This window comes from Frondihabitans sp. GW821-FHT04F02, assembly GCF_059420045.1.
Genome location: NZ_JBWKSZ010000001.1, coordinates 166916 through 222833 on the forward strand (window position 1 = coordinate 166916; position 55918 = coordinate 222833).

At 70.0% G+C, this 55918-nt stretch carries 53 protein-coding genes and 1 tRNA gene (2 of these 54 cut by a window edge); 30 read left to right on the plus strand and 24 right to left on the minus strand.

Annotated elements, in window-relative coordinates; all coding sequences use genetic code 11:
- Both AC07TY_RS00820 and AC07TY_RS00825 read left to right on the plus strand, forming a co-directional pair.
- Window positions 1-443 carry the 3' end of a hypothetical protein gene (locus AC07TY_RS00820; protein ID WP_494784056.1) on the plus strand. 658 nt of this gene lie to the left of the window's left edge, so 443 of the gene's 1101 nt are visible here — the last part of the coding sequence; the start codon falls outside the window, past its left edge; it ends in the stop codon at window positions 441-443.
- A 25-nt stretch (window positions 444-468) separates the two neighbouring features.
- On the plus strand, window positions 469-1194 hold the full coding sequence (locus AC07TY_RS00825) for a hypothetical protein (protein WP_488626576.1): 726 nt from the start codon (window positions 469-471) through the stop codon (window positions 1192-1194).
- A 12-nt stretch (window positions 1195-1206) separates the two neighbouring features.
- Here AC07TY_RS00825 and AC07TY_RS00830 read toward each other — a convergent pair whose 3' ends face one another.
- Genes AC07TY_RS00830 through AC07TY_RS00840 form a run of 3 tightly spaced genes read right to left on the minus strand, consistent with a single transcriptional unit; the run spans window position 1207 to window position 5178 of the window.
- Window positions 1207-2955, minus strand: a complete 1749-nt coding sequence (locus AC07TY_RS00830; protein ID WP_494784057.1) for a glycoside hydrolase family 3 protein — start codon at window positions 2953-2955, stop codon at window positions 1207-1209.
- Window positions 2956-2962: 7 nt separating this feature from the next.
- The gene (locus AC07TY_RS00835; protein WP_488626725.1) at window positions 2963-3970 is read right to left on the minus strand and encodes a sugar phosphate isomerase/epimerase family protein; all 1008 of its coding nucleotides are present in this window, start codon (window positions 3968-3970) and stop codon (window positions 2963-2965) included.
- 2 nt (window positions 3971-3972) lie between these two features.
- Window positions 3973-5178 (minus strand): Gfo/Idh/MocA family protein, encoded by a 1206-nt coding sequence (locus tag AC07TY_RS00840; RefSeq protein ID WP_494784058.1) that lies wholly within the window; start codon window positions 5176-5178, stop codon window positions 3973-3975.
- A gap of 185 nt (window positions 5179-5363) precedes the next feature.
- Between AC07TY_RS00840 and AC07TY_RS00845 the strand changes: the two genes are divergently transcribed.
- Together AC07TY_RS00845 and AC07TY_RS00850 are read left to right on the plus strand one after the other, a co-directional pair.
- The gene (locus AC07TY_RS00845) at window positions 5364-6350 is read left to right on the plus strand and encodes a nucleoside hydrolase (RefSeq protein ID WP_494784059.1); all 987 of its coding nucleotides are present in this window, start codon (window positions 5364-5366) and stop codon (window positions 6348-6350) included.
- Window positions 6347-7147 carry an SDR family NAD(P)-dependent oxidoreductase gene (locus AC07TY_RS00850; RefSeq protein WP_494784060.1) on the plus strand — a complete coding sequence of 267 codons (801 nt, stop codon included), beginning with the start codon at window positions 6347-6349 and terminating at the stop codon, window positions 7145-7147. Before AC07TY_RS00845 ends, AC07TY_RS00850 begins: the two co-directional genes overlap by 4 nt.
- Before the next feature lie 320 nt (window positions 7148-7467).
- Here the strand turns inward: AC07TY_RS00850 and xylB are convergent, their stop codons facing one another.
- The 9 genes from xylB to AC07TY_RS00895 form a co-directional block, all read right to left on the minus strand.
- Window positions 7468-8952, minus strand: coding sequence for a xylulokinase (gene xylB / locus AC07TY_RS00855; protein WP_494784061.1), 1485 nt, complete (start codon window positions 8950-8952; stop codon window positions 7468-7470).
- Window positions 8953-8955: 3 nt separating this feature from the next.
- The gene (xylA, locus tag AC07TY_RS00860) at window positions 8956-10146 is read right to left on the minus strand and encodes a xylose isomerase (protein ID WP_123505004.1); all 1191 of its coding nucleotides are present in this window, start codon (window positions 10144-10146) and stop codon (window positions 8956-8958) included.
- A gap of 79 nt (window positions 10147-10225) precedes the next feature.
- Window positions 10226-11305, minus strand: a complete 1080-nt coding sequence (locus AC07TY_RS00865; RefSeq protein ID WP_494784062.1) for a YihY/virulence factor BrkB family protein — start codon at window positions 11303-11305, stop codon at window positions 10226-10228.
- A 105-nt stretch (window positions 11306-11410) separates the two neighbouring features.
- A complete protein-coding gene (locus AC07TY_RS00870; RefSeq protein WP_494784063.1) occupies window positions 11411-12562 on the minus strand; it encodes a Gfo/Idh/MocA family protein in 1152 nt (383 codons plus the stop codon).
- Entirely contained in the window at window positions 12559-13356 is a 798-nt protein-coding gene (locus AC07TY_RS00875; RefSeq protein WP_123505001.1) for a ThuA domain-containing protein, read from the minus strand. Before AC07TY_RS00875 ends, AC07TY_RS00870 begins: the two co-directional genes overlap by 4 nt.
- Before the next feature lie 70 nt (window positions 13357-13426).
- Window positions 13427-14608 carry a Gfo/Idh/MocA family protein gene (locus AC07TY_RS00880; protein ID WP_494784064.1) on the minus strand — a complete coding sequence of 394 codons (1182 nt, stop codon included), beginning with the start codon at window positions 14606-14608 and terminating at the stop codon, window positions 13427-13429.
- Window positions 14605-15483 carry a carbohydrate ABC transporter permease gene (locus AC07TY_RS00885; RefSeq protein ID WP_488626568.1) on the minus strand — a complete coding sequence of 293 codons (879 nt, stop codon included), beginning with the start codon at window positions 15481-15483 and terminating at the stop codon, window positions 14605-14607. Before AC07TY_RS00885 ends, AC07TY_RS00880 begins: the two co-directional genes overlap by 4 nt.
- Complete coding sequence (locus AC07TY_RS00890) at window positions 15480-16352, minus strand: carbohydrate ABC transporter permease (RefSeq protein WP_233579880.1); 873 nt, start codon at window positions 16350-16352, stop codon at window positions 15480-15482. Before AC07TY_RS00890 ends, AC07TY_RS00885 begins: the two co-directional genes overlap by 4 nt.
- 146 nt (window positions 16353-16498) lie before the next feature.
- A complete protein-coding gene (locus AC07TY_RS00895) occupies window positions 16499-17743 on the minus strand; it encodes a sugar ABC transporter substrate-binding protein (protein ID WP_233579817.1) in 1245 nt (414 codons plus the stop codon).
- A 216-nt stretch (window positions 17744-17959) separates the two neighbouring features.
- Between AC07TY_RS00895 and AC07TY_RS00900 the strand changes: the two genes are divergently transcribed.
- Entirely contained in the window at window positions 17960-18991 is a 1032-nt protein-coding gene (locus AC07TY_RS00900) for a LacI family DNA-binding transcriptional regulator (protein ID WP_494784065.1), read from the plus strand.
- Window positions 18992-19066: 75 nt separating this feature from the next.
- Here AC07TY_RS00900 and AC07TY_RS00905 read toward each other — a convergent pair whose 3' ends face one another.
- Window positions 19067-20224 (minus strand): ROK family protein, encoded by a 1158-nt coding sequence (locus AC07TY_RS00905; RefSeq protein ID WP_494784066.1) that lies wholly within the window; start codon window positions 20222-20224, stop codon window positions 19067-19069.
- A gap of 250 nt (window positions 20225-20474) precedes the next feature.
- Between AC07TY_RS00905 and AC07TY_RS00910 the strand changes: the two genes are divergently transcribed.
- The 4 genes from AC07TY_RS00910 (at window position 20475) to AC07TY_RS00925 (ending at window position 23989) form a co-directional block, all read left to right on the plus strand.
- A complete protein-coding gene (locus AC07TY_RS00910; protein WP_123504994.1) occupies window positions 20475-21089 on the plus strand; it encodes a TMEM175 family protein in 615 nt (204 codons plus the stop codon).
- The gene (mtnN, locus tag AC07TY_RS00915) at window positions 21086-21808 is read left to right on the plus strand and encodes a 5'-methylthioadenosine/S-adenosylhomocysteine nucleosidase (RefSeq protein WP_494784067.1); all 723 of its coding nucleotides are present in this window, start codon (window positions 21086-21088) and stop codon (window positions 21806-21808) included. Before AC07TY_RS00910 ends, mtnN begins: the two co-directional genes overlap by 4 nt.
- Before the next feature lie 362 nt (window positions 21809-22170).
- Window positions 22171-23457 carry an NtaA/DmoA family FMN-dependent monooxygenase gene (locus AC07TY_RS00920; protein WP_488626563.1) on the plus strand — a complete coding sequence of 429 codons (1287 nt, stop codon included), beginning with the start codon at window positions 22171-22173 and terminating at the stop codon, window positions 23455-23457.
- Window positions 23458-23473: 16 nt separating this feature from the next.
- On the plus strand, window positions 23474-23989 hold the full coding sequence (locus AC07TY_RS00925) for a gamma carbonic anhydrase family protein (protein WP_494784068.1): 516 nt from the start codon (window positions 23474-23476) through the stop codon (window positions 23987-23989).
- Window positions 23990-24093: 104 nt separating this feature from the next.
- Here AC07TY_RS00925 and AC07TY_RS00930 read toward each other — a convergent pair whose 3' ends face one another.
- Window positions 24094-25644 carry an amino acid permease gene (locus AC07TY_RS00930; RefSeq protein WP_488626561.1) on the minus strand — a complete coding sequence of 517 codons (1551 nt, stop codon included), beginning with the start codon at window positions 25642-25644 and terminating at the stop codon, window positions 24094-24096.
- Between the two features lie 126 nt (window positions 25645-25770).
- On the opposite strand from AC07TY_RS00930, the gene AC07TY_RS00935 reads away from it, so the two are divergent.
- Together AC07TY_RS00935 and AC07TY_RS00940 are read left to right on the plus strand one after the other, a co-directional pair.
- The gene (locus tag AC07TY_RS00935; protein WP_494784069.1) at window positions 25771-26007 is read left to right on the plus strand and encodes a hypothetical protein; all 237 of its coding nucleotides are present in this window, start codon (window positions 25771-25773) and stop codon (window positions 26005-26007) included.
- Between the two features lie 93 nt (window positions 26008-26100).
- Window positions 26101-27294: a mechanosensitive ion channel family protein gene (locus AC07TY_RS00940; protein WP_494784070.1), complete on the plus strand. Its 1194-nt coding sequence runs from the start codon at window positions 26101-26103 to the stop codon at window positions 27292-27294.
- On the opposite strand, the gene AC07TY_RS00945 is transcribed toward AC07TY_RS00940, so the two are convergent.
- Window positions 27291-27479 carry a hypothetical protein gene (locus tag AC07TY_RS00945; RefSeq protein ID WP_123504987.1) on the minus strand — a complete coding sequence of 63 codons (189 nt, stop codon included), beginning with the start codon at window positions 27477-27479 and terminating at the stop codon, window positions 27291-27293. The two genes, AC07TY_RS00940 and AC07TY_RS00945, sit on opposite strands and share 4 nt — an antisense overlap.
- Before the next feature lie 76 nt (window positions 27480-27555).
- Here AC07TY_RS00945 and AC07TY_RS00950 point away from each other — a divergent pair, with 76 nt between their 5' ends.
- Entirely contained in the window at window positions 27556-29136 is a 1581-nt protein-coding gene (locus AC07TY_RS00950) for an SLC13 family permease (RefSeq protein ID WP_494784071.1), read from the plus strand.
- Here AC07TY_RS00950 and AC07TY_RS00955 read toward each other — a convergent pair.
- The 3 genes from AC07TY_RS00955 to AC07TY_RS00965 form a co-directional block, all read right to left on the minus strand.
- Entirely contained in the window at window positions 29133-29834 is a 702-nt protein-coding gene (locus tag AC07TY_RS00955) for an alpha/beta fold hydrolase (RefSeq protein WP_494784072.1), read from the minus strand. The genes AC07TY_RS00950 and AC07TY_RS00955 overlap by 4 nt on opposite strands.
- Window positions 29835-29896: 62 nt before the next feature.
- Window positions 29897-30751: a sugar phosphate isomerase/epimerase family protein gene (locus AC07TY_RS00960; RefSeq protein ID WP_494784542.1), complete on the minus strand. Its 855-nt coding sequence runs from the start codon at window positions 30749-30751 to the stop codon at window positions 29897-29899.
- 86 nt (window positions 30752-30837) lie between these two features.
- Window positions 30838-31806: a magnesium transporter CorA family protein gene (locus AC07TY_RS00965; protein WP_494784073.1), complete on the minus strand. Its 969-nt coding sequence runs from the start codon at window positions 31804-31806 to the stop codon at window positions 30838-30840.
- Between the two features lie 129 nt (window positions 31807-31935).
- Here AC07TY_RS00965 and AC07TY_RS00970 point away from each other — a divergent pair, with 129 nt between their 5' ends.
- The 7 genes from AC07TY_RS00970 (at window position 31936) to otsB (ending at window position 37634) form a co-directional block, all read left to right on the plus strand.
- A complete protein-coding gene (locus AC07TY_RS00970; protein WP_494784074.1) occupies window positions 31936-32370 on the plus strand; it encodes a hypothetical protein in 435 nt (144 codons plus the stop codon).
- A 60-nt stretch (window positions 32371-32430) separates the two neighbouring features.
- Entirely contained in the window at window positions 32431-33339 is a 909-nt protein-coding gene (locus AC07TY_RS00975) for an ABC transporter ATP-binding protein (RefSeq protein ID WP_494784075.1), read from the plus strand.
- Window positions 33336-33968, plus strand: a complete 633-nt coding sequence (locus AC07TY_RS00980; protein WP_494784076.1) for a hypothetical protein — start codon at window positions 33336-33338, stop codon at window positions 33966-33968. Before AC07TY_RS00975 ends, AC07TY_RS00980 begins: the two co-directional genes overlap by 4 nt.
- 70 nt (window positions 33969-34038) lie before the next feature.
- A complete protein-coding gene (locus AC07TY_RS00985; RefSeq protein ID WP_233579813.1) occupies window positions 34039-34317 on the plus strand; it encodes a hypothetical protein in 279 nt (92 codons plus the stop codon).
- Between the two features lie 16 nt (window positions 34318-34333).
- On the plus strand, window positions 34334-35107 hold the full coding sequence (locus tag AC07TY_RS00990) for a fructosamine kinase family protein (protein WP_494784077.1): 774 nt from the start codon (window positions 34334-34336) through the stop codon (window positions 35105-35107).
- A gap of 125 nt (window positions 35108-35232) precedes the next feature.
- The gene (locus tag AC07TY_RS00995; protein WP_488626552.1) at window positions 35233-36813 is read left to right on the plus strand and encodes an alpha,alpha-trehalose-phosphate synthase (UDP-forming); all 1581 of its coding nucleotides are present in this window, start codon (window positions 35233-35235) and stop codon (window positions 36811-36813) included.
- Complete coding sequence (otsB, locus tag AC07TY_RS01000; protein WP_494784078.1) at window positions 36810-37634, plus strand: trehalose-phosphatase; 825 nt, start codon at window positions 36810-36812, stop codon at window positions 37632-37634. Before AC07TY_RS00995 ends, otsB begins: the two co-directional genes overlap by 4 nt.
- Window positions 37635-37850: 216 nt before the next feature.
- Here the strand turns inward: otsB and AC07TY_RS01005 are convergent, their stop codons facing one another.
- The gene (locus tag AC07TY_RS01005; RefSeq protein WP_494784079.1) at window positions 37851-38432 is read right to left on the minus strand and encodes a DinB family protein; all 582 of its coding nucleotides are present in this window, start codon (window positions 38430-38432) and stop codon (window positions 37851-37853) included.
- A 70-nt stretch (window positions 38433-38502) separates the two neighbouring features.
- Between AC07TY_RS01005 and AC07TY_RS01010 the strand changes: the two genes are divergently transcribed.
- From AC07TY_RS01010 to AC07TY_RS01060, 11 genes are all read left to right on the plus strand, one after another.
- Window positions 38503-39285 carry a hypothetical protein gene (locus AC07TY_RS01010; protein WP_494784080.1) on the plus strand — a complete coding sequence of 261 codons (783 nt, stop codon included), beginning with the start codon at window positions 38503-38505 and terminating at the stop codon, window positions 39283-39285.
- Between the two features lie 10 nt (window positions 39286-39295).
- Window positions 39296-41008 (plus strand): dihydroxy-acid dehydratase, encoded by a 1713-nt coding sequence (gene ilvD / locus AC07TY_RS01015; protein ID WP_123504975.1) that lies wholly within the window; start codon window positions 39296-39298, stop codon window positions 41006-41008.
- Window positions 41009-41052: 44 nt separating this feature from the next.
- On the plus strand, window positions 41053-42930 hold the full coding sequence (locus AC07TY_RS01020; protein ID WP_494784081.1) for an acetolactate synthase large subunit: 1878 nt from the start codon (window positions 41053-41055) through the stop codon (window positions 42928-42930).
- The gene (gene ilvN / locus AC07TY_RS01025; protein ID WP_123504973.1) at window positions 42927-43433 is read left to right on the plus strand and encodes an acetolactate synthase small subunit; all 507 of its coding nucleotides are present in this window, start codon (window positions 42927-42929) and stop codon (window positions 43431-43433) included. Before AC07TY_RS01020 ends, ilvN begins: the two co-directional genes overlap by 4 nt.
- Window positions 43434-43463: 30 nt before the next feature.
- On the plus strand, window positions 43464-44489 hold the full coding sequence (gene ilvC / locus AC07TY_RS01030) for a ketol-acid reductoisomerase (RefSeq protein WP_123504972.1): 1026 nt from the start codon (window positions 43464-43466) through the stop codon (window positions 44487-44489).
- A 114-nt stretch (window positions 44490-44603) separates the two neighbouring features.
- Window positions 44604-45797, plus strand: a complete 1194-nt coding sequence (locus AC07TY_RS01035) for a mannitol-1-phosphate 5-dehydrogenase (protein WP_494784082.1) — start codon at window positions 44604-44606, stop codon at window positions 45795-45797.
- The gene (locus tag AC07TY_RS01040; RefSeq protein ID WP_123504970.1) at window positions 45794-46249 is read left to right on the plus strand and encodes a hypothetical protein; all 456 of its coding nucleotides are present in this window, start codon (window positions 45794-45796) and stop codon (window positions 46247-46249) included. The genes AC07TY_RS01035 and AC07TY_RS01040 overlap by 4 nt, the downstream gene beginning before the upstream one ends.
- Entirely contained in the window at window positions 46246-46662 is a 417-nt protein-coding gene (locus AC07TY_RS01045) for a hypothetical protein (protein WP_494784083.1), read from the plus strand. The genes AC07TY_RS01040 and AC07TY_RS01045 overlap by 4 nt, the downstream gene beginning before the upstream one ends.
- 289 nt (window positions 46663-46951) lie before the next feature.
- Entirely contained in the window at window positions 46952-48541 is a 1590-nt protein-coding gene (gene serA / locus AC07TY_RS01050) for a phosphoglycerate dehydrogenase (protein WP_488626545.1), read from the plus strand.
- 86 nt (window positions 48542-48627) lie between these two features.
- A complete protein-coding gene (locus AC07TY_RS01055; protein WP_494784084.1) occupies window positions 48628-49701 on the plus strand; it encodes a 3-isopropylmalate dehydrogenase in 1074 nt (357 codons plus the stop codon).
- An 8-nt stretch (window positions 49702-49709) separates the two neighbouring features.
- Window positions 49710-50816 carry a branched-chain amino acid aminotransferase gene (locus AC07TY_RS01060; RefSeq protein ID WP_494784085.1) on the plus strand — a complete coding sequence of 369 codons (1107 nt, stop codon included), beginning with the start codon at window positions 49710-49712 and terminating at the stop codon, window positions 50814-50816.
- A gap of 138 nt (window positions 50817-50954) precedes the next feature.
- On the opposite strand, the gene AC07TY_RS01065 is transcribed toward AC07TY_RS01060, so the two are convergent.
- The 5 genes from AC07TY_RS01065 to AC07TY_RS01085 all read right to left on the minus strand — a co-directional run.
- Window positions 50955-51596, minus strand: a complete 642-nt coding sequence (locus AC07TY_RS01065) for an MBL fold metallo-hydrolase (RefSeq protein ID WP_123504965.1) — start codon at window positions 51594-51596, stop codon at window positions 50955-50957.
- A gap of 174 nt (window positions 51597-51770) precedes the next feature.
- Window positions 51771-51843, minus strand: a tRNA-Glu gene (locus AC07TY_RS01070).
- Between the two features lie 88 nt (window positions 51844-51931).
- Window positions 51932-54475 (minus strand): polynucleotide kinase-phosphatase, encoded by a 2544-nt coding sequence (locus tag AC07TY_RS01075; RefSeq protein ID WP_494784086.1) that lies wholly within the window; start codon window positions 54473-54475, stop codon window positions 51932-51934.
- A gap of 2 nt (window positions 54476-54477) precedes the next feature.
- Window positions 54478-55860: a 3' terminal RNA ribose 2'-O-methyltransferase Hen1 gene (locus AC07TY_RS01080; protein WP_494784087.1), complete on the minus strand. Its 1383-nt coding sequence runs from the start codon at window positions 55858-55860 to the stop codon at window positions 54478-54480.
- Between the two features lie 45 nt (window positions 55861-55905).
- Window positions 55906-55918: the end of an outer membrane protein assembly factor BamB family protein gene (locus tag AC07TY_RS01085; RefSeq protein ID WP_494784088.1), read on the minus strand. It continues 1583 nt past the right edge of the window; the window shows 13 of its 1596 coding nt (coding positions 1584-1596); its start codon lies beyond the right edge, outside the window; its stop codon occupies window positions 55906-55908.

Genomic DNA, 55918 nt, shown 5'->3' on the forward strand with positions numbered 1-55918 from the left:
CGGCGTTCACCGACGCCGACACGGGCCGACGCTCGCGACGCGGCCTCTGGATGGGGCTCGGCGCCGCGGCCGCGATCGTGATCGGCATCGCGATCCCGCTGGCGATACCGCACGGCTCCACCTCGACGGCTCTCTCGTCGCTGTCGAACTCGAACTCCGCTGCCGACTCGACGGTCTACGTGCCCACCGACGGCTGGACGGTGCTCGACACGAACACCTGCGCGACCGGCACCGACTGCCTGAACATCGACGTGCAGCCGGTCGCGAGCTGCCCGGCGGCGACGATCGACTGGGGCTTCGCCGACTCGAAGACCGGCAGCGACAAGGCGACCCGGACGACCCCGGTGGCGCTCATCGCCGGCCAGACCGCCCGCGTGTCGATGCCGATCGGCGACGACATGGCCGGTGCGAAGTACATCTTCCTCGAGGCCGTGCACTGCTAGCGGCGCAGGATCCGCGACGACGCCCATGACGTACACCCCCGACCGCCCGCCGCTCCGCTTCGTGCCCCCGCCCGGCTGGCCGACGCCGACACCCGAGTGGGTCGCCCGCAACCAGGGCTGGCAGCCACCCGCGGGGTGGACGCCGCCGCTGCGGCGTCCCGTGTACGCCGCCCCGCCGGAGTGGCAGTTCTGGGCGCCCGAGCCGACTCATTGGACGCCGTTCCGGGCCACCTTCACCTCGGGAATCACCAGCGCGCTCACGTGGGGCTCGATCATCCTGGCGATCGGCGTGCTCTTCGGGGTGACGGCGATCGCGTCGGGCGACCACAGCTTCCTCGGCATGACGGCGCTGTTCTTCGTCTTCGGCGGCATCCGCCTGGCGACCGGACTCAGCGCGCGGGCGACCGTCGAGCGGCGCGTGCGCGAAGCGATCCGCACGGCGGCGCCCGTGGTGCGCCACGACGTCGACTCGTGGGCGTACCGCGCCTACCTCGATGCCACGGCGGGCGCGCGCGCGCAGACCGGCCGGCCGCCCATGCACTTCGACGAGTTCGGCTTCGCGCGCGACGCCGCCGGATGGGGTGCCGGGGCCGAGTCGGCCATCCTGGCGCCGATGCGCTGGACGGCGCCGGTCGTCACGCCGAAGCCGCCTATGATCCGCAAGAGCCTGCGGATCGCGCTGCTCGTGATGATCGGGCTGATCCTGCTCGTCGCCCTCCCCGGCCTCGTCCAGTCGGCGCTCGGCGGCTGACCCGCTCCCTCGCTAGTAGCGCAGGCCGTGCCCGAATCGGAACAGCGGATCGGCGGTGTCGAACGCGACGTCCTCGCGCGACGCCTCGACGGCGGCCATCGAGCGGGGCAGGTCGAACGGCAGCGCCCCCTGCGGAGACTTGTCGCCGAACAGCACGGCCACGAGGTTCTCGTCCGAGCACCCGTAGTCGGCCACCAGCGCGCCGACCTCGCCCGCGAAGGGCGTGAGGATCGCCGGGCGGTCGAGGTAGACGTCGAGCACCGTGGGCACGGTCGCCGCGATCGCGGTGATGCGGTCGATCTCGGCCTGAGCGAATTCCAGCGACCCGGCGTGGAAGTGCGCCTCGAAGCCCTCGCCCCGGGCCTCGAACGGAGCCTTGACGCGCAGGATCGCGACGTCGGCCTCGGCCGGGTCGTCGACGGCCGTGCCGTGCCCCTCGAGCGCCGTGGCGGGGAGACCGTAGACCTTGGCGCCCGCGGCGAGCGGCAGGAGGCCGTCGTTCACCAGCAGCGTCAGCGACGCGCGCTGCGCCGCCGCACCGGCCGCGACGAACTCGTCGTTGCCGACGACGACGGCGGCGCGCTCCTCGTCGACGAACGGGTTCTCGAAGAGGCCGAGCCGGAACTTCTCGCGCAGCAGGCGCCGCACCGAGACGTCGAGGCGGGCTTCGGGCAGGCGTCCGCTCGTGGCGAGGCCGAGCACCACGTCGGTGCAGAGCTCGCCGCCGAACTGGTCGACGCCCGCTTCGAGCGCCTTGAGCGCCCGCTCCTCGCGGCTGAGGTCTTCGACGCCCCAGGCCCGGGCCGGGTACATCGTGCCCATGATGTCGGCGTCGGTGAGGAGGCCCCAGTCGGTGCAGACCACGCCGTCGAAGCCGTAGCGCTCGCGCAGGAGCCCGGTGATGACCTGCTTGTTGAACGAGAAGCCGACCTCCTCGTACTGGGTGCCGACCGGCATGCCGTAGTAGGGCATGATCTGCGATCCGCCGGCGGAGAAGGCCGCCTCGAACGGCTTGAGGTGCTGCTCGAACATGCCGCCCGGGTAGACCTGCTCGCGGCCGTAGGCGAAGTGCGGGTCTTCACCGTCTTTCTGAGGCCCGCCGCCGGGGAAGTGCTTGGTCATCGTCGACACCGACTCGGGCCCGACCGACTCGCCCTGGAAGCCCCGGATGTAGGCGACCACCAGCTCTGACGTGAGGTCGGCGTCCTCGCCGAAGGTGCCGTTCGCCCGCGACCATCGCGGCTCGGTCGCCAGGTCGATCTGCGGATGCAGGGCGACGCGCAGGCCGACCGCGAGGTACTCCCGGCGCGCCATGTCGGCGAACCGCTCGACCAGCTCGGGGGAGCGGATCGCCGCGAGGCCCAGCGTCTCGGGCCACTGCGAGAACGGGCCCGCCATCATGGCCGTACCCGGGTTGTCGGTGAACGCGTGCCGCGGGTCGGTCGAGAACGAGATCGGGATTCCCAGCGGAGTCGAGACCGCGAGCCGCTGGGCGACGTTCAGCCACTGGGCAAACTCGCGCCCCGACCCGGGCGCGCCCAGCAGGTTGAAGTGGTTCATCCGCTGGTCGACGACCATCGTCTGAAGCGACGGGAGGCCGAACGCCGGGTTCGCCACCGTCGGGTCGCCGAGCGCCGCCATGCTGTGGAACAGCAGGCCCACCTTGTCGGCTGTGTCGAGTCGCGAGAGCAGATCGTCGACGCGCTGGTCGATGTCGAGCGAGGCGTCCTGATACGGGTGGGCGATGGCGGCGTCGGTCATGGGGTGATCAGCTCCGGTCTTGGGCGAAGGCCGCGTCGAACGCCGACGACGGCTGCGGAAACGACAGGCCGCGCACGAACTGCAGTGCCTCGGGGGCGCCGACGAGGCGGTCCATCCCGGCATCCTCCCACTCGACCGAGAGCGGGCCCTCGTAGCCGATGGCGTTCAGCATGCGGACGGCGTCCTCCCACGGCACGTCGCCGCGCCCGGTCGAGATGAAGTCCCAGCCACGTCGGGGGTCGGCCCAGGGCAGGTGCGACGAGAGACGCCCGTTCCTGCCGTTGAGCCGCTTCTTCGTGTCTTTGCAGTGCACGTTGAAGATGTGCTCCTGGAAGTCCCAGAGGAAGCCGACGGCGTCGAGGTCTTGCCAGACCATGTGCGAAGGGTCCCAGTTGATGCCGAACGAGGCGCGGTGGCCGATCGCCTCGAGCGTCTTCTTCGTGGTCCAGTAGTCGTAGGCGATCTCGGACGGGTGCGGCTCGAGGGCGAAGCGGACGCCGACCTCCTCGAAGACGTCGAGGATGGGGTTCCAGCGATCGGCGAAGTCCTGGTAGCCGGCCTCGACGAGCTCGTCGCGCACCGGCGGGAACATGGCGACGTACTTCCAGATCGACGAGCCCGTGAACCCGGTGACCGTCTTCGCGCCCAGGCGGGCGGCCGTGCGGGCGGTGTTCTTCATCTCGGCGGCGGCGCGCTGGCGGACGCCCTCGGGGTCGCCGTCGCCCCAGACCGAGTCGGGGAGCATGTCGCGGTGGCGCTGGTCGATCGGGTCGTCGCACACGGCCTGGCCCTTGAGGTGGTTCGAGATCGCGAAGACCTGGAGGCCGTTCTTCTCGAGGATCGCCTTGCGATCGGCGATGTAGGCGTCGTCGGTGGCGCCGCGGTCGGGGTCGAGGTGGTCGCCCCAGCAGGCGATCTCGAGGCCGTCGTAGCCCCACTCGCCGGCGAGGCGGCAGACCTCCTCGAAGGGCAGGTCGGCCCACTGGCCGGTGAACAGGGTGATCGGTCGCTGGATGCTCATCGGGTCTCTCCGTTCGCGGTGGCGGTGGCTCGGGTGGTCGTCCACGCGCTCCCGGCCTCGCTCGACCGGTCGACGGCGTCGAGGACGCGCTGCACCTGCAGGCCGTCCTCGAATGACGGAGTGGGCTGGGTTCGTGCGTCGATGGAGGTCAGGAGGTCGACGAGCTGGTGCGAGAACGCGTGCTCGTAGCCGATGGTGTGCCCGGTCGGCCACCAGGCGGCGAAGTAGGGGTGCTCGGGCTCGGTGACGAGGATCCTCTTGAAGCCGAGCTCGGTGGCCGGCGCCGTCGCGTCGTAGAACTCCAGCTCGTTCTCGCGCTCGAGGTCGAACGAGAGGGCGCCGAGGCTGCCGGCGATCTCGATGCGGAAGGCGTTCTTGCGGCCCGTCGCGAAGCGCGTCGCCTCGAACGAGCCGATGGCGCCGCCCGAGAGCTTGGCGGTGAAGAGCGCGAGGTCGTCGACGGTGACCTGGCCGCGCTCGGTCGATGCGGCGCCGCCGAGGCTGGTCTGCGCGACGCTCTCGTCGAGCAGCGGTCGCTCGGTGACGAAGGTGTGCAGCAGGCCCGAGACGTCGTCGAGCGTCTGCCCCGTGATGAACTGCACGGCGTCGATGGCGTGCGCTCCGATGTCGCCGAGAGCGCCGGAGCCGGCCTTGGCCTTGTCGAGGCGCCAGGTCATCGGGCCGTCCTCGTCGACGAGCCAGTCCTGGAGGTACTGGGCCCGGACCTGCCGGATCGTGCCGAGCCGCCCCTCGGCGACCAGCTGCTTGGCGAAGGTGAGCGCAGGAACTCGGCGGTAGCTGAACCCGACCATCGCGTACACGCCGCGCTCGGCCGCCGCCTTCGCTGCCGCCGCCATCGTCTCGGCCTCCTCGACCGTGTTGGCCAGCGGCTTCTCGCACAGCACGTGCTTGCCGGCCTCGAGCGCGGCCACGGCGATCTCGACGTGGGTCGAGCCGGGGGAGGAGATGTCGATGAGACCGATACCGGGGTCGTTCACGACGTCGTGCCAGTCGTTGGCCGTCTTCTCCCAGCCCCACTTCTCGGCCGCGGCGGTGGTCGCCGACGCGTTGCGGCCGACCAGCGTCGACATGACCGGGGTGAGCGGCAGGTCGAAGAAGCGCGGCGCGACGCGGAAGGCCTGCGAGTGCGCGGCTCCCATGAAGCCGTGGCCGACCATGGCGACGTTGATGTGTTGGGGCATTCGGCGACTCCTTTGTCGTGCACTTTGTTTCGGTACGCTACAAACTACCGTGTCGGCGCGCTGGCTCGCCAGCGTCTTTCGTGCGACGTATTGCACAACCGGTTGACCGCTTCTAGAGTGAGCGCGGGCCACCGCATCCCGGGGATGGCGGCTATGCGCCCACGGTCCCGTTTCGAAGGAGAGACATGCTGGAACACGTCCGGCCCCGCGCCCGGGTCATCGTCGACAACGACTTCTCGGGCGACCCCGACGACCTCTGGCAGCTCGTTCACCACGTGCTCTCGCCCTCCGTCGAGATCCCCTTCGTCATCGGCTCGCACCTGGCGCCGAACGACGGCTTCGACTCGAGCGATCACCAGGCCGCCAACGCGGTGACGGTCGCGACCGACCTGCTCGAGCGCGTCGGCCGCGCCGACATCCCCGTGGTGCAGGGCGCCGAGCTGGCGCTGGTCTCGCCGACCGAGCCGCGCGACTCGCCCGCCGCCCGCGCGATCGTCGCCGAAGCCCTCCGCGACGACACCGACCTGCCCCTCTACTTCGCGGCCGGCGCCGGAATGACCGACCTCGCCAGCGCGCTGCTGCTCGAGCCGTCGATCGCGGCGAGGATCACGCTGGTCTGGATCGGCGGCAACGAGCACCCGGGCATCGGCACCCCGCCTCCCGGCGCCTCGGCCGTCGAGTACAACCTCAACATCGACGTGCAGGGTGCCCGGACCGTCTTCGCGGCACCCGACCTCGCCATCTGGCAGGTGCCCCGCGACGCGTACCGCCGGGTGCTGATGTCGTTCGCCGAGATCGACGCGCGCGTGCGCCCGCTGGGCCCGCTGGGGGAGTACCTCGCGTCGTCGCTCGACGCCGTGGCCTCGCGGGTGCTGGAGTTCGGCCTCAACATCGGCGAGACGTACGTGCTCGGCGACAGCCCGCTGGTCTTGCTCACCGCTCTTCCGTCGTCGTTCGAGGCCGACCCGTCGTCGAGCGACTACGTGCTCGTGCCGCGCCCGCAGCTCGGCGATGACGGGCAGTACCGGCCGCCGCTCGAGGGGGCCGGCACGATCCGCGTCTACACGCACCTCGACCTCCGCCTGCTGATCGACGACCTCGTGGCCAAGCTGCAGTTGCACGCCCTGGCGCACCCCTCGACCTCCACCGAAGACAGGAAAGCCGATCGATGACGCTCCGCCTGACCACCAAGACCGCCCTCGTCACGGGTGCCGCCTCCGGCATCGGCCGGGCGATCGCCGACGCGTTCGTGCGGGAAGGCGCGACCGTCGTCTACGCGGACCGCGACGGCGCGGCGGCTCTCGAGGCCGCTGCCGCGGCAACCTCCGACGCCGCCGCGTCGGCGTCGGCCGACGGCGCGTCCGGCGGTCGCGGCGTCGCCGTGACGATGGACATCTCGGACGAGGCCTCGGTCGAGGCGGCCTTCGCCGCTCTCGACGCCGACGGCATCGTTCCGAACGTCGTCGTCGCCAACGCGGGCGTGCAGCTCTTCGGCCACGACGCCAAGATCGCGGACGTCTCCCTCGAGACGTGGAACCGCACCGTCGGCATCAACCTCACCGGCACGTTCCTGACCGTCAAGCACGCGGTCCGCTCCATGCTCGCCAACGGCGGCGGCTCCATCATCGCGACCGGCAGCCCGACCGGCCTGAACGGCGAGGGCTCCGAGTTCGCGGCGTACTCGTCGACCAAGGGCGGCATCCACTCGATGGTGCGTGCCACCGCCATGGCGTACTCGCGAGACGGCATCCGCGTGAACACGGTCGTCCCCGGCTACACCGAGACCCCGCTCGTCTCGGCCATCTCGGGCGATGCCGAGTCGCGCGCCGCCATCACCTCGCGCGTCCCGCTCGGCCGACCCGGCACCCCCGCCGACGTCACCGGCATCATGGTCTACCTCGCCAGCGACGAGTCGTCGTACGCGACCGGCGCGATCTTCACGGTCGACGGCGGGATGACGTCGCTGTAGGCCTGCCGTAGCCGTAGCCGTAGCCGTAGCCGTAGCCGTAGCGGTCGCCGTAGCGGTCGCCGTCGCGGTCGCCGTCGCCCGCTCCGCCCGCCGGATCGGCGCGTCCCCGTCGGGTCGGTCGGCCGGGCCCGCCGAATCGGCACGTCCCCGACGATGCCACGGCGGGAGCGAGCCGATCTGGCGGGGGCGGCCGCCCGATACGCATCTCGCTTCGTCGGGTCCAGCAACCGGAACGACGAAACCCTCCGAATCGGCCTGCACACGTGTCCACGGACAGGCGCGGGGGCCGGTTCGGAGGTTCTGAGCCGTCACCGGCGGCGCTAGACCAGGTACGCCCCCGCCGCCGCGTCGTACTGCTCGCGGATCGCCGGCTGCGCGTCGCCCGGCACGACGACGGCGTCGCCGCCGGCCCACGCAGCAGCCGACCCGGTCACGAGCCGAGCGGCCTGCGCCGCCGCCCCGAGCGCGACGTACTCGCCGGGCGTCGGCACGGTCACGTCGCGCCCGAACACCTGCGCGGCGATGGCCTGCACGGCGGCATTCTGCGCCGCCCCGCCGATGAGCAGCAGGCGCTCCACCGTCACGCCCGACGCGACGACCGAGTCGACGCCGGCCGCGAGCGAGCAGAGCATGCCCTCGATGGCGGCGCGCGCGAGGTGCGCGGGGGTCATCGTGGCGGAGGTCAGCCCTGTCAGCGTCCCGGTGGCGTCGGGCAGGTTGGGGGTGCGCTCGCCCGCGAGGTAGGGCACGAAGACGAGCCCGCCCGTTCCTGCGTCCACGGTCAGGGCAGCCTCGCCGAACGCCTCGTAGTCGAGTCCGAGCAGCGCGCTCGTCGCATCGAGCACGCGGGCGGCGTTGAGCGTGGTGACGATCGGCAGCCGCTGGTCGGTGGCGTCGGCGAATCCGGCGACTGTTCCCGACTCGTCGGCCGTGACGCTGGGCGCCACGCCGAAGACCGTGCCGCTGGTGCCGAGCGAGATCACGACGTCGCCCGCCCCGGCCCCGAGGCCGAACGCGGCCGCGGCGTTGTCGCCCGCACCCGCCCCGATTCTCAGGCCCGCAGGAACGCGCGCCCCCGCCGGCAGCTCCACCGCGCCGTCGACGGCGCCCATCACCTCGTCGTGCGCGACCACGCGCGGGACGACGACGCCGTCGGCGTCGCCCTCCGCCCCGGCCACGCGCAGCGGACGCCCGAGCGCACGCGCGAACAGCTCGTCGTCGTAGGCGTCGCGGGCCGGGTCGTAGTAGGCGGTGCCGCTGGCGTCGGAGCGATCCGTCGCCAGAGCGTCGAGGTCGGGGCCCAGCGGCGAGTCGTCGGCCGGGCCGTAGCCGCGGAGCCGCCACGACAGCCAGTCGTGGGGGAGCGCCACCGCCGCGACGCGGGCGGCGTTCTCGGGCTCCGCGTCACGGAGCCAGCGCAGCTTCGTCGCGGTGAACGAGGCGACGGGGACGAGCCCGGTGCGCGCCGCGTAGGCGGCGGCACCGAGCTCGTCGGTCAGGTCGCGGGCGGCCTGGGCGCTGCGGGTGTCGTTCCAGAGGAGGGCGTCGCGGACGACGCGCCCCTTCGAGTCCAGCGCCACGAGACCGTGCTGCTGGCCGCCGACCGACAGGGCCGACACGTCGTCGAGCCCGCCCGCCGCGGTGATCGCCTCGCCGAGGGCGCGCCACCACTCCGACGGGTTCACCGAGGTGCCGTCGGGGTGGGAGGCGCGACCCTCGCGGACGATCGCCCCGGTGGCGGCGTCGACGATGACGACCTTGCAGCTCTGCGTCGAGGAGTCGACGCCGGCTACGAGTTCTGCCATGGTCTAGCGCGCGCCCATGAGGTGCTCGAGCGCCAGCTGCTGCAGGCGCACGAAGCCGAAGCCCTTGGCGCCGAAGTAGGAGTCGGCGTCGAAGTCCTCGTAGGCGGAGGTGTCGGCCAGGATCTGGTCGTAGGTCTCGCCGTCGTTCAGGGTCGGCGTACGCAGCTCGTCGACCTTCGATGCGGCGAGGGCCGCCTGCACCTCGGGGTCGGCGCGGAACGCCGCGGCGCGCTCCTTGAGCAGCAGGTACATGCGCATGTTGGCTGCGGCCGAGTCCCAGACGCCCGAGATGTCTTCGGTGCGGCTCGGCTTGTAGTCGAAGTGGCGCGGGCCGGTGTAGGCCGGGACGCCGCCCGGGCCGCCGTTCTCGAGCAGGTCGACGAGCGAGAACGCGTTCTGCAGGTCGCCGTGGCCGAAGACGAGGTCCTGGTCGTACTTGATGCCGCGCTGGCCATTGAGGTCGATGTGGAAGAGCTTGCCGCAGTACAGCGCCTGGGCGATGCCGGCGGTGAAGTTCAGGCCCGCCATCTGCTCGTGGCCGACCTCGGGGTTGACGCCGAAGAGCTCGGGCTTCTCGAGGGTGTCGATGAAGGCGATCGCGTGGCCGAGGGTCGGCAGCAGGATGTCGCCGCGAGGTTCGTTCGGCTTGGGCTCGATGGCGAACTTGATGCCGTAGCCCTTGTCCTCGGTGTACTGGGCGAGCATGTTGACGGCCTCGCGGTAGCGCTCGAGAGCAGCCTGCACGTCCTTGGCGGCGTCGTACTCGGCGCCCTCGCGGCCGCCCCACATGACGAAGGTCTCGGCGCCGAGCTCGGCGGCGAGGTCGACGTTGCGCATCACCTTGCGGAGGGCGAAGCGGCGCACCTGGCGGTCGTTCGACGTGAAGCCGCCGTCCTTGAAGACGGGGGCCGAGAACAGGTTCGTCGTGATCATCGGGACCTTCACGCCCGTGGCCGAGAGAGCGCCCTTGAGACGGTCGATCTGGGTCTGGCGCTCGGCGTCGGTCGAGCCGAACGCGAAGAGGTCGTCGTCGTGGAAGGTGAGGCCGTAGGCGCCGAGCTCGTCGAGCTTCTCGACGGCCTCCACGACGTCGAGCGGCGGGCGCGTGGGGCCGCCGAACGGGTCGGACCCGTTGTAGCCGATGGTCCAGAGACCGAAGGAGAACTTGTCGTCGCGCGTGGGCTTCGTTGCCATGAGGGGTCACCGTTCTGAGAGGTAGACGGCACGGGGATTGTTGTGCCAAACACCAAACTAGGTGCGCGCTGGCGTCAGGTCAAGGAGCGCCGCGCCGGAACCTGTCTCGGACGGCCGAGGCGGCCCGGATCCACAGGGGCTTCGCCCGCAGCGCCCGGAGCTCGATCTCGCGGCGACGCGCGGCGGCCTCGCGCTCCCGCTCGAGGCGCAGCTCCTCCTGCAGCCGCTCGACGCGCGCCTTCTCGGCGACGGGGTCGGCGAGGACTCCGTCTCTCGCCATCATCAGCGCTATCCACGACGCCACGATCAGCAGCACCTGGCAGACCAGGTTCAGAAAGATGAGCAGACCGACGATGACGGCGAACGACGCGAGGAGCGGATTGGTCGTGCCGCGCCCGAGCAGCGATCCTGCGACCGTCTTCAGCACGCCGAGCGCCAGCGCGCCGAGCAGTGCGCCCTGGAGGAGGCGCCGCCGGGGGATGTGCAGGCCGGCGAGCACGATGAAGAGCCCCATCAGCACGGCCGTGTCGAAGACGAAGACCACGGCGAGGCCGACCAGCCGCAGCAGCAGGGTCGCGGCCGGGTTCGACTGCGAGATGTCGAGCATCCCGAGCAGGAACCGCACCGACGAGGTGCTCACCAGCGACAGCACGCTCGAGGCCAGCACCGCCACGCCGAACAGCAGCCCGATCAGGAGGTCTTTCGCCTTGAGCAGCAGGAAGGGCTCCGTCGGCTGCGGCACGTCGAAGATCGTGCGCACCGATCCGCGCGCCGAGCCGAGGAACCCGATGGCCGTGAACACCAGCACGACGACGGCGATCGCGCCGGTGAGGCTGAACACGCTGGCGTGCAGCAGCGAGGTCGGGTCGATCGCGCCCTTGCCGCCTCCGCCGGGCGACGAGATGAGGCCCGGGACCGACGCGTCGATGATGTCGAACAGGGAGTCCTGCAGCGACGGGCTCCGCGACAGCACGATTCCGGCGACCGCGAAGCCCGACCACAGCGCCGCGAACAGGGCGAACAGCGCCTGGTAGGCCAGGCCGGCGGCGAGCACGAACCCGTTCTTGCCGCCGAACAGCAGCATCACGCGGATCGGGAAGAATGCGAACACGCGGTCGAAGAGGCGGTCGACGGCGTTCTTCTCGGGCGCGGTCGTCATGCTCCGACCGTATCGTGCCTGCCCCGCGCCGGTATCGGCGGGGGCCGCCGCTGCGGGCGGGTCTCTCGTCACGGGGCCGAAGCCGATGGAGACCCGCCTTGTCGGTCAGGCGACGCGGGAGCCGACGGCGGCGAGAGCGGAGCGGACCGAGCCCCACGACGTCAGGCGCTCGCGCACGTCGTCGCGCGTCTCTGCGGCGATCGCCTCGGTCAGCGCGCCCTCGAGCACCTCGTCGATCAGGATGCGGCGGCGCTGGTTCTTCGATGCGATCGCGGCCTCCACCATCGCCAGGCTCATGATGTTTCCGTGCACCTCGCCGTCGGGGGCCTCGCCCGTCCGGAGCGCGCGGGTGAAAGCCGTCAGCGAGCCGGCGATCCCGTCGCCGAGCGAGGCGGCGGGCGCAGGAACTCCCAGTCCGCCGTCGACCTCGCTCGTGGGGGAGTCGTCGCCGTTCCACAGCGCCGAGCCGTGCTCGCCGCTGACCCGCCACGATCCGTTCCACGACGTCTCGAACCCGGGGCTGCACCACGAGCCGTCGTACTCGTAGCGGACGCCGCCCTCGAACTCGAACAGCGCGGTCGCCGCCGCGTCGCCGGAGTACCACGACCACGACGGGTTGTACGACTCGCAGTAGACCGAGACCGGCTCGGTGCCGAGGAGGTAGCGCACCGAGTCGAACGGGTGGATGGCCATGTCGAGAAGGAGGACGTCGTCCATCTCCTCGCGGAAGCCGCCGAAGTGCGGTGCCTTGTAGAACTCGGTCGTGACGATGCCGACGTCGCCGAGCAGGGCGGCGTGCTGCCTCAGATCGACGAGCTGGTCGTTGCGGCGCCGCGACTGCGACACCATGAACAGCTCGCCCGAGACCTCCGCCGCGGCCGCCAGCGACAGCGACTGCGCGATCGTCGGCGCCACCGGCTTCTCGCCGAGCACGGGAAGGCCGAGGAAGAGCGCCTGGGTCGTCACCGGGTGGTGGGCCACGGGGACCGTGATGTCGAGGATGGCATCCGGGCGGGTCTGCTCGACGAGTGCCGCGAGGTCGGTGCCGACGGCGAGTTCCTGCGCCCCGGATGCACCTGAACCCAGCGCCTGCGCCGAGGCCTTCGCCGCGTCGAGGTTGAGGTCGACGATCCCGACGAGCTCGACGTCGGGATCGGCCGCGACGGTGCCGAGCCAGGCCTGGCCCATGCCGCCCGCGCCGACCTGGATCACCCGGAGCGGACGATCCGACGGCGCCTCGGCGCGGAACCCGGTCATGCGCCGACCGATTCGGCCGGGGCCTCCAGCGGGTGGTCGAACGGACCGGCGTAGTGCTGGCCGTCGAAGTACTCGCCGAGGTCGTAGCGGTTGAGCGTCGGAATGGCGCGCTCGCGCTCGGGACGCGCCCACTCGACGCCGTTCGCGATCACGCGTCGAACGTCTTTGTGGTGGTAGACGGGGAAGTCCTGGTCGCCGGGCGAGAAGAAGAAGATCTTGCCGAGCCCGCGACGGTAGGTCATGCCCGAGCGGAAGACCTCGCCGCCGGTGAACCCCGAGATGAAGACGAGCTCGTCGGGGGTGGGCACGTCGAAGTACTCGCCGTACATCTCCTGCTCGGGGATGACGATCGGGTTCGGCACGCCGCGGGTGATCGGGTGCTGCGGGTTGACGGTCCAGACGAGCTCCTGGTCGTGCTCGCTGCGCCAGCGGAGGGTGCAGGTCGTGCCCATGAGCTTGCCGAAGATCTTCGACCAGTGGCCGGAGTGCAGCACGAGCAGGCCCATGCCGCTCAGGACGTGGCGGTGGACGCGGTCGACGATGAGGTCGTCGACGTCGCCGTGTGCGGCGTGGCCCCACCAGGTGAGCACGTCGGTGTCGGCGAGGAGCTCGTCGGTGAGGCCGTGCTCGGGCATGTCCATGGTGACGACGGTGATCACGGCGTCGGGGAGGTTCTCCTGGATGCCGGCGGCGATCGCGCCGTGCATGCCGTCGGGATAGCGCTCGGCGACGTGGCGCTCGACCTTCTCGTGGACGTTCTCGCCCCAGACGGTGACGCGGAGAGGTGTTGACATGGTGAGCCCTTCTGTACTGGCTTGTCGGTGTGTGGCTTGTCGGTGTTCGGCTGGTCGGCGGAGCTGCGGGTCAGGCGTCGACGGGGTGAGAGAGGTGGAGGCCGGCCGACGCGGAGCCCCAGGCGAGGAGCGCGTCGTGGACGGCGGGGGGAGCGGGGAGGTCGAGGGCGGTCGCGTAGGCGTCGTCGAGCACGTCCGCGATGCGCACGCGGACCCCGGTGTCGGCCGACCTCACGGCGGCCTCGACCATGGCGAGGCTCAGGACATTCGCGTGGACCTCGCTCTCGGGCGTGCGCCCCGTGCGGACGGCGTCGACGAAGTCGGCCAGCGCCCCGGCGACCTCCTCGGGTGCGTCGTCGCGGATCGGCTCCGAGAGACCTGAGCTCGTGACGACGCTCGCTCCGGTGCCGGGCACGGATGCCGAGGGGTCGGCGCGCTCGATGTCGACGCCGCGCTCGCCGTCCCAGGTCGCCGTGCCGTGCGAGCCGCCGGCCCGCCAGACACCGTTCCAGGAGGTGTCCATGCCGCGGGTCGTCCACGAGCCCGTGTAGCGGTAGCGGGTACCGCCCTCGAACTCGAAGGTCGCGGTCGCGACCGAGTCGCCGTCGAACCAGCTCCACGCCGGGTTGTACGTCTCGCACCACACCGACACCGGGTTCGACCGGAGCAGGTAGCGCGCGACGTCGAAGGCGTGGATCGCCATGTCGACGAGGAGCGGGTGCGCCATCGTCTCCCGGAAGCCTGGAAAATGGGCCTCCTTGGCGTACTCGGTGGTGAGCAGGGCCGTCTCGCCGATCTCGTCGATCGCGCCCCGGAAGGCGGCGAGCGAGTTGTAGTAGCGGCGGTTCTGGCTCGTCATGACCAGCCGGCCCGACGCCTCGGCGGCGGCTGCCGTGAGCAGCGCCTCCGCCACCGTGGGAGCGATCGGCTTCTCGCAGAGCACCGGGAGCCCGGCATCGAGAGCCTCGGTGGTGACCGGCAGGTGGGCCCGGGGCACCGTGACGTTGATCACGGCCTCGGCGCTCGCCGCGGCGGCGACGTCGGCGACGCTCGTCCCGACGACGTCGACGCCGTACTCGCCGGCCGCCGATCGTGCGAGGTCCAGGTCGAGGTCGACGATCCCGACGACACGGGCTTCGGCCGAGTGCCGGAGCGCCTCGAGCCAGTTGCGGCCCATGAGGCCCGCGCCCACGAGGACGACCCGGAGCGGGGTGCCGCGATCGACGGGCACCCCTTCCGAGGCCGTGGTCACTTCACGGCCCCGCCGAGCGCGCCGGCCGCGATGTACTTCTGCGCGAAGAGGAGGAGCACCGCGGCAGGCAGCGACGCGAGCACCGAGGTGGCCATGACGGGACCCCAGTCGGTCACGTTCGACCCGATGTAGTTGTAGATGCCGAGGGTGATCGGCCTGACCGCGTCGGTCGACGTCAGCGTCAGCGCGATCAGGAAGTCGCCCCAGGCCCCGAGGAAGGTGAACAGGGCCGCCGTCACGATGGCGTTGCGGCTGATCGGGATGACGATCGACACGAATGCGCGGAAGTCGCCCGCGCCGTCGACCAGCGCCGCCTCGACCAGGCTCGGCGGCAGCGATTCCATGAACGCCCGCATCAGCAAAATCGCGAACGGCACCTGCACCGCGCTGTCGGCGAGGATCAGGCCGACGTACGAGTTGAGCAGCCCGACGTCGTTGAACAGCGTGTAGAGCGCGTTCGCCACGACGATCGTCGGCACCATCTGCGTGATCAGGAGGATCAGCAGAAGCGGCCGGGTGCCCCGCATCTTGAAGCGCGCCAGGCCGTAGGCCGCCGGGGTCGCGATCGCCAGCGTGACGACGACCGTGCTGAGCGCGATGATCATGCTCGACAGGAAGTTCTGGCCCTGCTGCGAGAACGCGGCCTGATAGCCGGCGAACGTCGGCGAGAACGGGAACCAGGTGGCCGTGGCCGCCCCCGCAGTCGCCTGCAGGCTCGTGTTGACCATCCAGTAGACCGGGAAGACCATGATCGCCAGGATGATGATCCCGACGATGGTCAGCGGGATCGAGCGGGCCTTGCTCTTCGGCTTGCGGGGGTTCGTCGTCGTCGCGGCACGAACTCGCGCCTGCGCCCGGGGGAGGCTGACGGTCATTCGTCGACCGCCTTCCGCGAGATGGCCAGGTAGATCATGGCGAACACGAACGACACGACGATGAGGACGTTGCTCACGGCGGCTCCGATTCCGAACTGGAAGTTGATGAACGACTGGTGGTACGCGTTCGTCGCAAGGGTCTGCGTCGAGTTCGCGGGACCGCCGCCGGTGAGGCCGAGGATCAGATCGACCACCTTCAGCGTGTAGACCACCCCGAGGATGATCACGACGCTCACGACCGAGCGGATGCTGGGCCAGGTGATGTGCCAGAAGGCCTTCCACCCGGTGGCGCCGTCGAGCGACGCCGCCTCGTAGAGCTCGGTCGGGACGGCCTGCAGGCCGCTGTAGAGGATGGTCGTGTTGAACGGGATGCCGAGCCAGATGTTCACGCCGATGACGGCGATCAGAGCGAGGTTCGGGCTGACGAGCCAGGGGACGGCAGGAACTCCGAAGATGCCGAGGAACTGGTTGAGCGCCCCGCTGTCCTGGTCGAGCAGCCACTTCCACACCGCGCTGGACGCGATCAGAGGCAGCAGCCACGGGAGCAGGAGGAGTCCGCGGAGGAAGGCCGACAGCGGGAAGTTGCGCTTGAAGAACAGTGCCAGGCCCAGGCCGATCACGAACTGCATCACGATCGACCCGATGGTGAACAGGCCGGTGTTGATGAGGCTGGTCGTGAAGACCGAGCTGGTGAAGATGCTGACGTAGTTCGCGAAGCCCACCCACGGGGCCTCGCCCGTGAAGAAGGTCTTCGTCGTGTAGTCCTGGAACGACATGATGACGTTCTTGACGACGGGGTACCCGAAGAACACGGCCACGAAGATCGCGGCCGGCGTGACGAACAGCCACCGCGTCGCTCCGCTGAGCATCTGCGCTCGCCGTCGTCCCGGGCGGACCGGCGGCGTCGTGACGACGTCGCGGCCCAATCTCACTTGCGTTGACACGCTCATATCTGCCTTCCCTGTGCTCTGTAAAGGAAGGGGAGCCGGCCCGGCCGGGCCGGCTCCCCGACGACCTACTGGTTCTGCGTCTGCGCCTGCTTGAGCGCGTCTGCGGGGGTCGCCTTTCCGGTCAGGGCCAGCTGGACGGCGGTGTAGATCTTCGTGGCGGCCTTGGGCCAGTCCTCGCCGAGCTCGCCGGTGCGGGCGCGAGCGGTCTTCACCGTGGTGACGAACGAGGCGACCTGCGGGTGGTCCTTCGCCCAGGCGTCGGCCGCGTCGATGTTCGTCGGGACGTTGCCGGTGATGCCGGCGATGGTCGCCTGCATCTTGGCCTCGTTGAGGCAGCCGACGAACTTGCCGGCGAGCTTCATCTTCGCGGAGTCCTTCGTCACGGGGACGGTGAACGCCTCGCCGCCGAGCGGGGCCACCGTGGCGGCGCCGTCCTTCGTCGGGATCGGCACGCTGTCGAAGGAGAGGCCCTTCGCGGCGTTGAGGGCGGGCAGCTGCCAGGGGCCGTTGATCATCATGGCGGCCTTGCCGGCGATGAACTGGTTGTTCACGTCGGCCTGGGCCCAGTTGATCGAGCTCTTCGACATCGAGCCGTCGCTCTGGAGGGCGAGGTCGAACTGCAGGGCCTCGGTGGCCGCGGTGGTGTCGATGTTCTTCTCGTCGCCGCCGTTCGACCAGAAGAAGGGCAGGAACTGCCAGGTGCCCTCGTACGTGTTGATGTTGCTCATCGCGAAGCCGTAGGTCTTGCCCGTGGTCAGCTTCTTCGCTGCCGCACGGAGCTCGTCCCAGGTCTTCGGCGGGGTGACGCCGGCGGCCTTGAGGAGCTTGGTGTTGTAGTAGAGCGCGATCGAGTTGGTGACCGGCTGGAGGCCGTACAGCTTGCCCTTGTAGGTGTTGGCCTTCTCGACGGCCGGCACGAGGCCGTCGGCGCTGAGGCCGTAGTCGTCGAGCGGCGAGAGGGCGCCCGAGGCGGCGATCTGCTGCACGTCGGGGTTGTCGAGCATGAGGACGTCGGGCAGGGTGCGCGACGACGCCTGCTGCAGCACCTTCGCGATCAGGCCGGCGCCGGCGACGTGGTTGATCTTGACCTTGGCGCCGACCGTCTTGGCGCACTGGTTGTAGATGGGGTTGAAGCTCGCCGCGTAGTAGTCCTCGATGGTGAGGGTCTTCGAGTCGGCCGACGACGAGCCGCCGCCTCCGGCCGAGCAGCCGGTCAGGACCAGCGGCACAGTGGCCGCCATGGCGACGGCGCCGATGATAGTTCGACGGAGCCTCGTGGCACGGCGCAGTTCGGGGAATCTAGGCTTCATTGCTTAGCTCTTCTCGTGGTGTGTGCATCTCGTGGGGTGGGGGTGCGGCGGTGATCGCCGCGCTCGGGGGTGCACGAGGCAGGGAGCGCTTCGTTGCGTTCTCGAGTGGCATGAACGTAGCAGTAATGCGCTTAGCTAGTAAAGCGCTTAACGCAACAAATTCCTCTGGTCGGTTTCCCGCTACAGTGAATCCACCCGATTCAGGCAGGAGGCCCGATGGCGACAATGCAAGATGTCGCGACTCGCGCGGGGGTCTCGATCGCCACGGTCTCGTTCGTCGTCAACGGCACCAAGAACGTCTCGCCATCGACCCGCGACCGCGTCACCTCGGCCATGGCCGAGCTGGGCTTCCGCAACAACGTCGTCGCCCGGGCGCTGGCCAGCCGCCGCACGCGGATCATGGCTCTGCTCTTCCCGTCGGTCGAGCACCGGATGGGCCCGACGGCGACCAGCTTCTTCACCAGCGCCGCGGGTCGCGCCTCCGACCTCGGGTACCACCTCGTGCTCTGGCCGAGCGAGGCGAACGGTGAAGACGTCGACGACCTCATCTCGGGCGGGCTCATCGACGGCGTCATCGTCATGGAGATCAAGATGGAGGATCACCGCATCGACCTCCTCCTCGAGCGCGGCGTCCCGTTCACGGCGATCGGCCGCACCCGGCACCCCGAGGCCCTCTCGTACGTCGACATCGACTTCGAGACGACGATCGAGGACAGCCTCGACTACCTCCAGAGCCTCGGGCACGAGCGGGTCGGCCTGGTGACCGAAGACATGGAAGGCAGCCCGATGGCCGGGTACGCCCCGCACATCCGCACCGAGTCGACATTCCTCGGCTCGGCCGAGCGCCGCGGGATGCACGCGATCGTCGTGCACTGCGGCGAGTCGACGGCCGGAGGCAACGCCGCGGCTCACGACCTCATCGCGGCCGATCCCGAGGTGACGGCGGTGCTCATCATGAAAGACGACTCGACCTTCGGCCTCATGCGCGGCCTCGCCGAGCAGGGGCTGAACGTGCCCGGCGATGTCTCGGTCATGTCGATCGCGTCGTCGACTGCGGCGGGCGCCCTGCACGAGCCGCCTCTCACGACGATGGACTCGCCCGGACGGCAGCTGGGCCGCATCGCTGCCGAGTCGCTCGTGAACCAGCTCGACGGCCCGGCGGCCGAGCCCCTGCACCTGCTGCTGCCGTGCACGCTGCACGTCGCCGGCTCGACGGCCGTCGCGCGCCCCCGCCCTCGCCGCCGCTAGCCGCCGCCTCGAGATGCCCCGATCTGGGCAGACAGCCCCTCGAGAAGCCCCGATCCGGGCACACGGCCGGCAGCTCTAGAGGCCCGCGATCAGCGCCTCGATCGGCAGCTGCGCGGCCCCGATCGTCAGGAGGTCCGAGCCGAGCTGCGACCGGCGGATGTCGACGCCGTCCCAGAGCGGATCGAGCGAGTGGGCGGCGACGCCGTCGCGGATCCTGCGCAGGTCGACCGCTGCAAGCGACCCCAGGAACCCGCCCAGCACGATCCGCGACGGGTTGAGCAGGTTGACCGCGGTAGCGAGGGCGACGACGAGGCTGTCGATCTGGCGGTGCACCTCGCTCGTCACGGCCCCCGCTTTCGAGGCGAGCAGGATCCGCTCGAACTCGTCGGGGCTCGCCGTCGGAAGGCCCAGGGCCCTGAGCAGGCCTGCCCGGTGCACCTCCGATTCGAGGGTGCCCTGTTGGCCGGCGCTGTCGAGCGAGCCGCCGCGCCGCACCGACACGTGGCCGATCTCGCCGGCGTGGCCGCTCGCCCCGCGGAGGGGCGCGCCGCCCGAGACGATGCCGCCGCCGATGCCGCTGGAGCCGCCGTTGACGTAGAGGAGGTCGTCCGAGCCGCGGCCGGCGCCGAAGATCCACTCGGCCTGGGCGCCGAGGATCGCGTCGTTCGCGGCCTGGACCGGGAGGCCGGTGGCGGCCTGCAGCTGCTCGCCGAACGCCACGTCGCGCCAGCCGAGGTGGGGTGCGATCCGGACGAAGCCGTCGGGCATCCGCACGATGCCGGGCACGGCCGCGCCGAGCCCGACGACGTCGTGGTCACCCGCCAGGTCGGCACTGATCCGCGCGACGGCCTCGGCGGTGACCGCGACGGCCTCGGCCACCGACGGCCGGTGCGACACCTCGATGCGGTCCTTCCGCAGCACGCGGCCGCCGAGCTGCACCACGCCGACGGTGATGGCGTCGATCTCGGGGTTGACGGTCATCGCGACGGGTCTGTCGCTCGGACGCACCAGGGGGCTGGGGCGCCCGATCTGCCCGGCGGAGCTCGCGTCGTCCTCGATGGCGAGGCCGCGCTCGGTCAGATCGGCGACGAGCGTGCCGATGGTGGAGCGGTTGAGGCCGGTGAGCCGCGTCAGGTCGCTGCGGGTCGCGGGCGCGACGTGGATGCGGCGCAGGATGCGCGACAGATTGCGCTGTCGCGAGGCGTCGGGTCGGCGAGGGATCGGATCGGCCACGCACCCAGTATGTCGTGCCGCGCAACGAAGGCGCGGCAGAGCGCAGTTCCTGCGCGCGAAGTCGGCTAGTTCTGGTCGTGCAGAGCGATGAACGACGCGACCGTCATGCCGCCCCCGAGCACGACGACGGCGCCTATGAAGATCCAGAAGAATTCGACCACGGTGTCCTCCTCGCGGGCCGCGACGTCGCGACCTCTGGCACCTGACTACACCGCCGGGCACCCGAGTGTCCACCCGTTAGCCTGATCGCATGGCGCACCCCAGGACAGACCGCGGCCTCGACCGGCTCGTGAACTTCTCCGACGCCACCGTCGCGATCGCCATCACCCTGCTGATCCTGCCGCTGGTCGACATCGCGGGGGAGTCCTCGGGGCGCGACCTCGGCGGGCTGCTCGCCGACAACATCGGCGCCGTCGTCAGCTTCGCGATCACGTTCGCCGTCATCGGCCGCTTCTGGTCGGTGCACCACACGGTCTTTGAGTACGCCGTCTCGTACAACCGCCGACTCGTCAACGCGAACCTCGTCTGGCTCGCGTCGATCGTGTTCCTGCCCTTCGCGGCGAACGTCATCAGCCGCTCCAGCGGAGAGCGCGCCAACTCGGCCCTCTACATCGGCACGATGGTGGTCACCAGCGGATCCGCCGCGGTCATCGACTGGCTGCTCACCCATGAACCCGGCCTCGGCGATCCCGCCACGATCGGCCGCCTCCGGGTGACGCCCGCCGTGATCTCGACGGCCCTGTTCGCGCTCGCGCTCGTGGTGGCCGTCGTGTTCCCCGTCGTGAACCTCTACGCGCTCCTGCTCCTCCTGCTCGGCCGTCCCATCGGGGCGCTCGTCTCGAATCGAAAGAAAGCCTCCGAATGAGCACCGCCACCGCTGCCACGACCGCCCTCGTCTTCGTCGCCATGGAAGAGGAGGCGGCCCCGTACCTCGCCCACGCCACGTCGGTCGGCGCGCCGGTCGCCATCGGCCGCTCGGTGCAGCGCGACCTCACCGTGCCCGGCGGCGGCGCCCTCACCCTGGTGCTGACCGGCATCGGCCTGGTCAACGCCGCAGCCGCGGCCACAGCGGCCATCGTCTCGGTGCACGCGCGCGGTGCGACGGTGCGGGGGGCGGTGTCGGCCGGCTCCGCCGGTGCCCTGTCGCAGGAACTCCGCGTCGGCGACGTCGTGGTCGGCGCCGAGTGCGCGAACCTCGACGCCGACGCCCGCGCCTTCGGCTACGCCCTCGGCCAGACCCCCGGCATGCCCGCCCGCTACGCGGGCGACCCCGCCCTGCTGGCCGCCGCGCTCGACCAGCACGAGGCCGACTGGGCCGTGCACTCCGGCCTCGTCGCCTCGAGCGACCGCTTCATGACGGCCGAGACGCTCGGCACGGTCGCCGTCGACTTCCCGGGGCTGGCCGCCGTCGACATGGAGACGCTCGCCCTGGCGCAGACGTGCTTCGCGTTCGACGTGCCGTTCCTCGCCGTCCGCGGCATCTCGGACTTCGCCGACGAGGACGCCGCCGCCCACAACGACGCCAACGCGACGTCGTCGTCGGCGCGGTCGCTGACCGTGACCCTCCGCGCGCTCGGCCTCTAGCGCCGCGCCGCCCCTGCCCGCCGTCGCCTGCCCGTCGTCGCCCGCCCCCCCGCCCGCCCCGCCCCCGCCCCGCACTCGTCGTCGAGACTCCAGCGTTGGCCCCTCAATCGCCGCCGTAAGGGTCTAACGCTGGAGTTTCGCGCGGCTCGGACGACGCCGGCGCGCGAAGCGCGCCCGGCGGCGGCGCATGCCGCCGTGGCGAACGCCGGGCACACCGTCAGGTACCGGCCCCCATCCTCAGATCGTATTGCGCTTGCGCGGCGCAATCATCGCGAAACCGGAGGGGTGGGCCGTCCGAAACACCCGTTGTCCATCCTGGAGTGACCCATCCACGATCGCACGGGAGATTCACGATGTTCCACATGGCCTGGTTCCTCACCACCGGCTTCGGCGCCTACGGCTGGAACGGCCAGTGGTCGGGCAACGTCCCGAAAGACGTCGGCAACCCGCAGCTCTTCGTCGACCTGGCGACCAGCCTCGAGCGCGCCGGCTTCGACTACATGATGCTCGAAGACTCGTCCGTCCTGCCCGACGTCTTCGAGGGCACTCCGCGCCAGGCCCTCGAGACCGGCGTCATCCGCTTCGACCCGATGCCTCTCGTGCCCCTCCTCGCCGGCGCCACCAAGAAGCTCGGCATCGTCGCGACCGCCTCGACGAGCTTCTACCCGCCCTTCCTCGCCGCCCGCCTGATGACGACGCTCGACCACCTGACGCAGGGGCGGGTCGGCATCAACCTGGTGACGTCGAGCCCGCATGCGGCCGCCCAGAATTACGGCTACGACGAGCACTTCGAGCACGACCTCCGGTACCAGATGGCCGACGAGTGGGTCGACGCCGTCACGGCGCTCTGGGACGGCTGGGAGGAGGGCGCGCTCACGTTCGACGAGCAGGCCGGTGTCTTCGCCGACCACACCAAGGTGCACCGCGCCGACTTCGACGGCGAGTTCTACAAGACGCGCGGGCCGCTCAACGTGCCGCCGGGGCCGCAGCGCCACCCGGTCATCTGCCAGGCCGGCGGCAGCCCCGCCGGCATGGAGTTCGGCGCCCGCCACGCCGACACCATCATCGCCCAGGTGCGCACGACGGAGGCCGCCAAGGCGTACCGCGACGACATCTCGGCGCGCATGATCGCGAACGGCCGCGACCCGAGAGACGTGAAGGTGCTGTTCCTGTACCAGCCGGTCCTCGCCGACACCGACGCAGAGGCTCAGGCCAAGGCCGACCGCATGGACGCGGCCGCCGCAGCCAACCTCGACGGAGCCCTCGCCGGCATGTCGTACGTCTCGGGCATCGACTTCTCGAAGTACGACCTCGATGCGCCCATCGAGGACCTCACGGGCAAGAGCAACGGCCACCAGTCGTCGGTCGACGAGTTCGCCCGCACCTCGAAGGGCAAAACGCTCCGCGAGACGCTCGCCCTCCGCACCACGGTCGGGACCCGCCATATCGGCTCGCCCGACAGCGTCGCCTCGCAGATGGAGGAGATGATGCAGGAGTGCGGCGGCGACGGCTTCCTGGTCGCCCTGCCGGTCACCCGCAAGAACATCACCGAGGTGTGCGATGGGCTCGCGCCGGCCCTCCGTCGCCGCGGCCTGATTCGCGACTCGTACGACGGTGCCACCTTCCGCGAGAACCTCCTGGCCTTCTGAGTGACATCGTGAGGGGATGACTGCCATCTCCTTCGGGGGCCGAGCGCCCCGAGTTCCTGCGTCCGCCTTCATCGCACCCGGTGCTGTGCTCGTCGGCGGGGTGAGTCTCGGCGAGAACGCGAGCGTGTTCTACGGCGCCGTCGTACGGGCCGACGTCGACGACATCACCGTCGGCGCCGGCTCGAACCTGCAAGACAACGTGTCGGTCCACTGCGACGCAGGAACTCCCACCGTCATCGGATCGGGCGTCAGCGTGGGGCACGGCGCCGTCGTCCACGGCTGCACCATCGAGGACGACTGCCTCATCGGCATGAACGCCACCGTCCTTAACCGCTCGGTCATCGGCGCGGGGTCGCTCGTCGCGGCCGGCTCCGTCGTGCTCGAGGGGACCGTCGTGCCGCGGCGGTCGCTCGTCGCCGGGGTGCCGGCCAAGGTGCGCCGCCCGCTGAGCGACGACGAGGTCGCCGGCCTGCGCGACAACGCCGCCCGCTATGTCGAGCTGGCGCGGCTGCACGCTGCCGCCCTCGCCTGACGGAAGACCGGGCCCGCTGAAACCACGATTGGGACTGTCCACCACACAATGCCGTGGTGGGCAGTCCCGATCGTGGGTTGCACCGGGTGCGGTGCGATGCAGCGCTACTTGTCGTCGCGGGGCACCTGCTGGTCGGCGTCTCGACCGGTGACGGGGAACGGACCCGTGACGCCCTCGCGGATGGCCGCGATCTGCAGGATCCGGTCGCGTTGCAGGAACCAGCCCAGGATCAGCAGCGGGATGATGATGATCAGCGACGCCACGGTGAAGGTGCCGATCGGCGAGTCGAAGGCCATCAGCACGAGAACCGCGACCAGGAACGCCAGGGTCGCCCATGACGTGACGGGGGCACCGGGCATGCGGAACGTCGGCGCCTTCGCCTTGCCCTCCTTGACGAACTTCCGGAACCTCATCTGGCACAGGATGATCGTCGCCCACGCCGTGACGATGCCGAGCGCCGAGATGTTGAGCACGATCTCGAACGCCTGGTCGGGCACGACCGCGTTGAGTGCGACGCCGAGGAGGGTGATGCCGGCGGTCAGCAGGATCCCGCCGAACGGGACGCCGCCCTTCGACATGACCGTGGTGAACTTCGGCGCCGAGCCGTTCATGCCCATCGAGTGGAGCACCCGGCCGGTCGAGTACAGGCCGGCGTTGAGGCTCGAGAGGGCCGCCGTCAGGACGACGAAGTTCATGATCGACCCCGCGATCTGACCGACCTGGGGGTTGCCGATGCTCGAGAAGAACGTGACGAACGGACTCTCGCCCGCCTTGTACGCCGTGTAGGGGAGCAGGAGGGCGAGGAGCACGAGCGAGCCGACGTAGAAGACGGCGATGCGGATGATGACGGTGTTGATCGCGCGGGGCACGACCTTCTCGGGGTTCTGCGTCTCGCCCGACGCCGTTCCGACGAGCTCGATGGCCGCGTAGGCGAAGACGACGCCCTGCACGATGAGGACGGCCGGGAGCAGACCCTGCGGCAGGATGCCGCCGTTGTCGCGGAGGACCGCCAGCCCCGTGTCGATCGACGACCCGTCGTGCGTCACCGGGAAGGCCGCCGCCAGCCAGATCACGCCGATCACGAGGAAGATCACGAGCGCCGTCACCTTGATGAGCGCGAACCAGAACTCCATCTCGCCGAAGACCTTGACGGCCACGAGGTTGAGGCTGAGCACGACGGCGAGAGCGATGAGGGCGAGGAGCCACTGCGGGGCCGAGGTGAACGCCTTCCAGTACTGCAGGTAGAGCGCAACGGCCGTGGTGTCGACGATCGCGGTCATCGCCCAGTTCAGGAAGTACATCCAGCCGGCCGCGTACGCGAACTTCTCGCCGAAGAACTCCCGAGCGTACGAGATGAACGAGCCCGACGACGGACGGTGGAGCACGAGCTCGCCGAGAGCGCGGAGGATGAAGAACGCGAACAGGCCGCAGATGGCGAAGACGATGGCGAGCGCAGGCCCGGCGGTGGCGAGACGCCCGCCCGCGCCGAGGAACAGGCCCGTTCCGATTGCCCCGCCGATCGCTATCATCTGCAGCTGGCGAGGCTTCAGCCCCTGATGGAATCCCTCTTGCTCGTGCGAGAAGTCCTGTGCGACGAACTCGTCAGCGGGCTTGCCTTCGGGGGCGCTCGGCCCCCCCTTTATGGGGGTACTCATTGCGGCACGGTACTGGCGCATTCACCGGCGGGCCAGTCGGCGTTAAGGAGGACTGCGGGGTACAAACAGCGAAACGACAGCGAAGTCCCAGGGCTCCGCGAGGGCCGCCCGGATAACTTGGGCGTCGTGACACTTGAACGATTAGATTTCGCTCGCCGCCCGGTCCGGGTGACGACTCGCGCACTCACCGACCACCTGGTGCAGGTCTCCAGCGACGACGCCATCCTGGGCTTCGTCCGCAGCGACTGGAACGGCTACTCCGCCCTCCGCGGATCGCACCTCGCGTCGGCGACGCTGCTCGGCACCTACGCGACCCGGGGTCTCGCACAGGAGGCGCTGCGCCAGCGCCCCCGCAGCATCTGAGCGGGGTCGGGGCGGGCTGGCAATGAACTGGCCATCCCGAGTTCCTGCGCCCTGAATCGCGCGACAGGCGTCGTTCGCTGACAGGCTTGGACGATGACCTGGTTGCAACCCGTTCTGGCCGTCGCTGCGGCCGTCCTCATCGCTTTCATCGTCTCGGCGGTGGTGTCGCTGATCTTCCGGCTGATCGCCAAGCGGGAGGCGTGGGCGTCACGCCTCGTGATCCGCGTGCGGCGGCCGTTCCGGACGACACTGCTGATCGCGCTCGTCTGGATCGAGTTCTCGTCGTCGATGCAGAACGTGCTGCCGAAGGGATACACGGGCGACTCGCTCGTCGGGCAGGTGTTCCGCTGTGCCCTGATCGTCGCGATGGCGTGGCTCATCGCGTCGCTCGCGATCTACTTCGAAGACCTGGGCCTCGCTCGGTACCGCCTCGACCAGCCCGACAACCGGGTGGCGCGGCGGCTTCGCACGCAGGTGCTGCTGATCCGGCGCCTCACCGTGGCGGCGATCGTGATCATCGCGGCCGGCGCGATCCTGCTGGGGTTCCCGGGTGTGGAGGCCGTCGGCGCGAGCGTGCTGGCCAGCGCCGGGCTCGTCTCGGTCATCGCCGGTCTCGCCGCGCAGTCGACGCTGTCGAACGTGTTCGCCGGGATCCAGCTCGCCTTCAGCGACGCGCTCCGCGTCGACGACGTCGTGATCGTCGAGACGCAGTGGGGTCGCATCGAGGAGATCACCCTCACCTACGTCGTGGTGCACATCTGGGACGACCGGCGCATGGTCTTGCCGTCGACCTACTTCACGACGACGCCGTTCGAGAGCTGGACACGGCGCAACTCGGAGCTGCTCGGCCAGGTCGACTTCGACCTCGACTGGCGCATCGCCCCGGGGGCCATGCGCGAGGAGCTCGACCGGATCCTGGCCGCAACCGACCTGTGGGACAAACGGGTCAAGGTGCTTCAGGTCACCGACGCGGTCGGCGGATTCGTGCACGTGCGCATCCTGGTGTCGGCCGTCGATGCGGCCGTTCTCTTCGACCTCCGCTGCCTGGTGCGCGAGGAGCTCGTCACGTGGATGCACGAGAAGAGCCCCCAGTCGATGCCGCGCACGCGGGTCGAGCAGGTGGCCGCGGAGGTCCCGTCGCGGCGCGCGACGAAGTCGACGGCGGCCGAGGGCGGGCTGTTCACCGGCGAGCACGCCGACACCGAGCGGGCGGCGCTGTTCACGTCGGCCATCCCCATCGTCGAGCGGAGTGCGATCGTCGAGCGGGACGCCCCGGGGAACGACTAGGCGTCGTCGTCGGCGTGGTTCGCCGCGTCGACCACGTTGCCGATGGCGATGGCGGTCGACGCGGCCCAGCTCACCCAGAGGAGCAGGAGGCGCCAATCGCGGGGGCCGCTCGCCGTGGCCTTGAGGGCGCTGAAGCCCGAGAAGGCCGCACTGATGATGGCACCGTTGAAGAGGAACTTGCGCAACTTTGACTCCTAGACGTCGTTGACGTCAAACCTACCCGGACACACCCCGGTAACGACCGCTCGCTACTGTGTCCGGATGCGACCACGAGCCAGGGCTCTTGTCGGACTCGCCGCGGCCGCAGCCGTCGTCGGCGGGTTCGTCTCAGCCGGGAGCCCCGACCAGACCGCCGGTGCCGCGACGGCCTCCACCGCCATGCCCACCGGCCCGGTCGTGTCGAACGGCACGACGTGGACCCCGTCGTACTCCCAGAACTTCACCACGGACGCCGCGCGCGGCCGGGTCGCCGGGTACAAGCTCGCCTTCCTGCTCTGGCCGACCTCCGACGACTGGAGCGACGGCGAGATCGACTGGCCCGACGGCAACCTGGCGGGCGCCATCTACCCGGCCTCCAAGATCGTGGGCTCGTCGACGAACGCCTTCGACGGTCCCTCGCACGACGTCACGTCCAGGTCGCCTGGGTCGTCCAATACAGATGACGACCTCTGGGCATGGCACACTGACGCAGTGAAAACTGCCCTCATCGGTGCGGGCCTCGCTGTGATCGGCGCCGTCGCCGCCCTCACCGGTGTGCTCTCGCCCGACGCCCTCCTCGCCCTCCTCGACCGGGTCGCCCCCGTCCTCGGCTTCGTCATCGGCCTCACGATCGTCGCCGACCTCGCAGCCGAAGCCGGCCTGTTCGCCGGCCTCGCCGACGTCGCCGCCCGAGTGGCCGGCGGCCGCGTCTGGGTGCTCTGGCTCCTGGTCGTGCTGCTCGCCGTGCTGTGCACCGTCTTCCTGTCGCTCGACACGACAGCCGTGCTGCTCACGCCGGTCGTGGTCCTCGTGGCCCGGAAGGTCGGCGCCTCACCGCTCCCGTTCGCCTTCACCACCGTCTGGATCGCGAACTGCGGCTCGCTCCTGCTGCCGGTGTCGAACCTGACCAACCTGCTCGCCGTGCACGCGCTCGGCAACCCCGCCCCGCTCGCGTACGCGGCGCTGGTCGCCCCGGCGGCGGCCGTCGGGATCCTGGTGCCGGTCGTCGCCGTGGGCGTGCGCTACCGCCGCGAGCTCGGCGCACGGTTCGAGAGGGTCGCAGGAACTCCGGCTCCCGACCGCGGGCTCTTCGTCATCGCCGCGGTGGTGGTCGTGCTGCTCGTCCCCGCGCTCGTCTCCGGTATCGCCGTCTGGATCCCCGCGGCGGCGGCCGCCCTCGTGCTCGTGGTGGCCTTCGCCGTGCGGAAGCCCTCCGCCCTGCGCCTCACCCTCGTGCCGTGGGGCACCCTCCTGTTCGCGTCGGGGCTCTTCGTCGTCGTCGCCGCGGCGCAGGCGCTCGGCCTCGCCACCCTGCTCGGCGACATCGTCGGCACCGGCACGTCGTTCCCCGACCTGCTCCGTCTCGCCGGGGGCGCGGCTCTGTCGGCGAACACGGCCAACAACCTGCCGGCCTACCTCGCGCTCGAGCCGGTCGGCGGCAGCGAGCTCCGCCTCGTCGCGATCCTGATCGGCGTGAACCTGGGGTGCATCGTGACGCCGTGGGCGTCCTTGGCGACCCTGCTGTGGCACGGGCGCCTGGTCTCGCTCGGCGTGGAGGTGCCGTGGAAGCGGTTCCTGCTCGCGGGGCTCGGCCTGACGGTCGTGATGCTGCCGCTCTCGGTGCTCGCGCTCGTGCTGCTTTAGGCGCCGGCGACCGCGGTCGCGATCGCTGCCCCGAGGTCGTCGGGTCGAGTGAACTGCGGCCAGTGGCCGGTCGGCAGGTCGACGAACGCGCGGCGGTGGATCCGGCCGAGCTCGGCGACGAAGGGCTGGCCGCTCTCGACCCACTCGCGGATGAGGGCGGAGCCGAACTCGCAGGCGATGACCGTGATCGGCACGTCGTAGCGGCGCACGTCGCCGAGCTCGAGCGCGTCGTACGACGGACCCTTCGGCTCGGGGATGGCCCGCGCCCGGAACTCGGCGCGGAGCCCCTCGTCGAGGCCGACCAGGTCGGGCTCGTCGAAGGCCGACCACGCCGGCAGCGGGATCTCGCCGCCGACGACGGGCAGGTCGCGGTTCACGGCGGCGCCGTGGCCGATCGGCACGCAGTCGACGTACACGGCGTGGGCGACCGCGTCGGGGCGGGCGTCGACGGCGCCGTGCACGGGTGCAGCGCCGCCGGAGTGCGCGACAAGCACCACGGGCCCGTCGGCCGCGTCGACCGCAGCGACCACGGCTGCGACGTGATCGGCCAGCGAGACCTCGGAGCGGTCGGCGTCGACCGACTCGAGCCCGGGCAGGGTCAGGGCGTTCACGCGGTGGCCGGCTGCCGTCAGCGCCGGGGTCACGGCGTCCCACGAGGCGCCGTCGAGCCAGAATCCGGGTACGAGCACGATGTCCATGGCCGCGACCCTACCGCCGGTGCCACGCGCAGGCCCACGATCGGGACTGGGCACCACGGGCTTCAGTGGTGCCCAGTCCCGATCGTGGTGCGGAGCGACGGGGCAGGGGCCGACGGCGCGACGCGGGGCACGGCGAGAGCGGAGCGCGCGAAGTCGACTGTCTCCTGCAGCATGGCGAGGCGGAGTTCCTGCGACCCGGCCTTCTTGGTGTTGACCTCGGCGATGACCGAGCCCGACCAGTCGCGCGAGGCGAGCTCGCGCAGCACGGCCGCCACCGGCTCGACGCCGCGGCCAGGCACGAGGTGCTCGTCGAAGATGCCCCCGTCGTCCGAGGCCCGCGACCCGTCGCACAGGTGCACGTGGCGGAGGCGCGAGTCGAGGGCGCGCGCCAGCTCGAGCGAGTCGCGACCCGAGAGCGATGCGTGCGAGAAGTCGAGGGTCGCGGCGTCGACGTCCATGGTGCTCGGGTCCCAGCCCGGGGCGTAGGCCTTCATCGAGCGGCCCGCGATCTTCCACGGGAACATGTTCTCGACGGCGACCGTCACCTCGTAGGCGGCCGAGATCTCTCGCACGATGTCGAGGAACTGCTCGGCGTAGCCCTGCTGCCAGCGGAACGGCGGGTGCGCGACGACGGTGCCCGCGCCGACCTCGCGGGCCAGCTCGGCGCTTCGCTCGAGCTTGGTGCGCTGGTCGCGGCCCCAGACGAAGTGGGTGAGCAGCAGCACGGGGGAGTGCACCGACAGGATCGGCTGGCCGTGCTCGCGCGCCAGCTCGATCAGGCGCGGCGCCCGGTGCGTGGCCGGGTCGTTGGTCACCATGATCTCGACTCCGTCGAAGCCGACCTCGGCTGAGATCGCGAAGGCCTGCTCGAGGCCGAGCGGATAGACGCAGGAGGTGCTCATGCCGACCGTGATCATGCGGCTCACGCTAGGCGCCGACTGTGGCCGCCCCGTGAACACGGTGTTAAGAAGTGCGGTATTTCAGGATCGCAGGAGGTGGTGCGTCACAGCCAGTCGCGCTTCTTGAACGACGCGTACAGCACCACCGAGATCGCCACGATCGACACCGACGACAGGGCGAAGCCCCACTCGTGCGAGTAGCCGGGAAACGGCACGTTCTGCCCGAAGAACCCGGTGATCGCCGTCGGTACGGCGATGATTCCAGCCCACGACGTGACCTTCTTCATGACGAGGTTCATCCGGTTGCTCTGGATGCTGAGGTTCGTGTCGAGGATCGTCGACACCAGGTCGCGGAGGCTGTCGGTCTGCTCGATCACCCGCAGCACGTGGTCGTAGACGTCTTGGAAGTACGGCCCCATGTCGGGCGCGAACTGGGTGTCGTCGCGCCGGAGCAGCGTGTTCAGGATCTCGCGCATCGGGTTCACGACGCGCCGCAGCGTCACGAGGCTCTTGCGGAGCGTGAACGAGCGGCGCTGGATCTCCATCGTCTGCTGCTTCAGGTCGAACAGGTTCTCCTCCAAGCCGTCGATCGCGTCGTCGAGGGCGTCGGCGGTGTCGTAGTGCCGGTCGACGATGCGGTCGAGGAGGCCCCAGACGAGAAAGGCGACGCCCTTCTGGGCGAGGTCGCGGTTGTCGTCCCATGTCTTCGTGACGAGCGAGATGTCGAACGACTCGTCGTGGATCGTCACCATCGCGCGCCGCGTGATGAACGCCTTGACCTCGCGGGTGGCCAGGTCGCCTGACTCCGGGTCGAAGTCGACGTCGTACATCACGGCGAACAGGAACTTCTCGTACCGGTCGAGCTTCGGCCGCTGCCCGTGCTCGAGGGCGTCCTCGATGGCGAGCTCGTGCAGGTTCATCTCCTCGCCGACCTTGTCGAGGTCGGCCTGGGTGGGCGAGACGAAGTCGACCCAGATCATGCAGTCGTCGGATTCGAGGTAGTCGCTGACGTCGTCGAGAGCGAAGTCCTCGCCGACGAGCGATCCGTCGCGGTAGGCGCGGGTGCGGTGCATGCTCGCGATTTTAGGCGGCGGCGCCCGGCGACGGATGCGGGGTACGCGTGTGTCCGCCGAGATGCCGACTCGCGTTGTTGAAGTATTAACGAGAAATTTCATGTGTATATTCTTCTAGAATGGAAACGCGTGAAGAAAGTCAATCGTGTCTCAGTCGCTGCAGGCATCGTGCTCGGGAGCCTCTCGATCGGTCTCGGAGCGACGCCAGTCGTTGCGGCGCCTGCTCCCAGCACCACCACGGCAGTTGTCTCGACCGCAAGCTCCGTCACGCCAATCGGATCCCCGTCGGGCGTCGCTGCCGACCTTCGAATCCCGGCAGATACTCCGGAGCCGTCGAAGTCGTCGAGGGGCAGGATCCCGATCGGTCCGATCATCTCGTTCATCAAAAAAGCCGGCGTCGCAATCTGGCAGGCCTGCGTCAAAGCGGCCAAGGCCGGTTGGAGCAAGACGGTGGCTTGGTGGAACAGTCTGGCCTCGTGGGTCCGCTCGGGTATCAAGTTCCTCGCCAACGCTTCTGCGACTGAGATTCTCAGCCGGATCATCGACTGGGTTCTCACCCACTAACCCGTGCGGCGGGCGAAATCTTCGCATTTCGCCCGCCGCGACCATTCTCGAAGGAGTCCTATGGTGCATCTCGTATGCAGAGACGTCACTCGGCGGTACGGAAAACGAGACGCTCTCAGCGGTATCTCTTTCGATGTGCGGGCCGGGACCGTGGTGGGACTTGCCGGGCCCAACGGTTCGGGGAAGACCACGCTTTTCCGGCTCCTGTCGGGCCTTGGTCAGCCGTCGAGCGGGACGATCACGATTGATGGTGGATCTCCGGAGCTGACCCGAATTGGCGACTCCGGTACTGGCGTGTTCTTGGGAGTGGACAACCTCCATCCTGGTCGAACGGTCCGAGAGACCCTGCGGTTGGTGGCCTTTCTTTCTGGACAGAGTCGGTCCAGAGCTGATGATCGATTGGAGTGGTCCGGTCTTTCCGAGGTTGGTAGTCGTCTTGTCAAGACTCTGTCTCTCGGGATGAAGGTACGACTGGGGTTGGCACTCGCCACTCTTCGGCCGACAGCGATTCTCCTTCTCGACGAGCCGATGAACGGCCTCGACGCCGAGGCGATCACCTGGGTGAAGTCGGTCATGCGGCAGTTCGCCGAATCCGGCGGGATCGTAGTCGTCTCAAGTCACCTCTTGAACGAGCTCGAAGCGGTGGCGGATCGCGTCTTGATCCTGAGCCGCGGGATGCTTGTGCATGATGTGAGTTGTGGCTCAGCCGTCGAGCACACGCGAACTCTCCTTCGAGTCGACGATGATGCGCGACTCGCTGATGCCCTCTCGGAGACCGGCTGGGCGCATCGATACTCGGCGGGAAGCTGGGCGATCGATGGTCCGCTTGAGGCGGTTGGCCTCTGTGCATTCCGGGCTGGCATCGCCGTACTCGAACTCCGCGACGATCAAGGCGAATCACTCGAGAAGACGTTCGCTGCTGTCGCCTCAGGTGAATATCGACCTCCCCTACGCGGAGGTGCCAAATGAGCCGCCTCATTGCCTTTGAGCTAAGGAAGCTTTTTGACACGCGATCGTCCATCGTCACGATGCTCGTCTGCATCGTCGCTGCCGTAGGGCTCGGCGCTCTCGGGCTGCTTGTCCAAGAAGGGGGAGTCCTCGACCTGAGTCAGACGGCGGCGGCTGCTGTTTTGCCGTTCGCAATTATCGCGCCCGTCCTGTCGGCCATCGCCGCTGCATCAGACTGGCGCACGCAGGCGATACAGCAGACGCTTTTCGTGGAGTCGCGGCGTGATCGCATCTTTCGAGCGAAGATCGCCGCATCCCTCATCGGAGTCCTCGGAATCAGCGGTGTTGCCATCGTGCTAGCCGTTGCTGCGGGACTAACCGTGGGACTCAGCCGCGAACAACCGATGGTCCTCGGTGGGTTCTGGGCGATGGTGTGGGGTGTCGTAGCTCTGTGGTGCCGGGATGTCTGTTCGGGGTCGCAATCGGCGCGGTTGCGTTGTCTCCACCAGTGGCGGTCGCAGTGGTCCTCTTCGTCGAGCTTGTTTTCGATCTCGCGCTCGCGGTCGTTCCTGACGGCGGCGGCAGGTATTTCGCATCCGCGAGTTTCCCGAACTGGATGGCATCAGGAGCTGATCCCTTGGCCGCGGTGACATCCGCCGCTCTCTGGATTGTTGTCCCTGGTGCCGTCGGGTTCCTTCGATATCTTCGAAAGGAGGCGTCTTGACCAACGAACCACACCCTGTCGTGGAGAAGCGCGTCTACGAGACGCGCTGGTGGCTCTGGTGTGTCGCCGTGGCAACGTTCGTCGGGACGGCCGACGTTCGCCGGAGACTTGATCGAGATTGGGATGGCGTCCTCCTTCTCGAGGCATTCGCCACCCTGGTGGCTCTTGTTGTCACATGCTCCCTGTGGCGAGGCAAAGTCGTTTCCGGATTTCTGGTCATTGCCGTCGGTCTTTGTTTCTACAAAGCCCTTCAGGTGGTCCTCGATCACTGGTGACGGGCAGGATTCAGGGGTGACCTCGCATGTGAAGACCCGGCCCGATGCTCCCGCAGGCTTCTTCCAGGCCGAAGCCCGCGGCCTCCGCTGGCTCGCCGAAGCCCAGGCGGCGGGCGGCGCCCGGGTCGCCGAGGTGATCGCCGTGGCGACCGGCCGCATCGAGCTGGAAGCCGTCGCCGAGGTCCGCCCCGCGACCGCCGCGGCCCGCGCCTTCGGCCGTGCGCTCGCCGTCACCCACGGCGCCGGCGCCGCCGACTTCGGGGCCCCGCCCGACGGCTGGACCGGCCCCACGTTCATCGGCAGCCGCGAGCAGGCGTGCCGCCCCCGCGACTCGTGGGGCGTCTTCTACGCCGAGCAGCGCGTGCGGCCGTTCGCCGACATCGCCGTAGCGGCGGGCAGCCTCGCCCCAGACGAGGCGGCCGTCGTCGGGCGCGCCTGCGATGCCATCGCGGCGGGGGAGTTCGACGACGATGCGGCGCCCGCGCGCCTCCACGGGGACCTCTGGAACGGCAACGTGCTCTTCGGCGCCGACGGCGTCGTGCTGATCGACCCGGCGGCGCACGGCGGGCACCCCGAGACCGACCTTGCCATGCTCGCGCTCTTCGGCTGCCCGTACCTCGACGACGTGCTGGCCGCGTACGACGCGGCAGCGCCGCTGCGCCCGGGCTGGGAGGCGCGGGTGCCCCTGCACCAGCTGCACCCGCTTGCGGTGCACGCGGCAGGGCACGGCCGGAGCTACGGCGTCGCCCTGGCCCGTGCGGCGGAGGCGACCCTGCGCCTGCTGGACTGATCTGCCGGGGCCGGCCCCCCCGGGTTCCTGCGCCCGGGCCTCTGAACCGCCCGGTTCGGCGCGCTGGTAGCCTCGGAACCCCGGGGGAACGCGTCCCGGGTCAGCGAGCGGAGCACCTACACCCGATGTCCGAACACCCCGATCACACCCCTCCCGCCACCGAGCACGAGACCTACGGCTTCGTCGTGGTCTCGAACCGCCTGCCGGTCGACCACACCGTCGACGAGAACGGCGACGTCAAGTGGGAGCACTCGCCCGGCGGCCTCGTCACGGCCCTCGAGCCCGTGATGCGCGCGAACGACGGCGCCTGGGTGGGCTGGGCCGGCAAGCCCGACCTCGAGTTCGAGCCGTTCGAGAACGACGGCATCAACGTCGTGCCCGTGCCGCTCAGCGAAGAAGAGGTGCAGCGCTACTACGAGGGCTTCAGCAACGACACGCTCTGGCCGCTGTACCACGACGTCATCTCGGCCCCGACCTACCACCGCGTGTGGTGGGACAGCTACGTGCTGGTGAACCGCCGGTTCGCGCAACGGGCCGCCGAGGTCGCCGAGCAGGACGGCGTCGTGTGGGTGCAGGACTACCAGATGCAGCTGGTGCCGCAGTTCCTCCGCGAGCTCCGCCCCGACCTGACCATCGGGTTCTTCAACCACATCCCGTTCCCGCCGCTCGGCATCTTCTCGCAGCTGCCGTGGCGCGAGAAGATCCTCGAGGGTCTGCTCGGCGCCGACGTCATCGGGTTCCAGCGCGCCGACGACGCCTCCAACTTCTCGCGCTCGGTGCGCCATCTGCTCGGCTACGCCACGACGCGCCCCTACATCGACGTGCCGGTCGACGACGAGTCGGCCCCGCTGTCGCGCCGCGGTCGCAAGGTGCGCCGCGTCGTCGCGAAGCACTTCCCGATCTCGATCGACTCCGCCGGCTTCGAGGCCCTGGCCCGCAAGCCCGAGATCCAGGCCCGCGCCCGCGAGATCCGCGAGGGGCTCGGCAACCCGAAGACGGTGATCCTCGGCGTCGACCGCCTCGACTACACCAAGGGCATCCGCCACCGCATGAAGGCGTTCGGCGAGCTGCTCTCCGACGGCCGTCTCAGCGTCGAGGACGCGACTCTCGTGCAGGTCGCGTCGCCGAGCCGCGAGCGCGTCGAGGCGTACATGGCCCTGCGCGACGAGATCGAGCTGACGGTCGGCCGCATCAACGGCGACTACGCCACCATGAGCCACACCGCGATCAGCTACCACCACCACGGCTACCCGCGCGAGGAGATGGTCGCGCTCTACCTCGCCGCCGACATCATGCTCGTGACGGCCCTGCGCGACGGCATGAACCTCGTCGCCAAGGAGTACATCGCCGTCCGCTTCGACAGCGACGGCGTGCTCATCCTGAGCGAGTTCGCCGGTGCCGCGGACGAGCTCCGCAGCGCCCTCCTCGTCAACCCGCACGACATCGGCGGCCTCAAGAACACCATCATGCGCGCGATCGAGATGCCGCGCCGCGACCGCGTCACGCGCATGCGCGCCCTGCGCCGACGCGTGCTCGACAACGACGTGGCGAAGTGGTCGGCGTCGTTCCTGGCAGCGCTCTCCGACGTCCGGCCGGGCCACCGCATCGCGGCACCGCCGAAGAAGACCGTCGAGGAGGCGCTGGCCGAGTCGTCGGGATCCGAGCCCGCAGACGACAGCGCAGGAACCCCGGAGACCGCCGCATGACCGCCCCCGCCCCCGTGCCCGGCGCCGCCGAGGAACCCGACGCCGCAGCCGAGACCGCCATGGCCGACGCGCTCGGCCGCCTCGCGACCACCGCCGTGCTGCTCGTCGCGCTCGACTTCGACGGCACCCTCTCGCCGACCGTCGACAAGCCGATGGGCGCGCGCATGCTCCCCGAGGCGCGCGAGGCCCTGCTCCGTCTCGTCGAGCTCCCCGACACCACGGTGGCCCTCGTCTCGGGCCGCGCCATCGCCAGCCTGGCGGAGGTGTCCGAGATGCCCGACGACGTGCTGCTCGTGGGGTCGCACGGCGTCGAGTACCGGATCGACGGCTCGGCCGATGTCGGCCTCACGCCCGAGGAGTCGGCGCTGCGGACCACGATCCACACCGTCCTTGACGAGGTCGCGGCCGGCTACGAGAACGTCATCGTCGAGGAGAAGCCGGCCGGCTTCGCCCTCCACACGCGCAACGCGACCGACGCCGATACCGAGGCGGCCGATGCGGAGGCCGCTCGCCGCATCGAGGCCGAGGCGCCCGGCGCCTTCTCGCGCACCGGCAAGGACGTCCTGGAGTTCGCTGTCCGCAGCGCATCGAAGGGCGACGGGCTGGAACGCCTGCGTGCCATGACCGGTGCGACCGCCGTTCTCTTCGCCGGCGACGACGTGACCGACGAGGACGGCTTCGCCGTGCTCGGCCCTGACGACTTCGGCCTCAAGTGCGGCTCGGGCGCTACCGCGGCGGCCTACCGCGTCGCCGATCCCGCCGCGGTCGCGCACCTGCTGGCTGATCTGGCCGACCTCCGCGCCCACCTCGGCCAGAGCTAGGCCGAGTCGCTCGGGGGCGCACCCTCCTGCGTTGTCGCACCGGCGACATGGCTCCGCCATAGTCGCCGGTGCTCCGCCTTGGAGTGCACGCCTCCGAGCGACTCGCTGGGGTCGGCCGGGGGCGCACCCTCCGGCGTTGTCGCACCGGCGACATGGCTCCGCCATAGTCGCCGGTGCTCCGCCTTGGAGTGCGCGCCTCCGAGCGACTCGCTGGAGCTAGCGGTCGCCGGCCTCGCGGGCGGCGGCCTCGATCCTCGCCCGGAACGCCGCCCACTCGTCGGGCGACTTGCCGGGCACGTTCGGGTCGGCCGGGCCGTTGCCGACCGACCCGTCGATCGTCTCGCGCAGGATGTCGGCGTGCCCCGCGTGCCGCGCCGTCTCGGACAGCATGTGCACGAGGATCCACTGCAGCGTCACGGCCTTGCGGTCGTCCGGCCACCACGGCACGACGCCGGCCGCATCGAGGGGGAGCGCCTCGACGGTCGCGTCGGCGTGCGCGGCCGAGTAGTGGTGGAACTCCACGACGTCGGCGATCGTCTCACCGGCCGGCGACCACATGTCGTCGTCTTCGGCCGCACCGGGCAGCTCGAACGCCACCCGCCGCTCGGCGGGCCGCCCGAACACCTCGCCCAGGTAGCCGAGCTGCACGCTGGCGGTGTGCTTGACGAGCCCGATCAGGTTCGTGCCCGTCGGCGTCATCGGCCGGTGCGCGTCGTACTCGCCGAGCCCCTCGAGCTTGTGCAGCAGGTCGTCGCGCCGCTGCCTCAGGTAGAGGTGGAGTCGCTCTTTCTCATCCATGCGCCCACCCTGCCCGCCCCCACCGACATTCGGCCGGCCGACCGCGACCCCGGCGAACTACCATCGAGCCATGAGCCCCGAGGAGCGCCGAAGCGAACTCGAAGCCCGGGTCTACGGCGCCGAGGCGCCCGACCCGCGCGACGTGGCCGAGCTGCGAGCCCTCCTGCATCCACCCGTCCACGGCAGGCAGAGCCACGAGTCGCAGGAACTGCCCGCCGCAGCCCCCGCCGCGGCCGACGCCACCCCGCCGCCGAGGTCCCGTCCGGCCCGCAGCTGGGTCGCGGTCGCGGGCGTCGCCGTCCTCGTCGCCGGCCTGGCGGGAGCCGGCGTCGCCCAGGCGCTCCACGCCGACCCGCCGGGCGACGCCCCCGGGGCAGCTCCGGCCGCCGTCGCCACCTACGGGCTCAGCGCCGTCGACCCGGGAGCCGCCGTCGCCCAGGGCCTCGGCTCGGAGTACTTCGACCAGAAGCAGGTGGCCGCCGACATCCCGGCGGTCGTCCCGACGCGCGTCGACCCGGCGACGACCCGGCGCGTCCTCGCCCAGTTCACCGACGGTCGCGTGAAGGGCGGCATCTGGGTGGCGCGGGGGATCGACGACTCGTTCTGCCTGATCATGGCGGCGGGCTCGGACCGGGCGGCGAGTTCCTGCACCCCGGAGAAAGACGCCGCGGCGGCGGGCGTGCGCCTCGATCTGGTGGTGTCGGCGACGCGCTCGTACTCGGCCCGGTGGAACATCTCGGCCGGAATCCTGGAGGTGTCGCCGATGGACCTCACGGTCAGCCGGACGGCGCGGCCGACGACGACCGGGCAGCCGGGGCTCCACCCGTCCGACACGGCCACTCCGACGCCCTAAACTGAGCGGCATGCCTGAGAAATTGAACGAGCACGGCGTCGACTGGAAGCCTCGAAGCAGAGACGTCACCGACGGAGTCGAAGCCACCACCTCGCGAGGAATGCTCCGCGCCGTCGGAATGGGCGACGCCGACTGGGAGAAGCCGCAGATCGGCATCGCCTCGTCGTGGAACGAGATCACCCCCTGCAACCTGTCGCTGAACCGACTCGCTCAGGGCGCCAAAGAGGGCGTCCACTCGGGTGGCGGCTACCCGCTGCAGTTCGGCACCGTCTCGGTGTCCGACGGCATCGCGATGGGCCACGAGGGCATGCACTTCTCGCTCGTCTCGCGCGAGGTCATCGCCGACAGCGTCGAGACCGTGATGATGGCCGAGCGCCTGGATGGCTCCGTGCTGCTCGCCGGCTGCGACAAGTCGCTGCCCGGCATGCTGATGGCCGCCGCGCGCCTCGACCTGGCCAGCGTCTTCCTCTACGCCGGATCGATCGCTCCCGGCTGGGTCAAGCTGTCGGACGGCACCGAGAAGGACGTCACGATCATCGACTCGTTCGAGGCCGTCGGTGCCGCCAAGGCCGGCACGATCTCGGACGAAGACCTGTACGCCATCGAGTGCGCCATCGCCCCGGGCGAGGGCGCCTGCGGCGGCATGTACACCGCCAACACGATGGCCTCGGTCGCCGAGGCGCTCGGCATGAGCCTCCCCGGCTCGGCCTCGCCGCCCTCGGCCGACCGTCGCCGCGACTACTTCGCCCACCGCTCGGGCGAGGCCGTCGTGAACATGCTGAGGCTCGGCATCACTGCGCGCGACATCCTGACCAAGGAGGCGTTCGAGAACGCCATCGCCGTCGCCATGGCCTTCGGCGGCTCGACGAACGTCGTGCTGCACCTGCTCGCCATCGCCTACGAGGCCGAGGTCGACCTGACCATCGACGACTTCAACCGCATCGGCGACAAGGTGCCTCACATCGGCGACCTCAAGCCGTTCGGCAAGTACGTCATGAACGACGTCGACCGACACGGCGGCGTGCCCGTCGTCATGAAGGCCCTGCTCGATGCCGGATTGATCCACGGCGAGTGCCTCACCGTCACCGGCAAGACCGTCGCCGAGAACCTCGCCGACATCAAGCCGAAGCCGCTCGACGGCGAGGTGCTGCGCACGCTCGACAACCCGATCCACCCGACCGGCGGGCTCACCGTCCTCAGCGGCTCGTTCGCTCCCGAGGGCGCCGTCGTGAAGACCGCCGGCTTCGACGCGGACGTGTTCGAGGGTCCTGCCCGGGTGTTCGAGCGCGAACGTGCCGCAATGGACGCCCTCACGGAGGGGCGCATCGACAAGGGCGACGTCGTCATCATCCGCTACGAGGGCCCGAAGGGCGGCCCGGGCATGCGCGAGATGCTCGCCATCACGGCGGCCATCAAGGGCGCGGGCCTCGGCAAGGATGTACTACTGTTGACGGACGGACGATTCTCAGGCGGCACAACCGGCCTGTGCATCGGCCACATAGCACCCGAAGCGGTCGACGCAGGTCCGATCGCATTCGTGCGCGATGGTGATCTGATTCGGGTCGATATCGCTGCTCGCTCGCTCGACCTACTCGTCGATCCGGCTGAGCTTGACGCCCGCCGTGACGGCTGGGCACCTCTGCCTCCCGTGTACACGCGCGGAGTCCTGGCCAAGTACGCCCGCCAGGTGAAGTCCGCCGCAGAGGGCGCTGTCACCTACTAGGGCTTTCACCCATTCGCCACCACCCCCAGAGGGAATCGTCACCGATGACTCCAGATGCAAGTCCCCTGCCCACCGCACCCGCCCGCCCGCGCCAGGCCAGCCCCGAGATCCTGACGGGTTCCGGCGCCATCCTCCGGTCGCTCGAGAAGCTCGGCGTCACCGACGTCTTCGGCCTTCCCGGCGGCGCGATCATCCCGTTCTACGACGAGCTCATGTCGTCGACGGCGATCCGCCACATCCTGGTCCGCCACGAGCAGGGTGCCGGTCACGCCGCCGAGGGATACGCCGCCGCCTCCGGGCGGGTCGGCGTCGCCATCGCGACGTCCGGTCCCGGCGCGACGAACCTCGTGACCGCGATCGCCGACGCCTACATGGACTCCGTGCCGCTCCTGGCCATCACCGGCCAGGTGTTCTCGACCCTCATGGGAACCGACGCGTTCCAGGAGGCCGACATCGTGGGCATCACGATGCCGATCACGAAGCACTCGTTCCTCGTGACGAAGCCGGAGGACATCCCGGCGACCCTCGCGGCGGCGTACCAGATCGCCTCGACCGGCCGCCCCGGCCCCGTGCTCGTCGACATCACCAAAGACGCGCAGCAGATGTCCGCGCCCTTCGTCTGGCCCGAGACGGTCGACCTGCCCGGCTACCGTCCGATCACCAAGGCGCACGGGAAGCAGATCACGGCCGCGGCCCAGCTCATCGCCGAGTCGCGCAAGCCGGTCTTCTACGTCGGCGGCGGCGTGATCCGCTCCGGTGCGTCGGCCGAGCTGCTCGAGCTCGTCGAGGCCACGGGGGCGCCTGTGGTGACCACGCTGATGGCTCGGGGCGCGTTCCCCGACTCGCACCGGCAGCACCTCGGGATGCCGGGCATGCACGGCACCGTCCCAGCCGTCCTCGGCCTGCAGGAGAGCGATCTCATCATCGCCCTCGGCGCCCGCTTCGACGACCGGGTGACCGGCAAGGCGGAGCTCTTCGCCCCGAACGCCAAAGTCGTGCACGTCGACATCGACCCCGCCGAGATCTCGAAGATCCGCCTGGCGGACGTGCCGATCGTGGGCGACGCGCGCGAGGTCATCATCGACCTCACGGCCGCCTACGCCGACATCACGGGCGGTTCGCAGCCCGATCTGTCGGCGTGGTGGGAGCGTCTGAACGGTCTCCGCGAGCAGTTCCCGCTCGGCTTCACCGAGCCCGACGACGGCCTGCTGTCACCGCAGAAGGTCATCCAGCGCATCGGCCAGCTCTCCGGGCCGGAGGCCGTCTACGCCTCGGGTGTCGGCCAGCACCAGATGTGGTCGGCCCAGTTCATCCAGTACGAGCGTCCGCACGCCTGGCTGAACTCCGGCGGCGCCGGCACCATGGGCTACTCGGTCCCCGCCGCCATGGGCGCCAAGGTCGGCCAGCCCGACCGCGTCGTCTGGGCGATCGACGGAGACGGCTGCTTCCAGATGACCAACCAGGAGCTCGCCACCTGCGTCATCAACGGCATCCCGATCAAGGTCGCGATCATCAACAACTCGTCGCTCGGCATGGTGCGCCAGTGGCAGACCCTGTTCTACGAGGGCCGCCACTCGTTCACCGACCTGAACACCGGCCACACCGGCGGCGGCACCGTCACTCGCATGGTCCCCGACTTCGTCAAGCTCGCCGACGCCTACGGCGCGCTGGGCATCCGGGTCACCCGCGAAGACGAGATCGACGCTGCGATCCAGCTGGCCCTCGCGACCAACGACCGCCCCGTCGTCATCGACTTCGTGGTCAGCCGCGACGCGATGGTGTGGCCCATGGTGCCGCAGGGCGTGTCGAACTCCGAGATCCAGCACGCTCGCGCCCTCGCCCCCGAGTGGGACGACGAGGCGCCCGGCACGAGCGCGACCGACACCACCCGCGACGGCGACATGACCGGAGAACACGCATGAGCCACGTCCTCTCCCTCCTCGTCGAAGACAAACCCGGTCTGCTGACCCGCGTCGCCGGCCTCTTCGCCCGCCGCGGCTTCAACATCGAGAGCCTCGCCGTCGGCAAGAGCGAGATCCCCGGCCTCAGCCGCATCACCGTCGTCGTCGACGTCGAGGAGCTCCCGCTCGAGCAGGTGACGAAGCAGCTCAACAAGCTGATCAACGTCATCAAGATCGTCGAGCTCGACTACTCGCAGTCGGTCCAGCGCGAGCACATGCTCATCAAGGTCCGCGTCGACAACACGTCCCGGTCGCAGGTGCTCGAGGCCGTCAACCTCTTCCGCGCCAGCGTGGTCGACGTGTCGACCGATGCGCTCGTGATCGAGGTCACGGGCGACACCGGCAAGACGACGGCTCTTCTGAGGGTGCTCGAGCCCTACGGCATCAAGGAGATCTCGCAATCCGGGCTCCTCGCGATCGGCCGCGGTGCCAAGAGCATCACCGACCGCGTCTTCAAGAACTGACCCGCACCACCAACAAGGAGAACCACCACTGTGACTGAAATCTTCTACGACAAAGACGCCGACCTGTCGCTCATCCAGGGCAAGAAGGTCGCCGTCATCGGCTACGGCTCGCAGGGTCACGCCCACGCGCTGAACCTCCGCGACTCCGGAGTCGAGGTCGTCGTCGGCCTCAAGGAGGGCTCCAAGAGCCGCCCGAAGGCCGAGGAGGCCGGCTTCCAGGTGCTCACGCCGGCCGAGGCCGCGAAGTGGGGCGACGTCATCGTGATCCTCGCGCCCGACCAGGTACAGCGGCACGTCTACAAAGACGACATCGCCCCGAACATCGAGGCCGGCAACGCCCTCGTCTTCGGACACGGCTTCAACATCCGCTTCGGCTACATCGAGGCCCCCGAGGGCATCGACGTCGTCCTCGTCGCGCCCAAGGGCCCGGGCCACACCGTGCGCCGCGAGTTCGAGGCCGGCCGAGGCGTCCCCGTCATCGTGGCCGTCGAGGTCGACGCCACGGGCTCGGCGTGGGACCTCGCCTGGTCGTACTCCAAGGGCATCGGCGGCCTCCGCGCCGGCGGCATCAAGACGACCTTCACCGAAGAGACCGAGACCGACCTGTTCGGCGAGCAGGCCGTCCTCTGCGGCGGTACCTCGCAGCTGATCCAGTACGGCTTCGAGACCCTCACCGAGGCGGGCTACCAGCCGCAGATCGCCTACTTCGAGGTGCTCCACGAGCTCAAGCTGATCGTCGACCTCATCTGGGAGGGCGGCCTCGCCAAGCAGCGCTGGTCGGTCTCCGACACTGCCGAGTACGGCGACTACGTCTCCGGCCCGCGCGTCATCTCGCCCGACGTCAAGGAGAACATGAAGGCCGTCCTCGCGGACATCCAGTCGGGTGCCTTCGCCGAGCGCTTCATCAACGACCAGGACGCCGGCGCTCCGGAGTTCCTGGCCCTCCGCAAGAAGGGCGAGGAGCACCCCATCGAGGCCACCGGCCACGAGCTCCGCGCGCTCTTCGCCTGGAAGCAGCAGGACGCCGACTACGTAGACGGCAACGCCGCCCGCTAGCCGTTTCGTGACCTTTTCGACACCGCTTTCGCCCGGAAGCACCGGTCATCTCCGGTATCTTCGGGCGGAAGCGGTGTTGTCGTCCTGCACGGAACGACGTGCGATGATCGAAGGATGGTTGTGATCAAGAAGGCCGTCCATTTCGGCGCCGGAAACATCGGGCGAGGCTTCGTCGGTCAGTACCTCCACGCCTCGGGCTACGAGGTCGTGTTCTGCGATGTGAACTCCGAACTGGTCCGGGAGCTCGAAGCAGCCGCGTCGTACGAGGTCCACGAGGTCGGCGGCGATGGCCGCACCACCTCGGTCGACGGCTTCCGCGCCGTCGACAGCCGACTCGACGAGGCGCGCGCCGTCTACGAGATCTCCACGGCCGACATCGTCACCACCTCGGTCGGCCCGCGCGTCCTCCCATCGCTGGCACCCCTCATCGCCCGCGGCCTGATCGAGCGCGACGCCGACCTGGCTCCGCTCGTCGTCATCGCCTGCGAGACCGCCATCGGCGCGTCCACGACGCTCGCCGCCTCCGTCGCCCGCTCCGTCGAGTCGCTGGGCGGCGTCGCGCCGGTCGCCGCCGACTCCGCCGTCTTCGCCAACTGCGAGATCGACCGCATCGTGCCGGAGCAGACGCCCGGCCTCGACGTGATCATCGAGTCGTTCGCCGAGTGGGCCATCGAGATCGGTCCGTTCGCGGGCCGCGTCGACGCACCCGGCATCGACGGCGTCACCTGGGTCGACGACCTGGCGCCGTTCATCGAGCGCAAGCTCTTCACCGTCAACACCGCGCACGCCGCCGCTGCCTACTACGGCTGGGCCCGGGGGATCGGCAGCGTCCGCGAGGCCCTCGAGGTTCCCGAGATCCACGCCCAGGTGCTCGAGGTTCTGCTCGAGACGAAGGCCCTCCTGATCGAGAAGCACGGATTCGACGCCGCCGAGCAGCAGGCCTACATCGACCGCAACCTCGAGCGCATCTCGAACCCGCACCTCCCCGACACCACCGGCCGCGTGGGTCGCAACCCGCTCAGCAAGCTGAGCCGGCACGAACGCCTCGTCGGACCGGCCGCGCAGCTCGCCGAGCGAGGTCTGGCCTTCGACGGCCTCGTCCGCGTCGTCCGCGCCGCTCTCGACTTCGACGTGCCCGACGACGTCGAGAGTCGCGAACTGCAGTCTCTGCTGCGCACGAGCGCCGGCTCCGGCGTGAGTCCCGAGCTGCTCGCCGAGACGCTCACGGGAGTGTTTCCCGGCCACCCCCTGTTTCCGTCGCTGGCGGCTGTGGTCGCTGACAAGATCTCGTCGCGGGTCGCCGCGTGAGCCCCGAGAAGAATCCCGTCGACCACGAGCTCGACGACGATGAGGCCCTGAGCTGGGGCGAGTCGGCCGACAGCAGCTATGTCGAGGGCCCGGCCCGCGGGCACCGGGGCGACGAGACCGCCGACGACGCGGACGGCGACGAAGACGAGTTGCCCGAGGGCGTGCTCAGTTCGGGCATGCTCGTCGCCCACGGCGTCTTCGCCGCGATCCTCCTGCTCTACACGGTCGCCTGGCTCTTGGCCGTCACCCGTGCGACGGCACCGGGGCTCGCCGGCGCCTCATTGACACTGTGGCATCTCGGGCAGTGGCTGGCCGTCTTCGCCCCGGCACTGTGGTTCGCCGCGACTCTCTCCCTGACGCCTGCCTCGTCGGCACGTCGTCGTGTCGTCTGGCTGCTGGTGGGAGTCATCGTGCTGATCCCGTGGCAGTTCGTCTATGGAGGAACCTCGTGAGCGACCTGGCGTCGGCAGAATCGACGAGCGGTGACGAGGCCGGTGAGAACGGCATCATGTCGGACCGCTCGTCCACCTTCGTCGGATGGATCACGGCGCTGGCTGTCTTCGGCTTGCTGGCGGCGTACTTCACCTGGATCGGGTTGCAGAACGTGATCACCGTTCCTCCCCTCATCAGCAAGAACTATTCCTTCTACAGGGCAAACGGCCTCGACGGACTCGTCAAGCCGCTTCCCTGGGTTCAGCTGATCGTCGCCCTCGTCGCGCCGGCCGTCGCCTATCTGGGCGCGGTGCTCATCGGTCGGCGCCGCTCGTTGGGGCGTCGAATCGTCCTGCTCCTGGCGGCCGCCTGCGCTGCGTCGGCCGTCTCGGCGTCGGTCTCGGCGTACGTGACGAGTACCTACCAGCTCTGACCGCGCCACACGATCCGTCCGCAAGGAACGCTTTCGTGCAGTCGAGGATTCGGGCATCGTCGCGCATCGCCAGCAAGGATTTCTGCGCGCGAATGCCAGTGCCGCAAGGACCGCCTTTCGGGTTGTCCTTGCCAGAGGAACGCGGGCCGCGCAATTAGGTCCGGGTCGCCTGGGCATGCTCTGCGGATTCTCAGGTTCGACCCGCGAGGGCAGTTCCTGCGCCCGAAAAGGGCCGAAGGCCTGGCTACTGTGGACGAGTCCCCGCGCACGAACCATCGTTAGGAATCCCGTGGCCAAGCCCATCGTGTTGATCGCCGAAGAACTCTCGCCAGCGACCGTCGACGCCCTCGGGCCCGACTTCGACGTCCGCACGGTCGACGGCACCGACCGCCCCGCCCTCCTCTCCGCCCTGGCAGATGCGAACGCGATCCTGGTGCGCTCGGCCACGAAGGTCGACGCCGAGGCGATCGCCGCGGCTCCTCACCTGCAGGTCATCGCCCGCGCGGGCGTCGGCCTCGACAACGTCGACATCAAGGCCGCGACCAACGCCGGCGTCATGGTCGTGAACGCCCCGACCTCCAACATCATCTCGGCGGCCGAGCTGACCGTCGGCCACATCCTGAGCCTCGCCCGCCACATCCCCGCCGCCCACGCGGCACTCGCGCAGGGTCAGTGGAAGCGCTCGAAGTACACCGGCGTCGAGCTCTTCGAGAAGACCGTCGGCATCATCGGACTCGGCCGAATCGGCGCACTCATCACCGCCCGCCTCCAGGCGTTCGGCATGAACATCGTCGCGTTCGACCCCTACGTCACCCCGGCTCGCGCTCAGCAGCTCGGCGTCACCCTGCTCACGCTCGACGAGCTGCTCGAGCAGAGCGACTTCATCACCATCCACATGCCGAAGACGCCCGAGACCACGGGGATGATCTCGACGGCTCAGCTCGCGAAGATGAAGCCGACCGCCTTCATCGTCAACGTGGCCCGCGGCGGACTCATCGACGAGGAGGCGCTGTTCGAGGCTCTCCGCAGCGACACCATCGCCGGCGCCGGCCTCGACGTGTTCGTCTCCGAGCCGCCCGCGAACACCGACCTCCTCGCCCTCGAGAACGTCGTCGTCACCCCGCACCTCGGCGCGTCGACCGACGAGGCGCAGGAGAAGGCCGGCGTCTCGGTCGCGAAGTCGGTGCGCCTCGCGCTCGGCGGCGAGCTCGTTCCCGATGCCGTGAACGTCGCCGGCGGTGTCATCGACGAGTACGTCCGCCCCGGCATCCCGCTGGTCGAGAAGCTCGGCCAGGTCTTCTCCGGCCTCGCCGACAGCCCGCTCACGTCGATCGACGTCGAGGTGCACGGCGACCTCACCGAGTACGACGTCAGCGTCTACAAGCTCGCGGCGCTCAAGGGCGTGTTCTCGGACGCCGTGCAAGAGACGGTCAGCTACGTCAACGCGCCTCTGCTCGCTGAGCAGCGAGGAGTCACCGTGCGCCTGCTCACCGACGCCGTGTCGGAGGAGTACCGCAACATCATCACCCTGCGCGGCGCCCTCGCCGACGGTCGTCAGATCTCGGTCTCGGGAACGCTGACCGGCACGAAGCAGGTCGAGAAGATCGTCGAGATCAACGGATACGACGTCGAGGTCCCGCTCGCGAAGCACCACATCGTGATGCTCTACACCGACCGCCCCGGCATCGTCGCGGTCTACGGCAAGGAGTTCGGCGAGGCCGGGATCAACATCGCCGGAATGCAGATCGCGCGCACCACGGCGGGCGGCACCGCTCTATCGGTCCTGACCATCGACTCCCCGGCTCCCGAGGGGCTGCTCGAGAAGGTGCGCCGCGCGATCGACGCCGACGTGCTGCAGGAGATCGACGTCACGCTGTAGGCCTTCCTCCGAGGGGCGCAGGAACTCCTTCGCGCCCCCGCCCTCTCGGTAAGCTTGACGCAGCAGCCCCGAAGCGAGGAGAACGCATGAGCCGCACCGTCCGACTGGCCAGCATCCCGGGCGACGGGATCGGACCCGAGGTCGTTGCCGAGGCCGTCAAGGTGCTTCGCGCGGTCACCGACGGCAGCGACACCGCGTTCGACGTCACCGAGTTCTCACTCGGCGCCGCCCGCTTCAAGGCCACCGGCGACATCCTCACCGACGCCGACCTCGACGCCATCAGGCAGCACGATGCGATCCTGCTGGGCGCCGTCGGAGGCGACCCGCGCGACCCGGACCTGCGCGGCGGCATCATCGAGCGGGGTCTGCTGCTCAAGCTCCGCTTCGCGCTCGACCACTACGTGAACCTTCGCCCGACGAAGGTCTATGCCGGCGTCCCGTCGCCGCTGTCCAGCCCCGGCGTCGTCGACTTCGTCGTCGTCCGCGAGGGCACGGAGGGTCCGTACGTCGGCAACGGCGGCTCGCTGCGCACCGGCACGCCGCACGAGATCGCCAACGAGGTCAGCGTCAACACGGCCTACGGTGTCGAGCGCGTCGTCCGGTACGCCTTCGAGCTCGCGCAGAAGCGCCCCGCACACCGCCTGACGCTGGTGCACAAGACCAACGTGCTCGTCTTCTCGGGCTCTCTCTGGCAGCGCACCGTCGACGCGGTCGCAGCCGAGTACCCCGACGTCGCCGTCGACTACCAGCACGTCGACGCGGCCACGATCCACCTGGTCGCCGACCCTGCTAGATTCGACGTCATCGTCACGGACAACCTCTTCGGCGACATCCTCACCGATCTGGCTGGCGCAATCAGCGGCGGCATCGGCCTGGCAGCCTCGGGCAACATCAACCCCGAGGGCGCCTTCCCCAGCATGTTCGAACCGGTGCACGGCTCCGCTCCCGACATCGCCGGCCAGCAGAAGGCCGACCCCACGGCCGCCATCCTCTCGACGGCTCTTCTCCTCGACCACCTCGGTCTGGCCGAAGAGTCCGCCCGGGTGACGGCGGCCGTCGAGGCCGACATCGCCGGCCGCACCGCAGGGTCCTCCCGAACCACGGCGCAGATCGGCGACGCGATCGCCGCCGCCGTGGCACTCGTCCCCACTTCCCGATAGGCGCGCTCATGACCACGACCCACGACACCTACCCCCTGAACTTCCAGCTGACGCCGTCGCCGGCTGCCCGCGCCGACGCCGAGCGCGAGGCCATGCTCGCCGACCCCGGCTTCGGCAAGTACTTCACCGACCACATGGTCGCCATCGAGTGGACGGCCGACGACGGCTGGCACGACGCCACCGTCAGCCCGTACGGCCCGCTGATGCTCGACCCCTCCGCAGCCGTCCTCCACTACGGGCAGGAGATCTTCGAGGGCATCAAGGCCTACCGCCATGCCGACGGCTCGGTCTGGACGTTCCGGCCCGACGCCAACGGCCGGCGCCTGCAGCGATCCGCCAAGCGCCTCGCGCTGCCCGAGCTGGCGATCGACGACTTCGTCGAGTCGCTCAAGCAGCTCGTCCAGGTCGACGAGAAGTGGGTCCCGTCGGCCGACGAGACCAGCCTCTACCTGCGTCCGTTCATGATCGCGACCGAGAGCTTCCTCGGCGTGCGGGCGGCGCACAAGGTCGGCTACTACGTGATCGCGAGCCCGGCCGGCGCCTACTTCACCGGCGGCGTCGCCCCGGTGTCGATCTGGCTGTCGACGAACTTCTCCCGTGCGGGCAAGGGCGGCACCGGCGCGGCGAAGACCGGCGGCAACTACGCCGCATCGCTCCTCCCGCAGGAGGAGGCGTACGCCAACGGCTGCTCGCAGGTGCTGTTCCTCGACTCCGTCGACACGACCTACATCGAAGAGCTCGGCGGCATGAACGTGGTGCTCGTCTACAGAGACGGAACCCTCGTCACCCCCGACTCCGACTCGATCCTCGAGGGCATCACGCGCGACTCGATCCTGGAGCTCGCCGAAGACCGCGGCCACACGGTCGAGCGTCGCCGCGTGTCGCTCGACGAGTGGCGCGACGGCGTCGCCTCGGGCGACATCGTCGAGGTGTTCGCCTGCGGAACCGCCGCGGTGGTCGTGCCGATCGGCGAGCTGAAAGGCGAGGGCATGTCGATCGTGTCGCCCGTCGCCGGCCCCGACTCGCTCACGCTGTCGCTCCGCGCCGAGCTGACCGACATCCAGTACGGCCGTCGCGAAGACCGCCACGGCTGGCTGACGCGCCTCGACGCCTAGCCTTCGGCCCTGGAACGCCCCGCCGCCTCGTGCGACGGGGCGTTTCGCGTCACGGCGGTGCGCGAGGTGGCCCCCGTCGTCGCTCCGCTGGAGGCGTGGCGACGACGGGGGCCACCTCGCGAGCCCGGGGCGCAGGAACTAGAGCTCGAGCGACTCTCCGGGCGCCAGCACGACGACGTCGCCTCCGGCTGCCTCGACGACCGCGCGGATCCGGTCGACGTGCATCCCCAGCCCCGTCTCCGACAGCGTCTTCTCGTGGATCGGGAAGGCCCGCCCCGGCTTCACGGCGGCCGCGTAGTCCATCGCCTCGCCGATCTTGAGCCACGGGGCGCCGATCGGAGCGGCGAGCACAGGAACGTCGAACGGGGGGACGGTGTACGAGTCGCCGGGGTGGAAGAGCGTGTCGTTGACCAGCACGCCGGTGTTGTCGACGCGGGGGAGGGTCTCGTGGATCACGGCGTGGTCCGTGCCGGCGAAGCGGAGGGTGAACGGGCCGACCTCGACGACGTCGCCGTCGCTGACCGTCTCCACGGCGAACCCCACCTCGCCGAGAGCGTGCGCGACACCTTCGGGGCCGAGGATGCGCGCGCCGGGGTTGGCCTCGAGCAGGCCCTCGATCTGGCCGGGGGTCCAGTGGTCGGGGTGCTGGTGGGTGATGACGATGCCCTCGACGTCGGTCACATCCGTGAGCGGGCGCGTGAATCCGCCCGGATCGATGACGAGCCGCTGCCCGTCCACTTCGACGACAAGGGCTGCGTGCTCGTACTTGGTAACCAACATGACCCCAACGCTACTGCGCACGAGGCTCAAGCTCCCGGCCGACAGCCCCGGAAGGAAAGGGAGCGAAGCGACCCTTCAGCTGTTCTGACAAGCACATCTGTTCTGACAGGCACATCTGTTCTGACAGGCGCAGATGCAAAAATGCCCTCCCGCAGGGGGAGGGCATTTGCATCGTGACCCCAACCGGATTCGAACCGGTGTTACCGCCGTGAGAGGGCAGCGTACTAGGCCGCTATACGATGGGGCCGTATTTGCAACTCGTCGAGTATGCCATACGGCTCGGCGCGGAAACAAATTGAGCGAAGCTCACTGCGTTGGCGCGAGCGCCGGCCCCCTCACAGCCGCGGATCCACCGCCTCCGACTCCATCGCCAGCACCGCGAACACGGCCTCGTGGATCCGCCACAGCGGCTCCCGCGCGACGACCCGATCCAGCGCCTCCACCCCGAGGGCGTACTCGCGCAGCGCGAGCGACCGCTTGAGGCCGAGCCCGCGGTCTTTGAGACGCCGGAGGTTCTCCGGCCTCGTGTAGTCGGGGCCGTAGATGATCCGCAGGTACTCGCGCCCGCGCACCTTGATGCCGGGCTGCACGAGCCCGTTCTTCGTGCGGCGCAGGCCCTCGGCGGGCTTGACGACCATGCCCTCGCCGCCCGCCTCGGTCAGGTCGACCCACCAGGCGGTGGCGGCGGCGACCGAGTCGTCGGAGCCGAGGTCGACCATCGTGCGACGGGTGCGGCGGAAGAGCACCGGGTCGGCGTCGGCCAGCCGGTCGGCGAGGTCGAGGTGCCACTCGTGCGGGCGATCGACGTGGGTGCGACCCTCGGTCGCGAGCACCTGGAACGGCGCGAGCTGCACGCCGTCGAGTCCCGACGACTGCGCGGCGTAGCGGCGGTAGGCGGCGACGTACTTCACGGCGTCGTCCGATCGGAGCCGGGTGCGCTCGGCGAGCTCGCCGACGTCCACCCCGGAGGCGGCTGCCGCCTCGAGTGCGGCGACCGCCGCGGGCAGCGCCGTGGTCGCCGCGGCGCCCACCGACGCGTACTGGTCTCGGATGAGGTCGCCCGCCTTGAACGACCACGGCAGCAGCTCGGCGTCGAAGAGGAGCCAGTCGGTGTCGAGCTCACCCCACAGGCCCGCACCGTCGACGGCCGTGTCGATCCTGCGCAGGAACTCGGCACCGGTCGCCTCGTCGAAGAACGGTCGCCCGGTGCGGGTGTGCACGACTCCGCGCCACCCGGGCTTCGCTCCGAACCGCGCGGGGTCGCGCGTGAGCAGCACGACGGCGCGGGACCCCATGTGCTTCTCTTCGGCGATGACACTCTCGACGCCGTCTCTGCGGAAGGCGGCGAAGGCCTCGGCGGGGTGCTCGAGGTAGTCGTCGAGCTTCGAGGTCGCGGGCGGGCTCATGGTCGGCGGCAGGTAGAGCAGGTGGTTCGGGTCGAGGGCGAACCGGCTCATGACCTCGAGGGCGCCGGCGGCGTTCTCCTCGCGGACGCCGATGCGGCCGTGGTGCCTGGTCTCGATGATGTGCCGGCCGAGGACGTCCTGGACGGAGAGCACCCCCGGAGGGCGTTCCTGCGACAGGGCCGCCTGCTCGGGCGTCTGCAGGGGCTTCACCGGCGCGTACCACTCGCGCTCGGCGGGCACCGAGACGATCTCGCGCTCGGGGTAGCGCAACGCCGTCAGGGCGCCGCCGAAGACGCACCCGGTGTCGAGGCACAGCGTGTTGTTGACCCACTCGGCGACCGGGGTCGGCGTGTGGCCGTAGAGCACGACGGCGTCGCCGCGGTAGTCGTTCGCCCACGGGTAGCGGACGGGCAGGCCGAACTCGTCGGTCTCGCCCGTGGTGTCGCCGTAGAGCGCGAACGAGCGGACTCGGCCGGACGCCCGGCCGTGGTACGCCTCGGGGAGTCCCGCATGGCAGACGACCAGCTTTCCGTCGTCGAGGACGAGGTGCGAGACGAGGTCGTGGCAGAAGCGCTCGACGTCGCGCCGGAACTCGGGCGTCTCGCCGGCGAGCTGCGTCAGCGTCTCGGCGAGCCCGTGCGAGGTCTGGACGTTCTTGCCCTGAAGCGCCCGCACCAGCTTGTGCTCGTGGTTGCCGGGGACGGCGAGGGCGTTGCCGGAGGCCACCATGCCCATCGCCAGCCGCAGCACTCCGACCACGTCGGGCCCGCGGTCGACCAGGTCGCCGAGGAAGACCGCGCGCCGCCCCTCGCGGTGGGCGGCGTCGACGGGGCGACCCTGCTCGTCGCGGGTCAGCTCGTAGCCGAGCTCGCCGAGCAGCGACTCGAGCTCGGAGCGGCAGCCGTGCACGTCGCCGATGGCGTCGAACGGGCCGTGCTCGGTGCGCAGGTCGTTCAGGAGCGGCTCGCGGCGGATGGTCGCCTGGTCGATCTCGTCGACGCTCGACAGCACGTGCACGCGCCGGAAGCCCTCCTTGCCGAGGAACTTCAGCGACCGTCGCAGCTGGTCGTGCTGCCGGCGGATGACGGAGGCGGGGAAGTCGCGGTCGGTGCGCTCGGCGTTGCGGGCGACGGCCACGGACTCCGCCACGTCGAGGACGATCGCCACCGGCAGGACGTCGTTCGAGCGGGCGAGCTCGACGAACGACGCCCGGGCGTCCTTCTGGACGTTCGTCGCGTCGACGACGGTGAGGAGGCCGCGACGCAGCCGCTGGCCCGCGACGTGGCGCAGCGCCTCGAACGCGGCGGCCGTGGCCGACTGGTCGTTCTCGTCGTTCGACACCAGGCCGCGGAACACGTCGCTCGAGAGCGTCTCGAACGGCTCGAAGGCGCGCGCGGCGAAGGTCGACTTGCCGGAGCCGCTCGTGCCGACGAGCACGACCAGCGACATGGCGGGAACAGTGATCTCAGCCATGGTCAGGCCTTCCGGAAGAGCGCGAGCTGGGTGGGGGAGCCGTGAGTCTCGTCGGCGTCGCCGACGGGCCGGTACTCCACGGTGTAGCCGTAGGAGACCGCGACGCGGTCGGCCCAGGCGGCGAACTCGGCGCGCGACCACTCGAAGCGGTGGTCGGGGTGCCGGAACCGGCCGGCCGGCAAGGACGGGTACAGGGCGTTGTAGTCGGAGTTCGGCGTGGTCACGATCACCGCGCCCGGAGCCGCGCTGCCGAAGATCGACGACTCGAGCGCGTCGAGGCGCTCCAGCTCGATGTGCTCGACGACCTCCATCAGGACGATCGCATCGAGATGCGCCAGCCGGTCGTCCTGGTACGTGACCGACGACTGGAGCAGCCGGATGCGGTCGCGCTGCCGGTCGCTCAGGTCGCGGATGTGCAGGCGGCGCTCGGCGACATCGAGAGCGCGGTGCGAGACGTCGGTGCCGATGATGTCGGTGAACGCGGAGTCGGCGAGCAGGTGCGTGAGCAGCGCGCCCGGACCGCAGCCCACGTCGGCCACCCGGTGGGCGCCCACGTCTCGGAGCGCGGTCAGGACGGCCTCGGCGCGGTGCACGCGCAGCGGCGTCGCGATCTCGGCGTCGTCGAGCCCCTCGCGCACCGGCGATCCGTCGAGGACCTCCAGCTGCGCCGTCGCGTCGCGGACCAGGCCGCGCTGGTGCGCCAGGTACCGCCGGGTGATGAGCTCCCGCTCGGGGTGCGCCGGCAGCCAGCCCTCGCCCGCGCGGAGCAGCTTGCCGATCTCGTCGTCGCCCACCCAGTAGTGCTTCGAGTCGTCGAGAACCGGGAGCATCACGTAGAGCTGGTGCAGCGCGTCGGCGAGACGGAGGGTGCCCGTCAGCGTCAGGTCGGAGTACCGGGAGTCGCCCCACTCCGGGAACTCCGGGTCGAGCGGAACCGCGGCGTCGACGACGGTCCAGCCGAGCGGCTCGAACAGGCGGCTCGCCAGACCCGGCTCGCCGCGCGACGGCACGGCCGCCAGGGTGATGGTCAGGGGGAGGGGGCTCGCCGCGAGCTCAGGGCGCGCGTCGCAGCGGCCGGTCATCGCCGTGCGGAACACCTGAGCGAGCGCGACGGCGAGCATCGACGACGACGCGTAGGGGCGGTCGTTGACGTAGTGGCCGAGCTCGGAGGAGTCGCCTCCTGAGAAGCGCTTGCTGCGGACCAGGTCGATCGCGTCGACCTCGAGCATCAGCGCCGCAGTGCAGGTCTCGTCAGTCTGCTCCGGGTAGAACACATGGGCGCGGCCGACTGCGAGATCGAACGACTGCAGGCGGCCGGGGTGCTTGTGGAGGAGGAAGCCGAGATCGGTGGCATCGGGGCCGGTGTACGTAATCGTTGCGAGCACCCGGTTCACCCTACGCGAGGCGCGGGGCACGACCGGGGCCGTCCGCTACCCCAGTCGA

Excerpts from the sequence above, each read along its gene's own strand:
- AC07TY_RS00930 (WP_488626561.1), bottom strand. The coding sequence starts at position 25,644 with ATGAGTACCCCCATAAAGGGGGGGCCGAGCGCCCCCGAAGGCAAGCCC.
- AC07TY_RS00910 (WP_123504994.1), top strand. The coding sequence starts at position 20,475 with ATGGCGCACCCCAGGACAGACCGCGGCCTCGACCGGCTCGTGAACTTC.
- AC07TY_RS00845 (WP_494784059.1), top strand. The coding sequence starts at position 5,364 with ATGCTGGAACACGTCCGGCCCCGCGCCCGGGTCATCGTCGACAACGAC.
- AC07TY_RS00980 (WP_494784076.1), top strand. The coding sequence starts at position 33,336 with ATGAGCCGCCTCATTGCCTTTGAGCTAAGGAAGCTTTTTGACACGCGA.
- AC07TY_RS01060 (WP_494784085.1), top strand. The coding sequence starts at position 49,710 with ATGACCACGACCCACGACACCTACCCCCTGAACTTCCAGCTGACGCCG.
- AC07TY_RS00955 (WP_494784072.1), bottom strand. The coding sequence starts at position 29,834 with ATGGACATCGTGCTCGTACCCGGATTCTGGCTCGACGGCGCCTCGTGG.
- AC07TY_RS00895 (WP_233579817.1), bottom strand. The coding sequence starts at position 17,743 with ATGAAGCCTAGATTCCCCGAACTGCGCCGTGCCACGAGGCTCCGTCGA.
- AC07TY_RS00830 (WP_494784057.1), bottom strand. The coding sequence starts at position 2,955 with ATGACCGACGCCGCCATCGCCCACCCGTATCAGGACGCCTCGCTCGAC.
- AC07TY_RS01055 (WP_494784084.1), top strand. The coding sequence starts at position 48,628 with ATGAGCCGCACCGTCCGACTGGCCAGCATCCCGGGCGACGGGATCGGA.
- AC07TY_RS00825 (WP_488626576.1), top strand. The coding sequence starts at position 469 with ATGACGTACACCCCCGACCGCCCGCCGCTCCGCTTCGTGCCCCCGCCC.
- AC07TY_RS00865 (WP_494784062.1), bottom strand. The coding sequence starts at position 11,305 with ATGACGACCGCGCCCGAGAAGAACGCCGTCGACCGCCTCTTCGACCGC.
- mtnN (WP_494784067.1), top strand. The coding sequence starts at position 21,086 with ATGAGCACCGCCACCGCTGCCACGACCGCCCTCGTCTTCGTCGCCATG.
- AC07TY_RS00900 (WP_494784065.1), top strand. The coding sequence starts at position 17,960 with ATGGCGACAATGCAAGATGTCGCGACTCGCGCGGGGGTCTCGATCGCC.
- AC07TY_RS00840 (WP_494784058.1), bottom strand. The coding sequence starts at position 5,178 with ATGCCCCAACACATCAACGTCGCCATGGTCGGCCACGGCTTCATGGGA.
- AC07TY_RS00925 (WP_494784068.1), top strand. The coding sequence starts at position 23,474 with ATGACTGCCATCTCCTTCGGGGGCCGAGCGCCCCGAGTTCCTGCGTCC.
- AC07TY_RS00960 (WP_494784542.1), bottom strand. The coding sequence starts at position 30,751 with ATGATCACGGTCGGCATGAGCACCTCCTGCGTCTATCCGCTCGGCCTC.
- AC07TY_RS00850 (WP_494784060.1), top strand. The coding sequence starts at position 6,347 with ATGACGCTCCGCCTGACCACCAAGACCGCCCTCGTCACGGGTGCCGCC.
- AC07TY_RS01035 (WP_494784082.1), top strand. The coding sequence starts at position 44,604 with ATGGTTGTGATCAAGAAGGCCGTCCATTTCGGCGCCGGAAACATCGGG.
- AC07TY_RS00965 (WP_494784073.1), bottom strand. The coding sequence starts at position 31,806 with ATGCACCGCACCCGCGCCTACCGCGACGGATCGCTCGTCGGCGAGGAC.
- xylB (WP_494784061.1), bottom strand. The coding sequence starts at position 8,952 with ATGGCAGAACTCGTAGCCGGCGTCGACTCCTCGACGCAGAGCTGCAAG.
- AC07TY_RS00870 (WP_494784063.1), bottom strand. The coding sequence starts at position 12,562 with ATGACCGGGTTCCGCGCCGAGGCGCCGTCGGATCGTCCGCTCCGGGTG.
- AC07TY_RS00950 (WP_494784071.1), top strand. The coding sequence starts at position 27,556 with ATGCGACCACGAGCCAGGGCTCTTGTCGGACTCGCCGCGGCCGCAGCC.
- AC07TY_RS01075 (WP_494784086.1), bottom strand. The coding sequence starts at position 54,475 with ATGGCTGAGATCACTGTTCCCGCCATGTCGCTGGTCGTGCTCGTCGGC.
- AC07TY_RS01065 (WP_123504965.1), bottom strand. The coding sequence starts at position 51,596 with ATGTTGGTTACCAAGTACGAGCACGCAGCCCTTGTCGTCGAAGTGGAC.
- AC07TY_RS00975 (WP_494784075.1), top strand. The coding sequence starts at position 32,431 with ATGGTGCATCTCGTATGCAGAGACGTCACTCGGCGGTACGGAAAACGA.
- AC07TY_RS00875 (WP_123505001.1), bottom strand. The coding sequence starts at position 13,356 with ATGTCAACACCTCTCCGCGTCACCGTCTGGGGCGAGAACGTCCACGAG.
- otsB (WP_494784078.1), top strand. The coding sequence starts at position 36,810 with ATGACCGCCCCCGCCCCCGTGCCCGGCGCCGCCGAGGAACCCGACGCC.
- AC07TY_RS00940 (WP_494784070.1), top strand. The coding sequence starts at position 26,101 with ATGACCTGGTTGCAACCCGTTCTGGCCGTCGCTGCGGCCGTCCTCATC.
- AC07TY_RS01020 (WP_494784081.1), top strand. The coding sequence starts at position 41,053 with ATGACTCCAGATGCAAGTCCCCTGCCCACCGCACCCGCCCGCCCGCGC.
- AC07TY_RS01005 (WP_494784079.1), bottom strand. The coding sequence starts at position 38,432 with ATGGATGAGAAAGAGCGACTCCACCTCTACCTGAGGCAGCGGCGCGAC.
- AC07TY_RS01010 (WP_494784080.1), top strand. The coding sequence starts at position 38,503 with ATGAGCCCCGAGGAGCGCCGAAGCGAACTCGAAGCCCGGGTCTACGGC.
- AC07TY_RS00885 (WP_488626568.1), bottom strand. The coding sequence starts at position 15,483 with ATGACCGTCAGCCTCCCCCGGGCGCAGGCGCGAGTTCGTGCCGCGACG.
- ilvN (WP_123504973.1), top strand. The coding sequence starts at position 42,927 with ATGAGCCACGTCCTCTCCCTCCTCGTCGAAGACAAACCCGGTCTGCTG.
- AC07TY_RS00995 (WP_488626552.1), top strand. The coding sequence starts at position 35,233 with ATGTCCGAACACCCCGATCACACCCCTCCCGCCACCGAGCACGAGACC.
- AC07TY_RS00890 (WP_233579880.1), bottom strand. The coding sequence starts at position 16,352 with ATGCTCAGCGGAGCGACGCGGTGGCTGTTCGTCACGCCGGCCGCGATC.
- AC07TY_RS00920 (WP_488626563.1), top strand. The coding sequence starts at position 22,171 with ATGGCCTGGTTCCTCACCACCGGCTTCGGCGCCTACGGCTGGAACGGC.
- ilvD (WP_123504975.1), top strand. The coding sequence starts at position 39,296 with ATGCCTGAGAAATTGAACGAGCACGGCGTCGACTGGAAGCCTCGAAGC.
- xylA (WP_123505004.1), bottom strand. The coding sequence starts at position 10,146 with ATGGCAACGAAGCCCACGCGCGACGACAAGTTCTCCTTCGGTCTCTGG.